Origin of the sequence: uncultured Methylophaga sp., from assembly GCF_947259025.1 — a bacterium.
GTDB lineage: Bacteria > Pseudomonadota > Gammaproteobacteria > Nitrosococcales > Methylophagaceae > Methylophaga.
This window is the reverse complement of record NZ_CAMYKO010000003.1, coordinates 1-57,671: the sequence shown is the minus strand read 5'-3', so window position 1 is coordinate 57,671 and position 57,671 is coordinate 1. Positions and strand designations below refer to the sequence as shown.

49 protein-coding genes and 1 pseudogene (1 of these 50 running past the window's edge) are annotated in these 57,671 nt (G+C 51.8%); 10 read left to right on the top strand and 40 right to left on the bottom strand.

Annotated elements, in window-relative coordinates; all coding sequences use genetic code 11:
• Window positions 1–71, bottom strand: the 5' end (the start) of a protein-coding gene (gene tgt / locus Q0X64_RS03100) for a tRNA guanosine(34) transglycosylase Tgt (RefSeq protein WP_297808941.1). Its footprint begins 1,036 nt before the window's first position; 71 of the gene's 1,107 nt are visible here — the first part of the coding sequence; it begins with the start codon at window positions 69–71; its stop codon lies beyond the left edge, outside the window.
• A 121-nt stretch (window positions 72–192) separates the two neighbouring features.
• Here tgt and pyrF point away from each other — a divergent pair, with 121 nt between their 5' ends.
• Window positions 193–882 carry an orotidine-5'-phosphate decarboxylase gene (pyrF, locus tag Q0X64_RS03095; protein ID WP_297808938.1) on the top strand — a complete coding sequence of 230 codons (690 nt, stop codon included), beginning with the start codon at window positions 193–195 and terminating at the stop codon, window positions 880–882.
• 66 nt (window positions 883–948) lie between these two features.
• On the opposite strand, the gene Q0X64_RS03090 is transcribed toward pyrF, so the two are convergent.
• The 7 genes from Q0X64_RS03090 to Q0X64_RS03060 form a co-directional block, all read right to left on the bottom strand.
• Complete coding sequence (locus Q0X64_RS03090) at window positions 949–1,509, bottom strand: ATP-dependent zinc protease (protein ID WP_297808935.1); 561 nt, start codon at window positions 1,507–1,509, stop codon at window positions 949–951.
• A 231-nt stretch (window positions 1,510–1,740) separates the two neighbouring features.
• Window positions 1,741–2,898: a methyl-accepting chemotaxis protein gene (locus Q0X64_RS03085; protein ID WP_297808932.1), complete on the bottom strand. Its 1,158-nt coding sequence runs from the start codon at window positions 2,896–2,898 to the stop codon at window positions 1,741–1,743.
• Between the two features lie 73 nt (window positions 2,899–2,971).
• Window positions 2,972–4,345, bottom strand: a complete 1,374-nt coding sequence (locus Q0X64_RS03080) for a flagellar hook-length control protein FliK (protein ID WP_297808930.1) — start codon at window positions 4,343–4,345, stop codon at window positions 2,972–2,974.
• Window positions 4,346–4,470: 125 nt separating this feature from the next.
• Window positions 4,471–5,556: a methyl-accepting chemotaxis protein gene (locus tag Q0X64_RS03075; RefSeq protein WP_297808927.1), complete on the bottom strand. Its 1,086-nt coding sequence runs from the start codon at window positions 5,554–5,556 to the stop codon at window positions 4,471–4,473.
• Complete coding sequence (locus Q0X64_RS03070) at window positions 5,549–6,328, bottom strand: ParA family protein (protein WP_297808925.1); 780 nt, start codon at window positions 6,326–6,328, stop codon at window positions 5,549–5,551. Before Q0X64_RS03070 ends, Q0X64_RS03075 begins: the two co-directional genes overlap by 8 nt.
• Window positions 6,328–6,834, bottom strand: coding sequence for a chemotaxis protein CheW (locus Q0X64_RS03065; RefSeq protein ID WP_297808924.1), 507 nt, complete (start codon window positions 6,832–6,834; stop codon window positions 6,328–6,330). The genes Q0X64_RS03070 and Q0X64_RS03065 overlap by 1 nt, the downstream gene beginning before the upstream one ends.
• Window positions 6,835–6,843: 9 nt before the next feature.
• Entirely contained in the window at window positions 6,844–7,710 is an 867-nt protein-coding gene (locus Q0X64_RS03060; protein ID WP_297808921.1) for a chemotaxis protein CheW, read from the bottom strand.
• Window positions 7,711–7,742: 32 nt separating this feature from the next.
• On the opposite strand from Q0X64_RS03060, the gene Q0X64_RS13325 reads away from it, so the two are divergent.
• Window positions 7,743–7,820 carry a hypothetical protein gene (locus tag Q0X64_RS13325; RefSeq protein WP_366517472.1) on the top strand — a complete coding sequence of 26 codons (78 nt, stop codon included), beginning with the start codon at window positions 7,743–7,745 and terminating at the stop codon, window positions 7,818–7,820.
• On the opposite strand, the pseudogene Q0X64_RS03055 reads toward Q0X64_RS13325, so the two are convergent.
• The 22 genes and pseudogenes from Q0X64_RS03055 to Q0X64_RS02950 form a co-directional block, all read right to left on the bottom strand.
• Window positions 7,785–8,033 (bottom strand): annotated as a pseudogene (locus tag Q0X64_RS03055) (STAS domain-containing protein); the annotation flags it as partial. The gene Q0X64_RS13325 and the pseudogene Q0X64_RS03055 overlap by 36 nt on opposite strands.
• A 177-nt stretch (window positions 8,034–8,210) precedes the next feature.
• Window positions 8,211–8,660, bottom strand: a complete 450-nt coding sequence (gene fliJ, locus Q0X64_RS03050; protein WP_297808915.1) for a flagellar export protein FliJ — start codon at window positions 8,658–8,660, stop codon at window positions 8,211–8,213.
• Window positions 8,661–8,684: 24 nt separating this feature from the next.
• Window positions 8,685–10,112 carry a flagellar protein export ATPase FliI gene (gene fliI / locus Q0X64_RS03045; protein WP_297808913.1) on the bottom strand — a complete coding sequence of 476 codons (1,428 nt, stop codon included), beginning with the start codon at window positions 10,110–10,112 and terminating at the stop codon, window positions 8,685–8,687.
• On the bottom strand, window positions 10,105–10,788 hold the full coding sequence (locus Q0X64_RS03040; RefSeq protein WP_297808911.1) for a flagellar assembly protein FliH: 684 nt from the start codon (window positions 10,786–10,788) through the stop codon (window positions 10,105–10,107). Before Q0X64_RS03040 ends, fliI begins: the two co-directional genes overlap by 8 nt.
• On the bottom strand, window positions 10,775–11,785 hold the full coding sequence (gene fliG, locus Q0X64_RS03035; protein ID WP_297808908.1) for a flagellar motor switch protein FliG: 1,011 nt from the start codon (window positions 11,783–11,785) through the stop codon (window positions 10,775–10,777). The genes Q0X64_RS03040 and fliG overlap by 14 nt, the downstream gene beginning before the upstream one ends.
• Window positions 11,785–13,473, bottom strand: coding sequence for a flagellar basal-body MS-ring/collar protein FliF (gene fliF, locus Q0X64_RS03030; RefSeq protein ID WP_297808905.1), 1,689 nt, complete (start codon window positions 13,471–13,473; stop codon window positions 11,785–11,787). Before fliF ends, fliG begins: the two co-directional genes overlap by 1 nt.
• Window positions 13,474–13,503: 30 nt before the next feature.
• A complete protein-coding gene (gene fliE / locus Q0X64_RS03025; RefSeq protein ID WP_297808903.1) occupies window positions 13,504–13,845 on the bottom strand; it encodes a flagellar hook-basal body complex protein FliE in 342 nt (113 codons plus the stop codon).
• A gap of 39 nt (window positions 13,846–13,884) precedes the next feature.
• Window positions 13,885–15,246, bottom strand: a complete 1,362-nt coding sequence (locus Q0X64_RS03020) for a sigma-54 dependent transcriptional regulator (protein ID WP_297808901.1) — start codon at window positions 15,244–15,246, stop codon at window positions 13,885–13,887.
• Complete coding sequence (locus Q0X64_RS03015) at window positions 15,243–16,424, bottom strand: ATP-binding protein (RefSeq protein WP_297808898.1); 1,182 nt, start codon at window positions 16,422–16,424, stop codon at window positions 15,243–15,245. Before Q0X64_RS03015 ends, Q0X64_RS03020 begins: the two co-directional genes overlap by 4 nt.
• 139 nt (window positions 16,425–16,563) lie before the next feature.
• A complete protein-coding gene (locus Q0X64_RS03010; RefSeq protein WP_297808896.1) occupies window positions 16,564–18,030 on the bottom strand; it encodes a sigma-54 dependent transcriptional regulator in 1,467 nt (488 codons plus the stop codon).
• Window positions 18,031–18,175: 145 nt separating this feature from the next.
• Window positions 18,176–18,484 carry a flagellar protein FliT gene (locus tag Q0X64_RS03005; RefSeq protein ID WP_297808894.1) on the bottom strand — a complete coding sequence of 103 codons (309 nt, stop codon included), beginning with the start codon at window positions 18,482–18,484 and terminating at the stop codon, window positions 18,176–18,178.
• Window positions 18,484–18,885: a flagellar export chaperone FliS gene (gene fliS, locus Q0X64_RS03000; RefSeq protein ID WP_297808891.1), complete on the bottom strand. Its 402-nt coding sequence runs from the start codon at window positions 18,883–18,885 to the stop codon at window positions 18,484–18,486. The genes Q0X64_RS03005 and fliS overlap by 1 nt, the downstream gene beginning before the upstream one ends.
• A gap of 15 nt (window positions 18,886–18,900) precedes the next feature.
• Window positions 18,901–20,271, bottom strand: coding sequence for a flagellar filament capping protein FliD (gene fliD / locus Q0X64_RS02995; protein ID WP_297808888.1), 1,371 nt, complete (start codon window positions 20,269–20,271; stop codon window positions 18,901–18,903).
• Between the two features lie 51 nt (window positions 20,272–20,322).
• A complete protein-coding gene (locus tag Q0X64_RS02990; protein ID WP_297808885.1) occupies window positions 20,323–20,721 on the bottom strand; it encodes a flagellar protein FlaG in 399 nt (132 codons plus the stop codon).
• Window positions 20,722–20,787: 66 nt separating this feature from the next.
• On the bottom strand, window positions 20,788–21,621 hold the full coding sequence (locus tag Q0X64_RS02985) for a flagellin (protein WP_297808883.1): 834 nt from the start codon (window positions 21,619–21,621) through the stop codon (window positions 20,788–20,790).
• Window positions 21,622–21,811: 190 nt separating this feature from the next.
• Window positions 21,812–22,648: a flagellin gene (locus Q0X64_RS02980; RefSeq protein ID WP_297808880.1), complete on the bottom strand. Its 837-nt coding sequence runs from the start codon at window positions 22,646–22,648 to the stop codon at window positions 21,812–21,814.
• Window positions 22,649–22,734: 86 nt separating this feature from the next.
• Window positions 22,735–27,432, bottom strand: coding sequence for a glycosyltransferase (locus tag Q0X64_RS02975; protein ID WP_297808877.1), 4,698 nt, complete (start codon window positions 27,430–27,432; stop codon window positions 22,735–22,737).
• A 147-nt stretch (window positions 27,433–27,579) separates the two neighbouring features.
• Complete coding sequence (flgL, locus tag Q0X64_RS02970) at window positions 27,580–28,485, bottom strand: flagellar hook-associated protein FlgL (RefSeq protein WP_297808874.1); 906 nt, start codon at window positions 28,483–28,485, stop codon at window positions 27,580–27,582.
• A 9-nt stretch (window positions 28,486–28,494) separates the two neighbouring features.
• The gene (gene flgK, locus Q0X64_RS02965; RefSeq protein ID WP_297808872.1) at window positions 28,495–29,892 is read right to left on the bottom strand and encodes a flagellar hook-associated protein FlgK; all 1,398 of its coding nucleotides are present in this window, start codon (window positions 29,890–29,892) and stop codon (window positions 28,495–28,497) included.
• Between the two features lie 30 nt (window positions 29,893–29,922).
• The gene (gene flgJ / locus Q0X64_RS02960; protein WP_297808870.1) at window positions 29,923–30,888 is read right to left on the bottom strand and encodes a flagellar assembly peptidoglycan hydrolase FlgJ; all 966 of its coding nucleotides are present in this window, start codon (window positions 30,886–30,888) and stop codon (window positions 29,923–29,925) included.
• A gap of 2 nt (window positions 30,889–30,890) precedes the next feature.
• Window positions 30,891–31,982, bottom strand: coding sequence for a flagellar basal body P-ring protein FlgI (locus tag Q0X64_RS02955; protein ID WP_297808867.1), 1,092 nt, complete (start codon window positions 31,980–31,982; stop codon window positions 30,891–30,893).
• Window positions 31,983–31,992: 10 nt separating this feature from the next.
• A complete protein-coding gene (locus tag Q0X64_RS02950; protein WP_297808864.1) occupies window positions 31,993–32,700 on the bottom strand; it encodes a flagellar basal body L-ring protein FlgH in 708 nt (235 codons plus the stop codon).
• A 165-nt stretch (window positions 32,701–32,865) separates the two neighbouring features.
• On the opposite strand from Q0X64_RS02950, the gene Q0X64_RS02945 reads away from it, so the two are divergent.
• Window positions 32,866–33,216: a DUF559 domain-containing protein gene (locus Q0X64_RS02945; protein WP_297808862.1), complete on the top strand. Its 351-nt coding sequence runs from the start codon at window positions 32,866–32,868 to the stop codon at window positions 33,214–33,216.
• Window positions 33,217–33,324: 108 nt separating this feature from the next.
• Here the strand turns inward: Q0X64_RS02945 and flgG are convergent, their stop codons facing one another.
• The 6 genes from flgG to flgB are packed head-to-tail and all read right to left on the bottom strand — an operon-like array spanning window position 33,325 to window position 37,821.
• On the bottom strand, window positions 33,325–34,110 hold the full coding sequence (flgG, locus tag Q0X64_RS02940; RefSeq protein ID WP_297808860.1) for a flagellar basal-body rod protein FlgG: 786 nt from the start codon (window positions 34,108–34,110) through the stop codon (window positions 33,325–33,327).
• Between the two features lie 42 nt (window positions 34,111–34,152).
• A complete protein-coding gene (gene flgF / locus Q0X64_RS02935; protein ID WP_297808858.1) occupies window positions 34,153–34,896 on the bottom strand; it encodes a flagellar basal-body rod protein FlgF in 744 nt (247 codons plus the stop codon).
• Window positions 34,897–34,949: 53 nt separating this feature from the next.
• Window positions 34,950–36,275: a flagellar hook protein FlgE gene (gene flgE / locus Q0X64_RS02930; protein WP_297808856.1), complete on the bottom strand. Its 1,326-nt coding sequence runs from the start codon at window positions 36,273–36,275 to the stop codon at window positions 34,950–34,952.
• A 12-nt stretch (window positions 36,276–36,287) separates the two neighbouring features.
• Window positions 36,288–36,971, bottom strand: coding sequence for a flagellar hook assembly protein FlgD (locus tag Q0X64_RS02925; RefSeq protein ID WP_297808853.1), 684 nt, complete (start codon window positions 36,969–36,971; stop codon window positions 36,288–36,290).
• A gap of 23 nt (window positions 36,972–36,994) precedes the next feature.
• On the bottom strand, window positions 36,995–37,408 hold the full coding sequence (flgC, locus tag Q0X64_RS02920) for a flagellar basal body rod protein FlgC (protein WP_297808851.1): 414 nt from the start codon (window positions 37,406–37,408) through the stop codon (window positions 36,995–36,997).
• Window positions 37,409–37,410: 2 nt separating this feature from the next.
• Complete coding sequence (gene flgB / locus Q0X64_RS02915) at window positions 37,411–37,821, bottom strand: flagellar basal body rod protein FlgB (protein WP_297808849.1); 411 nt, start codon at window positions 37,819–37,821, stop codon at window positions 37,411–37,413.
• A 288-nt stretch (window positions 37,822–38,109) separates the two neighbouring features.
• Here flgB and Q0X64_RS02910 point away from each other — a divergent pair, with 288 nt between their 5' ends.
• From Q0X64_RS02910 to Q0X64_RS02880, 7 genes are read left to right on the top strand one after another with little or no spacing between them, the layout of a single operon-like run.
• Window positions 38,110–38,649: a GspH/FimT family pseudopilin gene (locus Q0X64_RS02910; protein ID WP_297808983.1), complete on the top strand. Its 540-nt coding sequence runs from the start codon at window positions 38,110–38,112 to the stop codon at window positions 38,647–38,649.
• Complete coding sequence (gene pilV, locus Q0X64_RS02905) at window positions 38,643–39,116, top strand: type IV pilus modification protein PilV (protein WP_297808846.1); 474 nt, start codon at window positions 38,643–38,645, stop codon at window positions 39,114–39,116. Before Q0X64_RS02910 ends, pilV begins: the two co-directional genes overlap by 7 nt.
• Window positions 39,113–40,183: a PilW family protein gene (locus Q0X64_RS02900; RefSeq protein ID WP_297808844.1), complete on the top strand. Its 1,071-nt coding sequence runs from the start codon at window positions 39,113–39,115 to the stop codon at window positions 40,181–40,183. The genes pilV and Q0X64_RS02900 overlap by 4 nt, the downstream gene beginning before the upstream one ends.
• Window positions 40,180–40,719 (top strand): PilX N-terminal domain-containing pilus assembly protein, encoded by a 540-nt coding sequence (locus Q0X64_RS02895; RefSeq protein WP_297808841.1) that lies wholly within the window; start codon window positions 40,180–40,182, stop codon window positions 40,717–40,719. The genes Q0X64_RS02900 and Q0X64_RS02895 overlap by 4 nt, the downstream gene beginning before the upstream one ends.
• Window positions 40,720–40,721: 2 nt before the next feature.
• Window positions 40,722–44,270: a PilC/PilY family type IV pilus protein gene (locus tag Q0X64_RS02890; RefSeq protein ID WP_297808838.1), complete on the top strand. Its 3,549-nt coding sequence runs from the start codon at window positions 40,722–40,724 to the stop codon at window positions 44,268–44,270.
• A 13-nt stretch (window positions 44,271–44,283) separates the two neighbouring features.
• Window positions 44,284–44,580 (top strand): hypothetical protein, encoded by a 297-nt coding sequence (locus Q0X64_RS02885; protein WP_297808836.1) that lies wholly within the window; start codon window positions 44,284–44,286, stop codon window positions 44,578–44,580.
• Window positions 44,570–44,977 carry a type IV pilin protein gene (locus Q0X64_RS02880; protein ID WP_297808833.1) on the top strand — a complete coding sequence of 136 codons (408 nt, stop codon included), beginning with the start codon at window positions 44,570–44,572 and terminating at the stop codon, window positions 44,975–44,977. The genes Q0X64_RS02885 and Q0X64_RS02880 overlap by 11 nt, the downstream gene beginning before the upstream one ends.
• Window positions 44,978–45,118: 141 nt before the next feature.
• Here Q0X64_RS02880 and Q0X64_RS02875 read toward each other — a convergent pair whose 3' ends face one another.
• The 4 genes from Q0X64_RS02875 to Q0X64_RS02860 form a co-directional block, all read right to left on the bottom strand.
• On the bottom strand, window positions 45,119–52,921 hold the full coding sequence (locus tag Q0X64_RS02875) for a retention module-containing protein (protein ID WP_297808830.1): 7,803 nt from the start codon (window positions 52,919–52,921) through the stop codon (window positions 45,119–45,121).
• Window positions 52,922–53,050: 129 nt separating this feature from the next.
• Window positions 53,051–53,647 carry a hypothetical protein gene (locus Q0X64_RS02870; RefSeq protein ID WP_297808828.1) on the bottom strand — a complete coding sequence of 199 codons (597 nt, stop codon included), beginning with the start codon at window positions 53,645–53,647 and terminating at the stop codon, window positions 53,051–53,053.
• Between the two features lie 195 nt (window positions 53,648–53,842).
• Window positions 53,843–54,796, bottom strand: a complete 954-nt coding sequence (locus tag Q0X64_RS02865; protein ID WP_297808825.1) for a GlcNAc-transferase family protein — start codon at window positions 54,794–54,796, stop codon at window positions 53,843–53,845.
• Between the two features lie 120 nt (window positions 54,797–54,916).
• On the bottom strand, window positions 54,917–57,671 hold a 2,755-nt coding region (locus tag Q0X64_RS02860), incomplete at its 5' end, for an immunoglobulin-like domain-containing protein (RefSeq protein WP_297808822.1).

Genomic DNA, 57,671 nt, shown 5'->3' with positions numbered 1-57,671 from the left:
ACCGTGCCCCGTTCAAAGGTCAGTCGACCGCGCCGGGCGTGTCCATCCTGCTCAAAAAGCTCAAACTTCATCGATTGATTTCCGCAAAAAACGCCGCACAGGATACCATTTTCTGTTTATCGGCAGCGAAAACCACGCATTGATAACGACGTTACGCTAAGATCGTCGCCATTAACTTACACGGAGTCATGCATGAGCGATCCCAAGATCATTGTTGCCCTCGATTACCCGGATACGAATTCAGCGCTGGCCCTGGCCGATCAAATCGACCCTCAGCGTGCCCGGGTAAAGGTGGGCAAGGAATTATTCACCCGTTCCGGCCCCGATGTCGTGAGACAACTGGTCAATCGCGGCTTTGATGTCTTCCTGGATCTCAAATACCACGATATTCCGCATACCGTGGGCCGCGCCTGTGCTGCCGCAGCTGATCTGGGCGTGTGGATGCTCAATGTTCACACGCTGGGCGGCACAGCCATGATGCAGTCGGCAAGAGCAGCCGTCGGCAGAGATGCTGATTCACCGCTGCTGATCGGCGTCACTTTGCTGACCAGCATGGATCAAGCGACCTTCGAACAAATCGGCCTGACTGGCAAGATGAGCGATACCGTGCTCAGACTGGCAAACATGGCTAAACACAGTCAACTGGATGGGGTGGTCTGTTCCGCGCAGGAAGCCACCATGCTACGCGACGAGCTGGGCGCTGATTTTCAGTTGGTGACACCGGGTATCCGGCCCGCCGGCAGTGAGCGCGGCGATCAGCATCGCACCATGACACCGGCGCAAGCGCTGTCAGCAGGCAGCCATTACCTGGTTATCGGCCGCCCGATCAGTGCTGCCCCAGACCCGATGCAGGCATTGCAGGCAATTGAAAACAGTCTATGACTGAGCAGAGACAGAAACAAAAAAGGCCATCCTGATGATGGCCTTTTTTGTTAGAGCTGAGACAGGCTAATTAACCCCGATCCCCTCATCTTTTTCGGTTTCGTTATAACTAAGCACCCGGGCATCACCGCCGCATTCTGAGTTAATAAGGAAAGTTTGCGTGACATCAATGGGCCCCAGATGCTGAATCGTACGACGGCCCAACAACACCGGATAATTCATATTGCTGCGGTTGCGCAGGCTGAACTGCTCCTGGTAAACGGTATTGCCAATACAGACTTCCATCAATACCACGGCCCGCTGATCACGGCCTCCGGCACCACGCACACTGAACTCACGAAACAAGGGACGCTCAATTCGTTCTGTGACCCGCTGGCCCTGCTCATCATCACCCAGCTCAACAGTGAAACGCACCCAATCCTCATCATCACGCTGGAACAGTTCGATATCCTCTGCGTGCATCGATGAAGTCAGCGCACCGGAATCGAGTTTGGCCTTGGCCTCCACATCCCAGGGTTGAATCCTGATTTTTTCTACCCAGCCATAGGATTGCTGAGCCAGAGCGCCGGTGCTCAATCCTGTTAGCACGGCCACAATGCCAATTCTGCTAAGCAGTTTTCTAATCATCAAATCCTCTCTTTATCAGTTGCCTGGCAAAGTCAAAATTGAATGATCCGTCTTTTCAGTTGCTCAAACCGTACCCGGAAACCATTCCTCAAAGCAATCCCTGAGAGGGCTGATACAGCGCCGAGTTTCCGTTTATGGCTTTAATTTTAGCGCTATTGTGAACCAGTGGGAATTTTTAGCCACAAAAAAGCCCGCTGGAGCGGGCTTTAAATCGGTTCAGCTTGTTCTATATCAAACCTTGAATTTGCTTGAAGCTTCCTGCAGTTGAGAAGACAGGCTACTTAAAGTTTCCACCGCCACTGACGACTCACGGGCGCCTTCGGCAGTCGTTTCTGCTACCTGACTGATATTGACGATACCGCGGTTGATGTCTTCGGCTACTGAAGACTGTTCATTGGCCGCACTGGATATTTGCGCACTCATTTCGTCCATGGTGGAAATCATTGCTGTGATGGTGTCCAGCGCCGCACCGGCACTGGAGGCTTTTTCGACACTGTCACGAGCGCGCTCGCGGCTGTCATTCATCACCTTAACCGCAACCTGCGCACCTTGTTGCAGCCTTTCCACCATTTCTTCAATTTCATGAGTGGAGGACTGAGTGCGAGCGGCCAGCGTGCGCACTTCATCGGCTACCACAGCAAATCCGCGACCATGTTCGCCGGCACGGGCTGCCTCGATCGCGGCATTCAAGGCCAGCAGATTGGTCTGCTCGGTAATACCCCGGATGACATCAACAATGGCGCCGATATTGCCTATATCAGCTTCCAGACTGCTCAGCTGTTCAGCGGCTTTTTCGACTTCATTGGCCAGCGAGTCAATCGCTTCCATGGTCTCCATGACCACCTGTTTACCGGCTTTGGATTCACTGTCGGCATTCCGGGCAGCATCTGCAGCATTAGAAGCCGTACGCGCCACTTCCTGTACCGAGGCAGTCATTTCGTTCATTGCTGTCGCCACCTGAGTGGTTTCAGTCTGTTGTTTGAGTACGCCATCCACCGTTTCCTTGCTGATGGCTTCCATATTCTGGGTCGCGGTATTGAGCTGTGACACACCGCCAACCAGCGTGTGAACGAGATTGGCCACATTTTTACGGGCGCTGTTCAGCTCAAAAGCCATCCAGCTGAAGTCACTTTTTCCGGGAATAACGACCTTTTGGGTCAGGTCGCCTTTTTTGATGTTCTGGATAGCTTCCACCAGCGTGGTGGCACGCCTGTCACCAAAACGACCAATGTAGTGAGCCAAATACATCACGACGGCACTGCCTAACACCACATAAGTCAGCAAGGCATATAGCTGGGTGCTGCTATCAGCACCACTAATGAGCAAATACCAGACCATGATGGCCAGCCCCAACAGGGCGGCGATTCCGCCGCCCGCGATGATATACATTCTTTTTCTGAGCGAAAAATTCTCGAGTTTAAACACGCGTCTCTCCCAGCTATGCTGTTTTTATCATTCTGGCTCAGGCATACAAACTAAGCCCTTCGGACTCGCCCCCTGAGCTGACCGATTCCACGGTCTCATCATCTATATCGTCAGCGTGCCCCTGGGCTTGAGCAAAAAACTGGGATTCTCCGCTTTGTTCGGATTGTTCCTGCTGCTGTTCCTGCTCGCCAACCTGGGCATCGGTCAATTGCATGCCATTTTCAGCAAAACTCTCACGCAAACGCGGCAGAGCCTGCTCCAGCGCATCCCGCGTGGCCGACTGCTGAGCTAGGAAAGTTACACTGGCCTGATCATTTTGTACATGCAGTTTGACCTCCACCGGCCCCAAACGGGCAGGATTCATCCTTAATTCAGCCTCCTGAATGCCCTCTTTTGCCATCCAGGCAACGCGGCTGCTCATCACTTGTCCCCAGGCCGGATTTTGCATATTGGGCTGAACCGGCAAGCTCAAAGCTGACTGTGCGCTGGCGACGGCCTGACCACTCATCGGCTGGGCACTGGCTGTCAGGCCAGACAACGGGCTGGCACCATTTTGCGCATGAGCGCTGCTATCAAGGATTGGCATTGCAGCAGCCGGACGCAGCAAAATTTGCGGGGCTTTACCATCCTGTTGTTGAGATTGGGCAGCAATCAGGTTACGCAGGTTGGTGGAGATTTCCTCTTTACCCTGATGACGCTGCAAGGCATTGAGGATATCGGCGCGGATCTTGGGGCTGTCTGTCTGCTCTTTGGCCAACTGCTTTAATGTCGTCGCCAGATTGGGCACGGCCTTTTTATTTTCCTGGCCTTGTTGTGTCAGCGCCGCTTTTACTGTTTCTGCTTCAGCTTTCACACTAGCTTGCTGGCCGATGGTCTTGGCCGGATTTGAGACTTCAGCGGACGCATTGTTGTTAGTCAGGGCGGCTTGTTTGTCCGCCACCTTGTCAGCGGCGGTCGTAGTAGCCTGATTCACAATCTGCTTGCCAGGGTCGGTAGTCGTTTGTTGCTTGGCCGCTACTGTAGAAGGCGAAGTGACAATACTAGGCTCAGCGGTTTTTGACTCAGCCATTGCCTCCTTCTGCTTATCGCTTTGCTTACTGTCATCATGACTTTCTGTAGCCGGCGTCTGATCATCAGGCTGTTCTGATGCTTTTTTGTCGCCATCTGCAGAAGAGGATGATTGGGCTTTCTCAGTCGGCAAGTTTTTGCCGTCTGCGGCAACTTCTTTACCTGCCTCTGCCGTTTTGCTCTGGGTAGCCATGCCCTGGCTTTCGCCAGCCTCATCCTGGCGAACCTGCTTATTGAAGTGATCGGAAAAGCCCCCGCCCTCTGCTTTTTCATTGGCTGGTGCCGCTTTTCTGCTACTGACCGGACTGGCTGATTCGGTCTGAATAATCACGGATTGTGGCATAAGGCCTCCTGCTAAGGTCATGCTGACCGTTTATCGTCACAGGAGTGTTTGCAATCGCTATGCCATGACCGCTAAGCGCTATTTCAACTGTTGATAGGAGTACGCGGTTGATTTGATTATTCCGCTTACTCAGTCTTGTCGCTTCTGCCATTGTCCGCAGATGTTGCCGGCTGCAGGTTACTGGCGGCCATGATATCGGCAAAAATCTCGCCCATTTTTTTGCTGTCCTCAACAAGCGCTTTCAATGTAAGACTGGATTCATCGACCAGTACTGCGCTTTGTTTGAGCTTATCGCTATTACCGCTCACCAAAGTTTTGATCTCGCTGAGCGCACTGGCGCTTCGCTGTGTGAGCTTACGAAGCTCGGCGGCAAGCACGGCGATACTCCGGCCTTGCCCGCCCAAGCGCGCCGCTTCCACAATGGCATTCAACGCCAACAAATCGAGTCGGAAGGCGATTTCATCGACCTCTTCGCTAATCTCGGAGGCTTTGTGGTTAGAAGCCCTGATAGCTGATATTGCCTCAGCCGCATGGTGCAAGGTTGTGCCGCTTTTTTCTGCCTTATCAGTGGCATCAGCAGCAAGTTGATGAACCTGACTGGCATAGTCCTCGTGACGAACGTGATGGTTCAATTTTTCCAGCTTGATTGGCGGTATGGCCTTTTCGTCCGTTGAATCATAAGCAGCCAGCATGGTCTCAGCCACTGTTTGCAGGGTATGACGCCAGGCTGTCGCCACAGCCGGAGTCCACTGCTCTCCTCCATGCTGCTCCAGCACCACCAGCAGGCTACTGATAACTTTTTGGTAGTCCTCTGCAACCACACCGTAGTTCTGATGGCGCTGGCCCAGGCCTTTGAGATAGTCTTCCAATACCTCCGGCCTGCGCAGGTTATTGACTAACAATATCAGTGCTGCCAGTAGCTTCTTCTGCTGACCATCACTGGATATCCCTTCAAACAGGGGTTTAAGACTGGGGTGATGTTCAAACAGATGATGATAAAAGTCGCTGACAATCTGGTGACCCTTGTCAGCCAGCCCGGCAAAACTGTCTTCAACGATGGCGGTGTCGGATTGTGGTGATACTGATTGCTGTTCGGTCTCCGCCTGCTCAACTGCCGCCTGCCGCACAGACGGGGCCTGGCTGTCAGACACCTTATCCTCTGCCAGCCAGGCCAGCGGATCATCACCCATCGAATGCTTGTTTTCAGCCATCGGCTGTTCTCCCGCTCATCACATCCTGCGCCAGTCCTCGGTAATCTTCAGCCCCGGGGCTGTTAACACGATAGTCAAAAATGGTTTTACCGAAACTGGGGCATTCGGCCAAAGCCACATTCTCCCGAACCGGGGTGAAATAGACCCGCCCGGGAAAATACTTGAGAATCCGGTTACGAACCTCAGTGGTTAGCTTGCGTCGCATCTGCATACGGGTCGATACCAGCCACAAGCGGATGCGATGACCGGCCAGTTCTTCAGCGCGCTTCATCACTTGCATCATGCGCGACAAGCCCTGGAGGGACAGGTAATCACCCGACACCGGAATCATCAGCTCCGCCGCAGCAAACATCGCGTTGACGCCCAGCAAGCCTGATGACGGCGGACAGTCAATCAATACATAATCGTACTGCTGCAAAGACGATTGTTGCAGTGCTTCGCGTAAGCGGTGACCACGCTGAATACCGCCCTCACTGGTGTGCTCAAACTGATTCAGCTTGCTACCGGCGACAATCAAATCCAGCCCGTCACGTGCCTGCACGATAATTTCATCAAGCGCCAGGCCCTCGATCAACACCCGGTCCAGCCCCGGCAAATTGTTATCAAAGCCCAGACTGGTTGCCACCTGCCCCTGTGGATCCAGATCCATCAAAGCGACCTTGTTGCCAGCCCGCGACAAGGCATGTCCTAGGTTGACCGTGGTGGTGGTTTTTCCGACGCCGCCTTTCTGGTTCATGATGGCGATAATGCGAACCTTAGCCTGCGCCGCCATCAGCCAAGCCGCTCCGGGTGCAGTAGTTGATCAATATCCAATAGCATCAGCATATCGTCATTGATATGGCTAATGCCGCTGATAAATTCGGTACTGACTCTATCGCCAAAGTCCGGCACTGCGGAGAGCGCTGGCGGATCGATATAATGGGCGTTACAGGCCCCATCTATCGCAACCCCTACCGTCCGAGAAGTCTCCCCCTGTACCTGCAGGATCAACACCACCGTGGTTTTGCTGTAGGGCTGAAACGGCATCTCAAGCAACAAGCGCAAATCGACGACGGGCACGATCTCCCCCCCCCAGTTAAGCACGCCGCAGAGATGTTCGGGGGTGTTGGGGATGGGGGTAAAAGGCTCCCAGCCTATAATTTCTCTCACTCGCTGGATGTCGACGGCGTAAAACGCCTGGTTCAGTTCAAAGCCCAGGTAAGGCAGCAAGCCCGCCTCATCTTTATCGCTCAAATCGAAGAGCTCGAGGATTTCATCAGTGTGACTGAGATCATTCATAAATTAAGTCTAGGCCACCCGGCTCTCAGGGTTATCAGCGTTCAGGTCGGGATGTCGGTACATCGCTACCAGGCCGTCGATATCGAGGATCAAAGCCACTTTGCCATCATCCAGAACGGCAGCCCCCGCCACCCCTCTGACTTTGCGGTAATGGATTTCCAGTGACTTGCTCACAACGAGCTGCTGCCCCCGTAACTCGTCCACCAATAGACCGAATTTCTGCCCCTCAGACTCTACGATCAGCAGCTGGCCGTGAGGCTGGCCGTCACTGTACGCTGGCAGATTGAATAACTCATGCAAGCGGATCAGCGGCACATACTCATTAGGCAGGCAGTAGACCTCCGCCTTAGCCGTCACTTTTTTGATATTGCCTGGCTCGATATCAAAGGACTCAATCACCGAGATAGCGGGCAGAATATAAAGCTGATCGGCAAGCTGAATGATCTTGCCATCCATGCTTATCGGTTGCTCAGGTGATGGAGTAGTCGTTTCGGCTTGTGGCAGGATTTCACTGTCTGCTCCGGAATCAAACCCCGCCGCCGGTTGTTTAGCGCTTTTTTCAGCATCCGCGATATTGCTCTTTAGCGGCAGAATACTGAGCTCGCAGTCATCCTCCAGCCCTTTGAATATTTTATTGACTGCCTCCAGTGACACTTCCGACTCCAGTCGCATTTGCCAGCTCAGAAAACTGTCTTGCGGTGTCAGCTCAGTGAATGGCGGCAAGTCACTGGTATCCAGTTCGACCGTCAGCGCGCCCAACTCATTAAGCTCACCAATCAACAGCAGTGGATCATGGCCTGCCTGTAGCAGCGCCCGGTGTGGCTTGAAAAAAATCTGCCAGCCAGCGGCTGTTTCGGCTGCCAGAGTCTCTGCCATAACAAGCTTTCTCCTTTCCTTTACTGAGCCCGGTGTCACGCATCCTGCAGGTAGAATGCGTGCATGCCTATTGTATCGACTGCATCACAAAAAACCTTACTCGGTTTTGACCAGATTGTAACCAGCCCCTGCGCAACAGCATCACGCTGGAATCCGTAAAGTAGTTGCAAAGCGGCGGTATCCACCCGTTCCACCCGGCTGGCATTGAGACTGACAGCCCGGCCTTCAGCCATAGCATTCAGCAACTGTAGATATATCTCGGCGCAGTCGGCCAGGCTGAGTTGTTCAGCAAAATCGATTTCTTTGATGTGGTCGGGGGTCATTTGAGATTCCTTACCAGCAAATGCATAGCGATTGCTTGTTGGTTTTGCCAGGGGACGGCTCCTTTGCCGGTCACAGCGCAATAAATAGATGAGTGTCTTCATCTGTATCGGCTCAGGGGCAAAAAATTTTACTGGCTAACCACGGACTTCAGTCTGTTGTTGCTGGCTGCAAAGCTTTTATGATCGCCGCCGCTGTCTGAGCCAGCGGGCATTGGTGTGCTCATCGTTTTCCCGCTGTTCCTGCCGCAACTGGCGTTGCTGTTCATCAGCCCGGTAACGATCCATCAAAGCATCCAAAGCCTGCTCTTTGTTGCGGGCCTGCTGCCAGTTTTGCTGCTGCCTGCCCAGCAATTGCTGACTTTGATTGACCTGCAGTTGCTGGGCCTGAATCGCCTGATCCAGTTGGGCCAGAAACCCCCGTAATTCCAGGGCTTTTCTGGCTGACATCAGCATCGGATCATCTTCACGGAAGCGAGCCAGGTATTCATCACGGTATCGCAACAGATCATCAAGCTGGTTTTGCGCCTGCTGCAGCAGTGCATTGGTTTCCCCCAGCTTGCCCAATTCTGCTTCAGTGGCCCTGCGGGCCATATCAATCACCGGATCCAGTTTTCGACTGCGGCTCATCCTTTTGCTCCCTGAGGCCGGAGATTAGAAGCGGCTCTGACTGGCATCAGCCAAAGCCGGTGGCTGACTATGTTGCTGTTGCATCTGGTTCTGTAACTGTTGACGCATTTCGATCACCTGTTGCAGGCGCTGCGTACTTTGTTGCCAGTTTACCGCTTCATCCATACCTTGTGTTAATAACTGTTTCAGGGCCGGATAAATGGCTATGGCTTCATCAATCAAAGCATCGCTGCCGCGGCTATAGGCGCCGACGCTAATCAAGTCCTGGTTCTGACGATAAGTCGCATAAAGCTGTTTGAACTGCTGTGCCTGTTGTAGCTGCTGGCTGTCGACAATTTGCGGCATCACCCGACTGATGGAAGACTCAACATCCACCGCAGGATACTGCCCGGACTCGGCCAGTTGCCGCGACAGCACGATATGACCATCAAGAATGGCGCGAGCGGCATCAGCAACCGGATCCTGCTGATCATCGCCCTCAGTTAATACGGTGTAAATCGCGGTGATCGCACCGCCACCGGCAGGCCCGTTGCCGGCGCGTTCCACCAGTTGCGGCAGCAAAGAAAACACCGATGGCGGGTAGCCTTTGGTCGCCGGCGGTTCGCCGATAGCCAGGGCAATCTCACGCTGCGCTTGGGCAAAGCGCGTCAGGGAATCCATCAACAACAACACCTGTTTGCCCTGATCCCGGAAATACTCAGCAATCGACGTCGCCAGCATGGCGCCATGCAAACGCATCAGCGGCGAATGATCCGCGGGTGAGGCCACCACCACTGACCGCGCCAGACCGGTCTCGCCCAGAATATCTTCAATAAATTCTTTAACCTCACGGCCCCGTTCGCCGATCAGACCCACTACAATGACATCGGCCTCGGTAAAACGGGTCATCATGCCCAACAACACACTTTTACCCACGCCACTACCTGCAAACAGGCCCATGCGCTGACCACGGCCCACGCTGAGTAGGGCATTAATGCTTTTCACGCCAACATCGAGGTGCTCTCTGACCGGCGACCGGGCCAACGGGTTGACCGGCTCACCATGCAGCGGCACTTTATCTTTGACTTTAAGCGGGCCTTTACCATCGAGCGGCTTGCCCGCCCCATCGACCACACGGCCCAGCATGCTCTCGCCCACCGGCACCTGGGAGTCACTGCGAATCGGCCGCACCCGCGCGTGGGGCACCAGACCTCTAATATCACCGGTGGGCATCAGGTAAAGTGTTTCACCGGCAAAGCCCACCACTTCCGCTTCAATGGGTTTCTGACCACTGCCCAGCACTTCACAGCGACTGCCCACCGGCGCCTGAAAACCAATCGCTTCCAGTGTCAGCCCGACCATGCGGGTCAGCCGGCCCTCCACCAGCACATCTTCTGAGGTGTCATTATCCAGCCGTTGCTGGTATTCACTAAGTTTTTGCTGCCAGAGAGGCTGGCGGTTGGCTTCAGTCACTGCTGTCCCCCCGATCGTCGCCGAGCAGTTTGCTGATCACACTGTTGAGGCGCGCTTCAACTGAAGCATCTATCGTGGTATCGGCGGTTTCTAATCTTACGCCGCCACGGGTCAGTAAAGGGTCTTCAATCCACTGCCGCTGCTTGTCATCTTCATCCAAAGATAGGCCCTTCTGCACAATCGCCATATCTTCGGGGTGTACATAAATTTTAAGTTTTCGGTCGCTGACTGGCAGTGCCTGCAATGCAGAGCGCATGGCGCCGATCACATGCTCAGGTTCCTGTTTGAGTTCACGCCGCAGTAATTGCCGGGTCATGGTGATCGCCAGCTTAACCAGATCCTGTTCGATTTGCTGATCCAGTTCTTTAAGCGGTTCATCCAGAGATTGTACGATCTGCTGCAGATAGGCCAGTTGTTGTTGAATATCCTTACTGCCGGCATCCTGACCGGCTTGAAAACCGGCTTTGTGGCCTTCTTCAAAGCCCGCTTTATACCCTTCTTCCTGTGCTTGCTGCTGCAGCGCTTCAATGGCTTTGACATCAAGTATGCCTGCATCGCCTTCAACATCACTGGCAGAGGCCATGCGCGGCGCTTCCCAGCGCTCGAAGGCATCGGCTAGCTCTTCTGCCGACAGCACATCGGTCTGTTTGGTGACTAAATCATCAGACGAAGTCATCGCCGGCTCCACCGCCCAGCATGATGTCACCTTTTTCTGCCAGACTGCGCGCTGTAGCCAGGATCGTTTTCTGTGCCGCTTCTACATCGCTTAAACGCACGGGGCCCATCGCTTCCAGGTCATCACGCATCATTTCTGCAGCCCGTTGCGACATGTTGTTGAGGAATTTGTCTTTAAGGTTATCTTCAGCTCCTTTCAGCGCCAGTTGCAGTTGATCAGTCTGAATTTCACGCATCAGGGTTTGCATACTTCGGTCATCAATATCAATCAGGTTGTCGAAGACAAACATCAGATCTTCAATATTCTGGCCCAGATCCGGTTCGGACTCCTTGATTTTCTCCATGATGGACGCTTCCACCGTGGTATCGACAAAGTTAAGGATATCCGCTGCGGTTTTAAGGCCGCCAACCGTGGTGGTCTGGGCACCGGCATTACCGCTGAACTGTTTTTCCAGAATTTCGTTGAGTTCACTCAGGGCGGCCGGCTGAACGCCATCGAGCGTGGCAATACGCAACACGATATTGGATTGATCCCGATCCGGGAATAAAGATAAAACCTCAGCCGCCTGATCTGCATCCAGGAAGGAACAGACGATGGCAATGATCTGTGGATGTTCAAGGCGGATAACCTCGTAAATACCACGGGCATCCATCCACTTGAGCTGTTCCAGGCCATTGGTGTTGCTACCTGAGAGTATGCGGTCCAGCAGGCTGCCAGCCCGGTCCTCGCCGAGGGCGCCGACCAGCATATTACGCACATAATCATGCGAGCCAATACCCAGTCCGGTTTCCTGCTCCACCGTGCTGACAAAGCTGCCCAGCACCGTTTTAACTTCCTCCCGGGTCACATTCTGCAATGTGGCCATGGCCTGCCCCACTTTCTGAACTTCCTTGGGACTCATGTGTTTCAGGATCGCTGCGGCATCGGCCTCACCGATAGAGCGCAGGAACACGGCCGCTTTTTCAGTGCCGCTCAGTTTTCTGACTTCTTCTGCCATCAGGCATCACCCGCCGTCCAGTTCTTGACCACTTGTGCCACCAGCGCAGGGTCTTGTTGTACCAGGCTCCGGACGTTGGTCAGCTGTTCTTCCATTTGATCCGAGCCTTTTGTCAGTTTAGCAATCTCTTCACTGCTAACGCCACTATCATTGGACAGCGCCTGCTGCGGGGTCATGCCATCAGCGGCTGATTCATTGCGTGCCTCAGCCGGGACCTTACTCATATCTCGAAATGCCGGACGAATCACTCCGAAAATCAGGAACAAAACCACCAACGCACCAGCGACTTGCTTGGCTACAGTCCATACCCATGCCTGTTCCCAAATAGGTTTTTCCGGCAAGGGTTCCATCGCTTCCGGCGCCACGAATGGCGCGTTGACGATATTAAGACTATCACCCCGCGCCTGGCTGAAACCAATGGCATCACTGACCAGCGCATTGATGCGGGTCATTTCCGCTTCACTGAGCGGAGTAGACTCAGTGGCCCCATCAGCGCTAATGTTACGACGTTCATCCACCAGTACCGCCACGCTCAGTTTGCGGATCTGGCCTGGTGCGGCACGGGTATGGCTGATAGTGCGATCCAGTTCAAAATTGCGGGTCGAACTACTGGTCGATGATTCGGGCCGCGGCGCAGGGATCGGGTTACCGTCTTCATCGGTTGCCGTTTCTTCGGGCGCAACGCCACCACCCGGTGGTTGGTTACTCAGGGCACCCGGCACACCGATAGCACCGCTGCTACCCACCCGTGCTTCTTCACGGATTTGTTCACTGCGCAGGGCAGCCATATCCGGGTTGTAGCTCTCCATGGTTTGCTCGGTCATGGTGAAATCGACATCAGCCACTACCTGAGCGCGGACACCGTTTCTGCCGACAATCGGCGTCAGAATGTTTTCAATGCGGTCAATATAGATCTGTTCCAGCTTCTGGGTATATTCCAGCTGACTGTCGCTCATGGCGATGCCGGTTTCACGCTCGGGCTGAGTGAGCAAATTGCCTCGCTGATCGACGACCGTCACATCCGGGTTGGTCATATTGGGAACGCTGGAAGCCACCATATGAGTAATGGCGGCAACCTGCCCTTGCTCCAGACTGCGTCCGGCATAAAGGTTCACGACCACAGAAGCGGTGGGGTCTTTACGGTCGCGGACAAACACTGACTGCTTGGGAATGGCAAGATGCACACGGGCACTTTTGACGTTATTCAGTTCGGCAATAGAGCGCGACAGTTCCTGCTCCAGGGCTCTCTGGTAACGGGCTCTTTCGATAAACTGGCTGGTCCCGAAACCCTGATCATCATTCAGCATTTCCATGCCCTTTGAGGTACTGCGTGGTAATCCTTCGGCGGCAAGCCGGATGCGCAGGTTCTGCACTTCACCGGCTGGCACCATCAGCGCGCCACTGGCCGGATCCAACTCGTAGTCCACGTTCATCTGTTGCAGCACCTCGACCACTTCTGATGATTCCTGCGGGGCCATGCCCGAATACAGTACCTGGTAAGACGGTGTCTGCGACCACATCAACACCCAGCCGCCCAGCGCGATACTGGCGGCAATGGCCAATAAAAACAGCACCTGTTTAACCACCGGCTGACGGGTAACATTATTCTGCATCGCTGCCAATGGGGTGGTGGGACGTGCTGCTCGGTTATCAGCAAGACTGGCGGTGGTGGCCGGTGCGTTTTCCATAGTGGTTCTCTACGACAAGGACAATGGTGATTAAATCGACATGCGCATCACTTCCTGATACGCCTCTACCATTTTGTTTCTGACCTGAAGGGTGGACTCAAATGCCACGCTGGCTTTCTGCGATGCAATCATCACATCAACCAGGTTGACGTTGGGGTCACCCTGCTCGAATGCAGTTTTGAGATCACCGGAGCTTTGCTGCAGTTCGTTGACCTGGCCTACGGCATTTTGCATGACTTTGGAGAAATCGACCCGGTTCGATGGCTGGCCCTGATCATCCTGCATCGGTGCTGGCTTGACCGTGTCAGACGCCTGCGCCTGCATGGCCCGCATCTGGGTTAAAAGCTGGTTGGGGTCAATCGCGTTAATCATAGTTGTCTCCGTCAGATAGTGTCTGTGACTGGTATATATTTATGCAGACTTCTTGCCAAATTTTTCGGGGATTTCTACACCCTGCTCACGAAAACGGGCAATCTTGTAACGCAGGGTACGTTCGCTGATACCCAGTTCACGGGCACTGAGACGGCGGCTGCCATGGTTTTTTTCCAGTACGTCGAGAATATGACGCTGTTCCTGACTGCGCAGATCGGCGGAATCTGGCTGAGGCTCAATACTCTGGGCGACAGGCGCCGGATCAACATCACCTGACAAAGACTCAAATACAATGTCCTCTGCCAGCAGGGTTTCGCCGCCCTGTAGAATCAGCGCACGCTGCAGCACATTATCCAGTTCACGTACATTACCCGGCCAGTGATGCGTCAGCATCTTTTCTCGGGCAGCGTGATCCAGCAGCGGAGTGACGCGACCGCTTTGGCTGGCATGTTTGCCCAGCAATCGCTGTGACAAGGCGAGAATATCGTCCCGGCGCTCACGTAATGGCGCTATTGATAAGGGGAAGACATTGAGCCGGTAGAATAAATCTTCACGAAAACGGCCTGCCCTGACTTCATCGCGCAGGGTGCGGTTGGTAGTGGCCAGCACCCGCACATCCAGCGACAGCACTTTGCGTCCGCCGATACGTTCCACCTCTTTTTCCTGCAACACTCGCAATAGTTTGGCCTGCAGGGCCAGATCCATTTCCGAGATTTCATCGAGCAGAATGGTACCGTGATTCGCCTGTTCGAATTTACCGGCGTAGGCTTGGCTGGCACCGGTGAACGCACCTTTTTCATAGCCGAACAGGGTCGCTTCCAGCATGTTTTCCGGGATCGCCGCACAATTGATGGCAACAAACGGCTTGTCCGCCCGCTGCGAATGGGTGTGAAGATATCGCGCCAGGACTTCTTTACCGGTGCCGCTTTCGCCGTTAATCAACACCGTGGCTTCACTATCGGCCACCCGTTTGGCCATCGCCTGTAGTTCTCTGGAACTGCGTGATTCGGCGACCATGTCCTCTTCCTGCTGACCCAACTGGCTGAGGTAACGCTGAACACGCTGCAGTAATTCTTCTGCCTCAAACGGTTTGAGCAGATAATCCGACGCGCCCTGATGCATCGCTTCTACAGCACTTTGTACCGTCCCGTAAGCGGTCATCATCACCACCGGCAGATCCGGTATCAAAGCCTTGGCTTTTTTCAGCAGTGTGTGACCATCCATGGGCTGCATTTGTAGATCGCTGAGCAGCAGGCCGACCGGTTCACTGGCCATTTTATCCAGGGCAGACTGACCATGTTCCATACCGCTGACCCGGTAACCCGCCAATTCCAGCGTGTCGCACAGTGCTCCCCGCAGATTGGCATCATCCTCAACTACCAGAATTGTTGACTGATTCATAAAACACACTCCTGTTGTTGTGCTGACGCCGCCTCTGCCCGCGCTTGTGACTGGTACATCGGCAGGCGCAGGGCAAAAGTGCTGCCCTTGCCTGGTTCGCTGTCAATCCAGAGGTGGCCTTTGTGCGCTTTAACGATTGAATGCACCACTGCCAGCCCCAGCCCTGTGCCGCTTGAACGCGTGGTGTAAAAAGGCGTCAGAATTTTTTCCTGTTCTTCTGCTGTGATACCGGGGCCGTTATCGGTGACACTGATATCAATCCAGCTCAGTCTGTTGTCGTCCTCGACAAAATCCGCTGACAAGCGAACCTGACCTGCTTCACCACAAGCCTGGCGGGCATTGTTAAGCAGATTATTGATAGCACTCACCAGGGCGGCTTGACTGCCGTAGATATGTCCGTCATTGACGTTGTTGCTGATTCTCAGCGAACTCGACTCAGATAGCGGCTGGGCATGATATTGCTGCTGTAGTTCATCGAGTAGGTTGCTGATGGCCACGGGTGAGGTCGAAGCCATACTGCCACGGGAAAAGGCGAGCATGTCTTTTACCAGTTGTTCCATATGCGTCAGACTATGCTTGAGCCGACCGGCAAAACGCTGACGGATTTGAGCATCGCCCTCGTCTTTCAGCAAGGGTGCCAGGTAAAGCAAGGCAGAAGACAGCGGGGTGCGGATCTGATGCGCCAGTCTGGCGGCGACTTCGCCCATGGTGGAGAGACGCTGCAGATGCGAGACTTTATTCTGCAGGTCACGCGTTTCTGTCACGTTCTGCAGCAGGATAATCTGACCCGGTTCGTGCCCCAGAGGACTGGTGGAAATATGCACCAGACGACCGTCCTGAAGCGACACATCGTGGCCATCTCCGGGCTGTGGTGCAAAAGCCCTGGCGATGATGTCGACCCAGCGCTCACCGGAGAGTGGTTCGCCCAGCAATTCAATTGCAGCGGCATTGGCTTCCTGAACTATCCCCTCGCCGTTAATAACGACAACGCCGGCCGGCAACACTTCCAGCAAACGGCTGTGGCGATCAGCCAATCGCTCAGCATTTTGCTGTTGCTTGACATCGTGATGGCGGCTGTTACCGGCTGGCTGCCAGTGTGACTCGGCCTGTTTGAAAGCACTGACCCTTTTGCTGATAGCCTGTGCAGGGCCAGCGGCGCTGGATAGTTTCAGATTCATAATTAACTGCTCCCTCCGGCAAAATGCCGTGTAGCGGGATTTGCAATTACTATGCCCGAAAATTTTTTCTTTTATTTACAATGCGTTAGAGCTTTACCGTTGGTGTTTTGTCAAAAGCCCGACGGCTGACCGCCAATCTTCAGTCAGCTTCTCTCTGTATTCCGTATTTACGCATTTTTTCCACCAGCGTGGTGCGGCGCATTTTCAAGCGCTGGGCAGCATGAGCAACAACGCCTTCCGCTTCATCCAGCGCTTGTTTGATCAGCATATATTCAAGATTGGCCAGATGCTCTTTGAGATTAATCCCTTCTTCCGGCAGGTTTTCCGTATCAAGCTCAGACACCGCGACGCTGGGCTGCGTCGTTTGCGGCTCGGGCACTGTCCCGGGAAGGTTACGGTGGGTGTCAGGTGACGGACCGGCATTAATCACAGCGGTGACCTGTTCGGGTAAGGCCTCGCCTTCCAACTGATATTTGGCTGGCAGATCATCATAATCAACCCGGCCATAGGGAAAGAGAATCACCAGCCGCTCCACCACATTGGCCAGCTCACGAACGTTACCCGGCCAGCTATAACGACAGAGTGAGATCATGGCTGCCGTCGTCAGGTTGATAGTGCCGCGGTTTTCATGCTCAATCCGTTTAATCAGTTCATTGACCAGAAGCGGAATGTCTTCAGGACGTTCACGTAAAGCCGGCATTTCAATCGGAAAGACGTTCAGGCGATAAAACAAATCCTCACGGAAACGGCCTTCAGTAATATGTTCTTCCAGGTTGCGGTGAGTGGCGGCAATCACCCTGACATCCGCACTTTGCGTTTTATTGCTGCCGACACGTTCGAATGTGCGCTCCTGCAAAACACGTAATAACTTCACCTGCATCGGCAAGGGCATATCGCCGATTTCATCCAGAAACAAAGTGCCGCCCTCAGCCAGTTCAAAACGGCCTTTACGTGCGGTGATGGCGCCGGTGAACGCGCCTTTTTCATGGCCAAACAATTCGCTTTCCAGCAGTTCGCCGGGAATGGCGCCACAATTGACCGGTACAAAGGGTTTGTCGCGACGATTGGAGAAGTGATGCAGATTACGGGCCACGACTTCTTTACCGGTGCCGGATTCTCCCAAAATCAGCACATTGGCATCAGAGTCGGCAACCTGATCCACCATGCGCTGAACCATTTTGATGGAGCGGCTGTTACCGACCAGAGAACGAAACAGGCTATTGTCATCCTGATCGTTGTTGGACTGGCCACGGTAGATGGTCGCCTGCTGCAGCGCGTTACTCAGCTGGGGATATTTGATCGGGAAACGCAACGAGCCGATGGTACCGGGAAATTCCTGAGATTCAGCATCAGGCAGGTCGAGCGTAAATACCGGAACGCGGGACTCGTGATTAACCAGCTCACGCAGCAATTGACGGGTAATGTGGCGGTTACCACAGTCACCAATAATGGCCATGACGATATCACTGAGATTATCAACCTGGTCAAACCAGATTGTCGGGTCATCCACCACCACCGGGCGGCAATTTACAAATTCGATAAGGGTCGACAGCTTCTCGCGCCGGTCAGAGTTTTCTTCCACGACCAGCACATGATTTCCACTCATACTAACTCCAGCTTTATTCCATGTTAATCGACAGTATCGAAACAATTATTTTGCAATGGAGTTAAGCATTTTTAAATCGCCATTGTCAAAAAAATGACAGGCATGAAAATCAGTGGGGGCGGTCTATGCCGCGAGCTTGTTGGTGTTAACTGGACTGGTACGCCGCGACCGCTTTACGATTTTTATTGAGATCGCTTAACTCAAGTCGAAGTGTCTGCTGCGCATCTCGGCAGATTTGTTCAAGCTGTTGATTATCAGCAATCATTGATTCCAGCAAAGCTCTGGTATCAAGTGTCTGCTGCTCCTCACCGAGCGGAAAGATCTGTTCCAGTAGCGCCGCCCTTTTCTGCTGCATTTCCGGCAAGGCCGACCATTTACGATCCTGCGCCATTTGCAGCATGGCACGCGTCAGGTCAACGGCTTGGCGTAATTGCGTGACAGCATTGTCTGACATTATTGGTATTCTGCCGGTATCGCATCCCAACCAGCTTTAACTTCCTGCAACAGGGTAGTGACCTCATCCAGAATGGCCGTCTCATTGCTGACGTTGGCTTCCAGCAAGCGACGTCCCATGTATTCGTACAGCGAGTCCAGATTAGAGGCGATATCACCGCCTTTATCGGCGTCCAGACTGGTACGCAGGCCCTGAATAATGTTCATGGCCCAGGTGATTTGCTTGCTTTTTTCAGCAATATCACCGCGGGCAATGCAGCCCTTGGCAGTGGCTAACTTGGATAATGCCCCTTCCATCAGCATCTGAATGATTCGGTATGGTGAGGCGTAATTAACCTCTGACTCAACGGCATTGCGGCCATAACCTTCCAGAGCTTTTTTATTGATCATGGATTGCGTCATCAAAACGACTCCCTATTATCCGTTCTGTCGATTGGCGGCAGGCATGGTGGCCAGTTGTTGTAACAGGAAATTACCGGAGTTACTCAGTTCACTCACCAGGGTGTCCAGTGCAGTGTACTGGGCCCGGATCCGCTGTTCGACAATCTCCAGCCTCGCTTCCATCCGGAACTCATCATCTTCAAGACGATCCAACTGCGTATTCAGACCATCTTCACGCGCCTCAATCAGACCATCATTGGCCAGCCAGCTGTCAGCCAAGGAGGCTAGTCGGTTGGCATAACCTTCACCTTCAGCTGCAAATAAATTGACAAATGAATTGAAGTCCGAGTTCAGCGTATCACTGACCGTATCCGTATCCACTTCCATCACGCCTTCTTCGTTGACGGAAATACCGGCTTCGATCAGGTAACTGAACTCTGAACCGGTGATATCTGAACCAACGTTGAATGCGTTGAAGATTGACTGCTCGATACTCAGGAGAGTGCTGTCGGCCTCCAATTGTCCTTTGCGCTGATTGTCAATTTCGGTGCGAAGCGCATTGTAGGCATCTGCAAACTGGGTGACTGCCTCCAGAATAGCTTCGTCATCACGAGTCACATTGAGGCTGGCAGTGCCGATGCTCTCAGCAGTGAAGCTGATGCCATCAACGGCATCGGTAATGGTGTTGCTGCTACTGGTCACGGTAAAGCCGTCAATTTCCACAACAGCATCACTGGCGCTGGAAATTGAGGTGGCATAATTGGTACCGGATGGCACATAAGTCAGCGCCGACAGTCCGGCATTATCGCCATCATTGCCGTCACCATCACCAGTGACGGAAACCTGCAGTGCATTATCAGTACCGGTTTCATCCGACGACAAAACCAGCCGGGCCCCATCATCACTGTTAACAATAGTGGCGGTGACGCCGGTGTTATCAGCTGACTCATTGATGGCATTTCGAATATCCGCCAGTGAATCACCGGCACCGACCGCAATACTGAAACTGTCAGCGCCAACTGAGAGATTCAGTGTGCCGCTGCCCGGCGCAGTGCTGCTGTCAGCGAAAGGGCCAAAAGCAATCTTGTCACGTTCAGCCAGCGCCTGAACATCAACAGCATAGCTGCCCGCCAAGGCATTACTGTCTACGTTGGCGGTAAATATATCTTCATCACTGGACTGGCCCTGGAAAACCTGGAAGCTGGATGCGCTTCCCAGACCGGCCATAGCCGATTGAAATTCAGAGATTTTGCTTTTCAGATTGCCATAGGCGCTGATCTGGGCACTGACCTGAGATTGCTCACTTTGCAATCTCTGAATAGGCCGACGCTCCAGGGCCACCAGCTGGCTGATAATGCTTTCGACATCCAGTCCGGAACCGATGCCGGCTGACGTTATGCTAGCCATGTTAAATCTCCACAATAAACCGTTACATTTTTACTGCAAATCCCGGGCCAGTCAGACCGAGATTTCCAGTAAAATACCACGGTACTTTTCCGCTGCGTTACGGGCATCAAGCAAAGCCTCTGACGGGATCTGCCTGACGACTTCATCTGTTTCCGAGTCAATGACTTTCACGACACTGTCGCCGCTGTTTTCATCCACTGTGAATTGTAAACTGCGGTTGAAGTTCTGCATGTAGTCATTCAGTTCAGTGACTTTTTGCTGCAGGGCTTCAGCCCGCTGTTGCCGCTCTAACTCCTGCTGCTCCAAGCTTTCTGACGTGGCGGTAGCTGATTGTTGCTTCTCTGAGACGACAAAAGCAGGTTCCACCGCTTGGGTGACCTGCTGCTTCGAATCAGTTTGCTTTGGCAACGTCGGGAGGCTTGACTGCACTAATAAATCGTTATTAGCCATCTTACCTATTCCTTTTTAAATCTGGTGAACCCGGAGCCGAAGCTCCGGGATGCCAGTTCAGTTACCTTATCCCAGCAACTGCAGTGCTGCCTGAGGCAGTGTGTTAGCCTGCGCCAGGATACTGGTACCTGCCTGCTGCAGAATCTGTGCACGGGTCAGGTTAGCAGTTTCTGCCGCAAAGTCCGCATCTTCGATACGGCTACGGGCTGCAGTCAGGTTTTCTGCATAGTTCTGCAGGTTAGAGATAACGGCCTCGAAACGATTTTGAATCGCACCGAATGTGGCGCGGGCTTCGTTGACAGTATCAATGTCGCTACTCAGATCTGCCAGTGCAGCTGATGCAGCGGCGGTTGTACTAACATCGACAACGCCTGTTGCTGCCAGGCCGGCGCTGAACGCGTTGATGCCGGTTAACTCTGTCAAATCGATAGAAATCTGGTTATTAGCTGTACCAGAAGACCCAACCTGGAAGTTGACAGTGGCACCACCACTCAACAAGTCAGTACCGTTGAAGTTGGTTGTAGCAACGATTCGAGAAATTTCTTGAGTTAACTGGTTAACCTCTGCTTGCAGACCATCGGCATTACCGACTGTATCGTTGGAAGCCTGTACAGCCAGCTCACGAATACGTTGCAGGTTATTCGCAATTTCGCCCAGTGCACCTTCTGCTGTTTGCCCCAGTGAAATACCGTCACCTGCGTTACGAACTGCCTGGTTGATACCGCGAATATCACGGGTCAGCTGGCCGGCAACGAACAAACCGGCCGCATCATCTTTGGCACTGTTGATACGCAGACCAGATGACAAACGCTCCAAAGAAGTGTTCAGAGAGTTTTGTGATTCATTCAGGTTTCTCTGTGCGTTCAAAGAAGCAACGTTAGTGTTAATAATAAGAGCCATGATTATCTCCTGACCGTCAGTACGCTCTCATTTAGCGTACTGTTTGTTGACTATGGCAGATATACATTACTGATGTATTTACCGCCTCCGACAACTTTAACGGCAGGAGCAAAAGATACTTTAGTAAAAAATAAAGAAACCTTTCCTCACCATCACCTTATTGTCCTAACGCCTGTTTCTCTGAAGTTTTTTAGCCCTGCAATAAAGTCAGCGCATTCTGTGGCAGCGTGTTGGCCTGTGCCAGAATCGAGGTACCAGCCTGCTGCAGAATCTGTGCACGGGTTAATTTTGCCGTCTCGGCGGCAAAGTCGGCATCTTCTATCCGGCTACGGGCCGCAGTCAGATTTTCGACATAGTTCTGCAGGTTGGAGATGACTGCTTCAAAGCGGTTTTGCACAGCACCATAGGTGGCCCGGGCACCGTTCACATCATCAATATCGCCACTGAGGTCAGACAACGCAGCAGAGGCTGCGGCCGTGGTAGTCACATCAATAACACCGGTAGCATCCAGTGCCGCACTGAAAGCGTTGATGTTGGTGATGTCATCCAACGTCACTGAAATCTGGTTGTTGGTATCACCCGAAGCACCGACATGGAAATTAACAGTTTCACCACCACTGAGCAGGAACCGACCATTAAAGTTGGTGGTGGATACAATACGGGAGATTTCCTGAGTCAGCTGATCGACCTCCAACTGCAGACCAGCAGCATTACCCACTGTGTCATTGGATGCCTGCACGGCGATTTCTCGAATCCGCTGGAGGTTGTTGGCAATCTCGCCCAATGCACCCTCAGCTGTCTGGCCGAGAGAAATACCATCCGCAGCATTACGAATTGCCTGATTATTACCGCGTACATCGCGGGAAATCTGACCGGCAACAAACAGGCCTGCAGCATCATCTTTAGCGCTGTTGATACGCAGACCGGATGACAAACGCTGCAAAGATGTATTCAGGTCACTTTGGGACTCATTCAAATTGCGCTGCGCATTCAGAGACGCAATATTGGTGTTGATGATCAATGCCATGACTTTACCCTCTAAAATGGTTGTCTATGCTGTTAATTACCACGCCATTGCGTGGGCACAGACCAGGTAAAGCATGATATGTGCCATCAAGCTTTCATCGCTCTCCCCCCAGCCATTGTATTGCGCTGCTCGCTCGCCTGAAACTCAGCTGTGGCGAGGGATGAGAACCATTCACCCAAGTGATCTTCTAAGAAGTAATGTTGTTCTACCCAGGCTTTCAGGTTATCACCGGCTTTTTGCAACGCAGCCGGATCGGCAAGGATTTGCCGGATTGCCGCCAGCCATTCTGCCCTCTGGTTTGCAACCCGGATAACCGGCGCATTTTTTGTCTGGTAGGGGAAGATATCAGAGCAGATCACCGGCCAGCCCATGATGCCATATTCCAGCAGGCGCAAGTTACTCTTAGACCGGTTAAAGTCATTGTCTTCCAATGGCGCGATCGCCAAATCAAGATTCAGTGAAGCCAGTTTTTGCGGATATAACTCGATATCTACAAATTGATGTTCTTCTGTGATAAACGGCTTGATTTCTGCCGGACACATCCCGAAGAAAATCCAGTCAACCTCATTGGCTGTTTCTTTAACTACATCGATAATCAGTTCAAGGTCGCCCTGGTGCTGTTGTGCACCGGCCCAGCCAACCCGAGGCTTGCTCGATTGCTGCCGTAGACTCTTTAGTCCCTGCCACTTCTCTTTTTGTAACCGGTTGGGAATGATCTGGATGTCATCAATCATTTCTGCGCACATATCTGCCAGTGGTTGCGTCGATACAATCAGACGGTCACAGAAGCCCAGCACCCTTCTGAGTCTGGCTCGAGCATCTCGGTAAGCAGCCTTCATACGTCGATATTGCGAGCTCTTCTCTGGCAGGTCGTGCAGGAGATCATCCAACATGAAAATCACTTGGACTTCTGGCTTGAATTCGCGGTAAATCTGCAACAGCTCTATTTCTTTATCGCTGATCGCATTCTGCATCACGACGGTATCCGGACTCATTCTCTCCAGCTCAGTGATGCTGAGGTGGTGACTTCCGAATTCACAAAGTGCCAACCCTGACTTGGCCAGTGAGGAAAAAGGCTGTTTCATTCTGTAGTCACCCGAACCGCCTCTCACCGGTAGACCATAAACTCTAAGACGCAGATGGTGCTCAATATCCCAGTTCTGCAACGCCCCCACATCAATGTCAAACTCATGCTTACGCAATGACAGATTCTTGTTATAGGCGGGATCATTCGCCAGAAGTGGCAGCCACGTATTAAGCATGTAGCGTTGTTCTCTGCGTTTGTTCAAAGCTTTTTTTGCAATGCTTTCAACATCGGAGTAGAACCCGTTTTCTATCGACTTCAGGCTTACACTGCAGTGGTGAATGGCTATCGCAAATGGTGTCCAAATCACTCGATAACCTTGCTTACCGACACGAAGACAAAAGTCTACATCGTTATAGAGGACAGCCAGGTTCTCACTGTCCATCCCGCCCAGTTCCTCGTATATCTCACGCTTGACCAACATTACTGCTGCGGTAACAGCAGAGTAACTCTGGTCCAGGCGAGCCCGCTCCATGTGCGAGGTGCTGTTAATTGTCAGCAGTTCGTTGAATGGATGATCTGCGATTTCGCTGATTCCAAGCACGACACCAGCGTGCTGAATGCGGCCTGACTCCGGGTAAAGTAATCTTGCACCGACAACCCCCACATCCTCGCGCTGACCATGATTCATCATTCTATCAAGCCATTCAGGCTGAATAATTTCAGTATCGTTATTAAGCAATAGTAGGTATTCGCCTGTTGCCTGCTGCGCCGCCCAGTTATTCATTTCAGAGAAGTTGAAGGGCTTATCAAATGACAAGACACGCACTTTCTCGGGATAGGCTTTTGTCAGCTCCTGGTAATAGCTCAGAGTGTCGGGATCAGTACTCTGATTATCAACAACAAGCACTTCGTAGTCAGGGTAAGTCGTTTTATCCAGCAAGCTCTCCACACAAGGCTGCAGAAACTCGAGCTTGTCTTTTGTCGGAATGATGATGCTTACTTTAGGCTGACGCTGGTGCAGGTATGTAATGCGATAGCTGTTATCAACATAGCCGGCATTAATTTCCACCGGCAGCTTTTGTCTATCGAAATGCTGCTGTAAGGCAATTTCTCCGGCCTTGGAATCAAATGGCCTGTCGACTTCACCACTCTTGTGGGTCAATACATCAGCAACATGGGCAAATGCCGCATCACCGAAAGTATCAAACCAGCGCAACGCAAGGTCGTAGTTTTCAGCGCCGGGCAATGCCAGAATGCCACCCGCCTGAATTAGGTGTGCAACTGGCACCCAGCCATTACCGATGTATGGGGAAGAACGCAGCAAATCGAGATTAAAGTCCGGTTTAAAACGGGGAAAGCCTCGAATGCCCTTGTCATCAACCTGGTCATCATCTGTGTAAATAAAGCTGCAGCCAGGATTAAGGTTTATGGTGTCGGCAATTTTTGCCAGTGATTGCTGACTGTACTGCACACCGGGCTCTACAAAAGTTACCCAATGCCCAGGATATTTCGCTATCTCTTGATTGAGTGCATCGTAGGGATCCTCCTGATCTTCCAGGGTGCGCCAGTGCAGAAACTCGGTCTGCTCAAATATCACATCCGGAGCTGGCGCAAAGCCGACGACAGTCAGCTGCCAGCTTTTCAATAACTGGCCAGCCAAGGAGTCTATAGTGTCGGCGAGCAGATGCTCTTCGCCAGGCAGCACAAACATAAAAGTGTGCATGGTGGGTTGCTGGTGCCAATGCAATACCATCCGCTCGGCCAACACCTCGGCATCGACCTCTCTCAGCTCATGCCTGACTATCCATTGCTGGTAATTGTCGTGCTGAAGTGTCGATTTGAGGAGTTCCAGACATTGCTCCATGGCAGAGGACAAGCTTGATTCGCGTGACAGTAGTTTGATGTTATTTTTAATCTGTCTACGGGCAGAGGAGTCAATGAAGATTTGTTCACTGTAATTGGAGGAATTGATGGCACGGACAACCAAATCCTGCATTTCACCAATAAATTCCAAATCGCTCTGACTGAACAGATTTATGGGCTTGCCATCACCAGAGTTGAGTAACTGACCTTTCAGCTCAGTTATCGTGGCTTCTGCCTTTTCCAGCGATTGTTTCAGTTGAGTGGGCTGCATTCTGATAGCCAAGGCAACCGCCTTCAATCCATCAGAGCTGCCAACGCTGAGGCCAGACACCAAACTCTGAAACTCAATCTCCTTCTTGAGGTAATAATCAATATCCTGAGGATTATCCGTCAACTGACTGGTGACCAGCGCAGACAAGTCTGCAATGTTCAGGGATGTCCCCGGAGCGGGCTGCGCGACGGTTCCAACCCTGGCCAGAGAGTGAAAAAGGCCCCTGAATATCGCATGACTAAGGTCTATTTCAGTCCATGGACTCCATTCAAGATCAAAAAACTTCGATTTGCCTGTCTCATCAATAATCAGGTTAAAAGGTGTAGCATCGATATATTCACCCGGTAAAACATACCGTTCACCGGACAGCTGTGAATGCTCAAGCAGTGCCTGCATCAAAGGATGTGCCCATTCCAGAATTTGATTGGCATTCCATCCGGCTTTATTGACAATAGGGAGCAACGCATTGAAAAGCAGTTCGCCCGCAATCAATGGTTCAGAGTCAGGAAACTTCACCCAATCAGGCTTTTCTCCCCCTGCCAGAAGACGGCGATAAACACGTAACTCATTATCCTTGGCCAGGATACTCACTTCCTTGGCAAGCAGTTTCTGACGGCCCTGTGAATACTGGAAAGCCACACCATGCTTGTTGTTTTGCCAGTTTCCTTTGCCTTTTTTGGCAATAACCATGAATGAGTTTGCTAAGTCACCGACAAGCCGGTTTTCTATAAGGCCTCTGGTTGCCGCACCTTCTGAGAGTGTTTTTTGATAAGAGGCACTCTGGACAGGTGCAAAAGCGGTGGACAAAAGGTTATTCAAAACAAATTCGGGCTGATCCATAGCCAGATCAGTCAGCAATAAGTTGGGTAGCTTGTAGTCAGGGAACGGATAGTAAAATTCAACTTCAGAGAAGTTGGCTTGTTTGATGATTCTGGTCAAATCATGACGGCCAAAAGTGACAGCCTCACCCTCTCCGTACAGGCTCTCAATTCCGTAAAAGGGAACACCCTGATGATCCTCATATGCGCCGGCCCAATACTTCAAACCCAACTTGTTCTCAATAGCCACTATCAGAACGCCATCCGGTTTCAAAAATGAGCGAGCCAGACTCAATGCCTTACTCACAGGGTCTGCACCACCGATGAATTTTCTACTGTATTCCAGCACACCAATCATCGTGACAACATCGAATTGCTCTTCAGTTTCAAAGTCCTGAAAGTTGTCGTTGTAGACTTTCACATTATCCAGATCACGACACCTGGCTGCTGTTATGGTGGCTCTCCTGAAGCTGCCTTCTACACAAGTTAAGTCACACCCTACCTCTCCTAGAAAGCGGCTTATCGCACCACACCCAGAACCTAGTTCGAGAACTTTTTTTCCATGTAAATTTTGTTCTAAGGGCCGAAAAAGATTAGATCGCAAGGGTGAGAGGTGATACTTGGTTGGCCAGTCTGATATATGTTCTTGTAATTCTTCAGATCCTGTCGATAGATCATTGCACGACTGAATGGTGTCAAGAATAATCTCCTCAGTTCTATCACCATCGCTATAAGCAAATACAGCATTACGATCACGAGAATAAACGCGTGTTTCCTCATTGAAGGTGTATGTTTTGTTTTCCATAGTTATCTCTGCTGGTGAAGACTCAGGTTGATTGCTTTTATGCTAGAGGTATCTGGATGTGTGCTTCACAACCCAAAGTGAGCTCTACAGAGCTCATACAGACTCTGACCGGACCGACAACCGCACTCATTTGTAAATTTAGACGCTCTAGATAAAGTTAAATAAAGACAGCCCCTGCACTTTAACATAGGCCTGTTGTGCTGCCTGCAGCCCCACAGACTGCTGGTTCAGGCGGGTGATGGCTTCGGCGTAGTCCAAATCTTTGAGTTGAGAGCGGTTGCTTTCCAGGCTGGCAATGCTGGCCTCATTCACGGCTCGTTGCTGATCGACGGCATTCAGTCTTGTGCCTACTGCTGTTCTGGCACCGAGTACCTGGCCCAGAGAGGTGTCGATGTTAGACAGAAAGTCGCCATTGTTGGGGGCGGTGGAGACATCATTGTTATTCAGCGCGGTAGTGAATTCATCGATGGTCTGAAAAATTGCCTCAGTGCTGCCATCCAGATTATTGGTCACAAAAATCTGGTCGCCGGGCTCACTGACTTCGACCAGGTAGCCACCACCCACTCTCACATTTCGCTGGCCACTGTCTCCGTTGTAGGCATATGTACCCGGGTCAAAGGCCTGGGTGTTGGATTGGTAACCGGAAAACAGGTATTCACCATTGGCGTCGGTCGAGTTCGCGAGACTCAGCAGGCTCTGTTTAAGCTGATCCATTTCCTCGGCGATCGCAGCCCGGGCGTTAGCGTCATTACTATCGTTCAGCCCCTGAACGCCGAGCTCTCGAATCCGCTGCAGGATGTCTGCCGCACTGTCCAGCACACCATCAGTCACGCTGAGCTTGCTCTCGGCCACATCGGCGTTGCCCTGGTATTGTTCGGTCAAGTTCAGGTCACGCTCAATACCCAGAATTCTGACTGCAGCAACCGGGTCATCTGAGGGTGAAAGAATGCGTTCACCGGTGGAGACCTGCTGCTGTGTTTTGGCGAGCTCAGTCTGCTGACGCAGCATCGACTCGACACTTTGCTGCTGAATATAGTTAGTTGATATACGCATGCGGGACTCCTAAACGGCGTTAATCAGCGAATCAAAGATGGTATTGGAGACCACGATAATCTGTGATGCTGCCTGATAAGCCTGCTGATACTTGATCAGATTGGCGGCCTCTTCATCCAGGTTGACGCCGGACACGCTGTCAAAGCGCTGCTTGGTCTGTTGTAACAAGGCCTGCTGGGTTTCCTGGCTGACTTCTGCCTGCCGGGTTCGGGTGGCGACATCAGACACAATCACCCCATACTGATCAGCCAATGAGCGAGTCACTGGCGGCGGGCCGGCACTGACCTGTACCAGACTGTCATCAGTCTGTAAGTCAGCCAGGGCCAGGGCATTTTCATTATTACCGGTACCGATATTGGTGCCGGATGAAGCGGCAATGGCTCTTGGGTCGGTGATGACCATATTGATATCGGCGGCAGTCGTTGCCGACGGGTCGAACAGGTTGCCGCCTGCATTGCCATCCAGATCAAAGCCGTTACTGTGTGCGTTGTTAAACGCCGTGACGACTGACTCTGCTAACAGATCCAGTTCGCTCCGGGTGTTGTCGATAATATCACTACGAAATTGTAAAGCACCGCCGAGGCTGCCACCGGTGACCTGATTGGTAATATCAATCTGAGTAGGCCCAAAGCCGATGTTCAGGCGCGGTGGATTAAAGGAGCTGTCGCTGATAGTGGATAAATCCACCTGTGAAGCCCCTACTACCAGCCCCTGACCACTACCGACAAAGACATTGACGGTGCCATTACTCTGTTCGACCGTGGTGACAGAAACATATTCGGAAAGTTTGTTGATTAATTGATCACGCTTATCGAGCAGATCATTGGGGTTGGCACCACTGGCTGAGCCTTTGGCTTCCAGAATCGCCTGGTTGAGCTCAGCAATGCCCTGACTCAGATTATTGATGTCCTCCACCGCCACACTGATATCGTTATCAATATTACGTTCCAGTTGGCCCAATTGAGAGTCCAGCGTGTTGAAGCGGCTGGCAAGAAGTTCCCCCTGGGTCAGCATCACCTGCCGGGCAGAGATGGAGGTTGGATCGTTGGCAACTTCCTGGATGGAACCGAAAAAAGCATCAAAGCCATCGTTAATACCCAGCTCGGACGAACCCAGCAGATCATCAACCTGATTCGAATAGGACAGAAAGCTGCCCTGCTGTGCTTCCTGTGAGGTGTAACTTCTAACCTGACTGGCCAGAAAGTTATCGTAAATGCGTTCAACACCATTGACCGTCACCCCGGCGCCCAAATAAAAGTCACCCTGGTAACTGGACGGACGTGTCACCTGGTCTGCCCGCTGGCGGGTATAGCCTTCAGTGTTGATATTGCTGATATTGTTACTGGTGGTCGACAGTGCTGTCTGCGCTGCGGTCAACGCCGAAGTACCGATATTCAGAATGCTCATATTCTTGTCCTCATCTCATATCAGCCCCGGTCAGAACAGCTTCATGTCCAGCGAGACACGACTGAGCGTATCGCCATTCATAATGCGTTTAATCTTGTCGGCATACTGCGGGTCGGTGGCATAACCGGCTTGATGCAGATGCTCGATGAAAGCTTCAGCATTACCAACATGCTGCAGCGCTTGTTGGTAGCGTGGCTGTGTCTGGAGAAACTGCACATAATCGTCAAAGCTCTGCTGATAGGAGTCATAAGCGCGGAACTGTGATTGTTCCTGCAGGGCTTTTCCTCCGCGGAACTCCAGTGCCTGCTTGTTAATGGTGTCACCTTCCCAGCCATGGGCCTTGATATTGAACAGGTTGTGGCTGCTGCCCTGCTGATTGGACAGGACATATTGCCCCCAGCCAGTTTCCAGCGCAGCCTGAGAAAGGATCACTTCCGGTTCAACGCCCAGCTTGTTAGCAGCCTGTTCTGCATAGGGCCAGAGCGTCTCAACAAATTGTTGCGGCGAGGTAAACTGCTCAGGCAAAGTCTGAGTTGGCATTGCTTCAAGCGGCTTAGCTTGCTCGGGCTTGGCTTCACGGATCTGTTCAATGATTTCCTGGTTGACCCTGATGCCCAGCGCCGGTCTCACCGTTACGGTATCGATACTGAAGCTCTGACCGGGCAAGGCTGTCTGGCTGTTAGCGTAACGCTCACCACCGAGCTGACGCATGATCACATCCTGCAAACCCAGTCCGCCTCGTGAGGATAAATCTGAAGCCAGCTGCTGATCGGACATATCCCGATACATTTTGCTCTGCTCTGAGTCGAACAGGCCTTCTGCCAAACTCGCCTGTCGCATTGATTTCAGCATCATGGTGACAAACAGCGACTCAAACTGACCGGCAACCTGGCGCAAAGTCTGCTGATCACTGTCATCCTGAGCGGCTTTGCTCCGCAATTGATTGAGACCGTGAAAATCAATCGCCGACTGAGCAACTTTGGACTCAAGCGCCATGATCAGATCACCACCAGCTCAGCACGAAGCGCACCCGATTGTTTCAGCGCCTCAAGAATCGCCACCAGATCGCCCGGTGCCGCACCCACCTGATTGACAGCGCGGACAATCTCATCCAGCGATACGCCCGGATCAAACACAAACATGCGGCTGTCTTCTTCAGTGATTTCCACATCAAAATTGGGGGTGATCACAGTCTGTCCCTGCGATAGGGGATCAGGCTGGCTGACTTCGGCGTCGGCAGAAATAGTCACGGACAGATTGCCGTGGGTCACTGCCGCTGGACTGACACGGACATGCTGACCGATAACGACCGTGCCACTTCTGGAGTTGACTACGACTTTGGCCGGCGCCTCGCCCGGGTTCAACTCGAGGTTTTCAATCAGAGATAAAAACGGCACACGCTGACTGGGATCGCGCGGCGCGTTGACTTTAACCGAGGAGGCATCCATCGAACGCGCGGTGCCTTTGCCCAGTGTGTGGTTAATGGAATCAGTGAGTCGGCTGACGGTAGTAAAATCCGGGTTATGCAGATTCAGAATGATGTGGTCCCCGACATTAAAGGCATTTTTCACCGTACGCTCGACTGTTGCGCCGTTAGGTACACGGCCTGCACTGGGAATATTTACCGTGACCCGCGAACCATCAGCAGCATCGGCACCGAAACCACCGACAACCAGGTTGCCCTGCGCCATCGCATAAATATTACCGTCAGCGCCTTTCAAAGGTGTCATCAGCAGGCTGCCGCCACGCAGACTTTTGGCATCACCCAAAGATGACACGGTGACATCGATCTTCTGGCCGGGTTTCACAAAGGGCGGCAAGTCGGCATGAATCGACACGGCAGCCACATTCTTACTTTTCGGATCGGTGCCCGGCGGAATATTGATGCCCATTTCCACCAGCATGTTACGCAGGCTCTGACCGGTGAACTTGGTTTTATCACCAGTACCATCCAGGCCCACTACCAGGCCGTAACCGATCAACTGGTTGGAACGTACCCCGGCAATGGAGGCCAGGTCCTTGATGCGTTCTGCCTGAACCACACCGGTTACCAGCAGTAAAACAAAGGTCAAAAACAGTTTCATTTTCATCTTGCTACCCTCAGAACGGCATCAGCGCACTGGCAAAGAAACGGCTAAGCCACCCCATCACATTGGCATCATTGGTCGGGCCATCGCCGACATAGGCGATCTGGGCGTCGGCAATTCTTACCGACGAAACGGAATTATCTGCCTCTATGTCACGTGGGCTGACAATGCCCGACAGGCGGATATATTCATTGCCCTGATTGATGGTGATGACCTTTTCACCGCGGACAAACATATTGCCGTTTGCCAGCACTTCCACCACCGAGACACTGATATTGCCGCTGAGCAGGTTGTTTTGTTCGCTCTCCCCCTCGCCTTCGAAATCCGTTTCGGAACCGAAGTTAAAAGCCAGGTTATTGTTGCTGGTGTTATCCAGCGGCAAAGCGCCGGGCAGACTGAACTCCGGGCTGGCACCAAAAATTGTGGGGTTGGCAACGCTGCTGCTGTTGGTTTTATTGACCGTGGTTTCGGTCTCTTTCTCAGCATCGGTCTGCTCTTCCAGTCTCACCGTCAAAATATCGCCAACCCGGCGGGCACGGTAATCTTCGAACAGGGAAATGTTGTTGCGCGCGTCAAAAATAGCGCCATCGTGTTTTTCCTGTGGCTGAACCGGCACCGGTCTCACCGCCGCATAGGCCGGGTCACGTTTTACCGTATTACCACCACAGGCCGACAATAATGCCGCACTGAACAGGACGAGAAATGACAGCACTGATCTCATGATCACTCTCCGCAAAAAAGCTTTGTTCTAACTTCTTGCAGACTTTGTGCCAGTCTCCTGTTTTGTCGCTAATACGCCCCCAAACAGTGAAGTAACAGTTCCTTCCCCCTCTGATGGGGGAAGGTTAGGATGGGGGTGCTTATGCACATTACGGAATCAATGCTCATGGATGAAGTACTCAAAGAACGTGCCCGCCATTTACGGAAAAACATGACGGACGCTGAACAAAAGCTGTGGCAGAACGTCCGCCAGAGACAATTGAACGGCCTTAAATTCAGGCGTCAGGTGATAGTTGGTGAGTATATTGTCGACTTTGCCTGTTTTGAGGCAAAGCTCATCATAGAGCTAGATGATGGGCAGCATGCCGAAAATACACATTACGATGATAAACGAACACAATATCTGACACAGCAGGGTTTTCAGGTAGTTCGTTTCTGGAATCATGAAGTATTAAATCAACTCGATGCAGTGTTGGAGCGTGTTCTGAAGAAGCTATGTCGGGGAAAGCAGTTTTAATTTGACGCCCCCTCACCCTGCCCCTCTCCCGCCAGGGGAGAGGGGATCATCTTGCCGCAACCAAGTGATAACCGCTTTACGCTATTTATTCTGAAATAAAGTCAGCAATTATAGATTCTGACTGGCGTACTGCAGCATCTGATCGGAGGTGGAAATCGCTTTCGAATTCATCTCATAAGCCCGCTGGGTCTCGATCATATTAATCAGTTCGGTGACCACATTGACGTTGGAGGTTTCCAGTGCGCCACCGACCGTCGTGCCAAAACCATCCAGCCCTGGTGTGCCGATAATCGGTGCGCCGCTGGCTGCTGTTTCCTTGAACAGGTTTTCACCGACAGGCTGCAGACCGGTCGGGTTTACAAAGTCTGCCAAATCCAGGTTGCCGACAATCGTCGGATCGCTGTCACCAGCTGATAAAACACTGACTGTGCCGTCTGAGCCAATGGTAATGCTCTGGGCATCTTCAGGGATGGTAATGCCTGGTTCCAACTGGTAGCCATTGGACATCACCACCTGGCCGGTGGAATCAAGCTGGAAGGTGCCGTCACGGGTGTAGGATATGGTGCCGTCCGGCATCAAAACCTGGAAGAAGCCCCGGCCCTGAATGGCGATATCCAGCGCATTCTGTGTCTGCTGGATATTGCCCTGGGTATGGAGTTTTTCGGTGGCCACTGTACGCACACCAGTACCGACCATCAGACCAGAAGGTAACTGGGTGCTAGTGGATGACTGAGCACCAGGCTGACGCATGGTCTGGTACAGCAGGTCTTCAAATACCGCCCGGTCCTGTTTAAAGCCGGTGGTATTCACATTTGCCAGGTTATTAGAAATAACCGACATTCTGGTTTGCTGGGCATCCAGACCAGTTTTAGCAATCCACAAAGCCTGATTCATACTCTTAACTCCTCAATTAAAGCCGCTTTCGTTAAGCGCGACTTAGCCACCCATCTGCATTAAACGTGCCGATGCAGCACTGTTTTCCTGGGTGGTTTTCATCATCTTGACCTGCATTTCATATTGACGCTGCAGTTCGATCATCTTGACCAAAGCACCGACCGCGTTGACATTGCTGCTTTCCAAAGTGCCGGAAGAGACCTTTACAGTGGCATCCAGAGGTGCTTCACCGCCATCACGCATGCGCATCAGGCCATCGCTGTCTTTAAACACATTCTGCAGCTCCGGTTTGACCAGTTTGATGCGATCCAGCACTGCCAGAGCATTGGCAGCTTCACCAATCGGACGAATAGAGATAGTGCCATCACTGCCGATCTCGACTTCTTCCGCTGGCGGTATCGCAATCGGACCGCCTTCGCCCATCACGGCCAGACCGGTGCCGGTCACCAACTGGCCAGTCTCGGTAATGTGTAAATCACCGGCACGGGTGTAACCTTCGCGGCCGTCTTTACCCTGCACGGCAATAAAGCCCTCGCCCTGTACCGAGATATCCAGATCACGACCGGTCGACTGCACCGAACCCTGCTGATAATCAGTCGCAGGTCGTTCGGTCATGGAATAGACCCGGGTCGGCAAACCTTCGCCGAATACCGGCATACTGCGGAACTGCTCAAAGTCGGCGCGAAAACCGGTGGTGTTGATATTGGCAAGGTTATTGGCATTGGTCGCCTGCGCCTGCATGGTCTGCTGGGCGGCGTTCATGGCAATAAAAAGGCTGCGGTCCATAGATTTATCCTCCCAAAGCCCTGCTATCAGGCAGGGCCCGGAACAGAAGGTGACTAACGAAGGTTGATAATGGTCTGAGTGATCGCGTTATTGGTCTCGATCGCTTTGGAGTTGGCCTGGAAATTCCGTTGGGCGGTAATCAAACCCACCAGTTCCTTGGTCAAATCGACGTTTGAGGTTTCCAGTGCACCAGCCTGAACCTTGCCAAAACTACCGGTTGAAGCCTCACCAGCAATCACCGGACCGGAATCCGTGGTTTCTTTCCAGGCGGTGTTACCAATTTTATTCAACGCTTGTGGATTGGCAAAATCGCCCAGAGCCAATTTGCCGATAGGAACAGCCTGACCATTACTGTAGGTGGCGCGGATCAGGCCTTCTTCACTGAAGTCGACCCCGGTCAGACGACCAGTCGGGAAGCCATTCACCGTCAGTGCACCCACATTAAATGAGCCGGAGTTTTGAGTTGAACCGCCCAATGACAGGTTCACTGTCTGGGTATCAGCACCACTGGCCCATTCTGAGGCAGCGCCATCAGCAAAAGACAAGGTAATCGGATCAGGGTTTACCGTGTCCAGCGTACCATCAGCATTGAAACTCACTCTTGCACCGGTCTCCAGAGCAAACGGTGTGCCTGGTGTGCCCCCTTTCACCTCACCACCATCAACATAGGCAGCCATCTGCCACTGGTTATCTCCTGCAGCTGGTGTTCCGGCATTGGAGTCAATGTGTTGATAATAAGTTGTCACAATGTGCTCATTACCCAGTGAGTCATAAATGGTGGCAGAGGTCGAAAAGCTGTAACTGTCTGGGTCAGAAGGGTCAATGGCTAGAATGCCACCCGCACCGTCATCAATACCCGGAGAAGTAGAAGGCAGGTTAGTGGCAATATTCAAATCCGTCGTTGCTTCCGGCGCACCAAATGAAGGTGGCAGTTGCACAGGGCCGGTCGCATTCATACTTGTGGCTGAAATCTGGCCGCTACTATCAACGGGAAAAGCGCGCAGGTACCAGCCCTCATTCGAGACGATGTAGCCATCTTTGTTCACACCGAACTCGCCAGCTCGGCTGTAAATGACTTCGCCACTATCCAGTTCAGGCGCCATGGCGAAGAAGCCTTCACCACTAATCGCCAGATCCAAAGCGTTATCAGTAAACTCAAGATTACCCTGACTGAATTGCTGCGCCACATTCTGCAGCACCGCGCCATTGCCGATTGCAGTTTTACTGGTGGTGCCGAAAGCTGAAGTCGCAAAAACATCACCAAACTCAGCCCGTGACTCTTTAAAACCGGTGGTATTGACGTTGGCAATGTTATTGGATTTAACATTCAAGTCCGCTGTGGCTGCATTGAGACCGCTTAATGCTGTACTAAAAGACATGGCATGTCCTCCTTAGATGATTTCCTGTACTTCGCTGAACGGCACTGAGCCAATGCCCGCGAGGTTGACTGTTAAACCCTGGCTGCCGGAGCCCACCAGAACACTTGAAACTTTAGAAACTGTGGCAGTGGCAAAGGCGGTGTTTTCACCATCCACTGTGCCGGTCGCCTTAAACTGATAAATACCTTCAGGCATGGCATTACCGTTGTCATCAAAGCCATCCCAGGTGAAGTTGGTGTAGCCGGAAGCGGCACCCATTTCAATTGTTTTTACCGGCACACCGGCTTCGTTGTAGATTTGAACTTTCAGATCACTGACTGGCTCAGCAACATTGATCTGCCCGGTCATGCCACTGTCCGGTGACATCAGACCGATAGAAGACGGAACCAGTACCGAACGCCCCACCAGAGATGAGCCCTGCAACGCCTGATCAGACTGCATAGATTTGGCAAAACTGGAAAAAGAATCCTGCAAATCAGCAATACCGCTAACCGTGCCGAATGAAGCAATCTGGCCCAGAAAGTCACCGCTTTCCATCGGTTTCAGCGGGTCTTGGTTCTGAAGCTGGGTTGTCATCAGCGACATGAAGTCTTCCAACGCCAGTTGGCCGGTATCTTTTGTCTCGTTCTTTTTGTCCGCCGACTGTTGGCTGTTAAGGAAGCCATATGGGTTGTCACCTACACCGTTCACTGCCATGACTGTCTACTCCTGTGCTTAAATTACTGGCCCAGCTGCAGTGTTCGCAGCAGGAGCTGTTTGGATGTATTGGCGATTTCAACGTTGTTCTGATATGAGCGCGAGGCCGACATCATATTGGCCATTTCAGTAATCGGATCAACATTGGAGTGGAAGACATAACCGTCTTCATTGGCGGCCGGATGGCTCGGGTTGTATTCGGAGCGAACTGCAGCCTGACTCTCGGTGACACCATGAACCTGAACCGAGCCCTGTTTGTAGCCTTGTTGGGCATCATCCAAAACCGCGGAAAAGACCGGCTGACGGGCACGATAGACTTCATTAACGCTGCTGCTGACACTGTCGGCATTAGCCAGGTTACTGGCCGTCGTGTTGAGGCGCAGAGACTGAGCGCTCATGCCGGTGCCCGCTATATCAAAAATATTAAACATCGACATGCTTACTCTCCTTTCAAGGCCTTAGTGATGCCACTGAACTTGCCGCCCAGAAATTGCAGGCTGGCCTGATACTGCACCGCATTTTGCATAAATTGTGACTGCTCGATTTGTTCATCCACGGTGTTGCCATCCAGCGAGTCCTGCAGGGCGGTGCGATATTGCACCGGCGCTAATTGCCCACTGCTGCCAGCCCCACCGGTAAAAGGAATATGATTCTGATGCGTTGTCTTCATCTTTGATGGCGCACTGTCATCCATGGCATGATTCAGCGCCTGACGAAAATCAATGTCTTTCGCCTTAAAATTCGGCGTGTCGGCATTCGCCAGATTGGAAGCCAGCAGCTCTGCACGCTGGGAACGCACTCTCAGCGCATCAGCATGAATACCCAGAGCAGCATCAAAATTGAATGACATATCACACTCCACTAAAACATCTCTTGCTGTGGTTTTAGCAGTTTGCATGCCAACAAATTAAGCGGCTGTTTTTACTGGGATTTCACTGTCGGGCGGCAATTATTCAGGCGGCATAGCGGCAAGCATTGCCACCTGCAAAGTGCCGATTAAGTTCTGCCAGATTGTGTCGCTATATAAAGAATCAACTACGACGTGTGACGTAGTTCACAAAATATTTCTTCTAATTACTTGACTCAGAACGGTTTTGAACATAAAAATTAGGCTAAGGGAGGAGTGCAAGTGACAGGAATGACTCGCACCAAAGGGTTTACTTTAATCGAACTGATGATTACGTTGGCGGTAGCCGGCATTCTGGCGGCTATTGCTGCGCCCAGCTTTACCCAAATGCTGCGAGATCACAGAATCACGACCCGTGCCAATGATTTTCTGGGTGAACTTCAACTGGCCAGGAGCGAAGCTATTCGCCGTGGTGTGCAAATCACCATGCTCAGTGACAGTGGTACAGCCTCCGTCTGGGATGGTGGCTGGACTATTTTTACTGACTGGGACAGAGACGAAATACACGATAATGTGGCCAACGAAAATTGTGCAGCAGAAGATCTTGACTGCACAATCCGCACACAACCTGCTCTGAATAACAACATCACCATTACCAGTGGCGGCACTTTCGACAACTGGATTGCTTTCAGCCCCACTGGTGAAATACGTGGCTCTGGCGGGACAGGGGATACTTTCACTGTCTGCATACCCGGCGCAAACAACGGCAAAGATATCACGGTCAATATTTCTGGTAGCGCCAGAGTGACTGACGGAGGCGCTCCATGCTAAATAACGCTCTCCAAAACAGAGGCTTCACATTATTGGAAGTGATGATCGCCGTTTTTGTGCTCAGCATTGGTCTGCTGGGCCTGGCTCATCTTCAGGTCGTCACCCTGAAAACCACACAAAGCGCTGACCTTAAGTCGCAGGCCTCAATTCTTGCTGTGGATATGCTTAACCGCATGAAAGCCAATCAAAACGCTGCTTACGCGGGCAACTATGCGATAGACATCGACGATGACCCACCCGCTAATCAGGATACAACCGCCAATACCGACTTATTCCAGTGGCGCACCACTGTCAGCCAACAACTCCCGGCCGGAAACGGTAGCGTCGCCTGCCCCGCTTTCAATCCGCTTAATGAGTTTGTCTGCACCATCACCATCACCTGGACTGATATTCAGACTGGTACCGCCGCTGACACCGACTACAACGAGCGGGCCACCTCAACCATGACACTGGATGGTGCCGTATGAAGAAACAAACCGGTCTGTCTCTGGTTGAGTTAATGGTGGCCATGGTGCTTGGCTTGCTTGTCGTCGCAGCCGTGATTGAACTGTTTATCAGTTCAAGGCAACTTTACCGCACTCAGGACGTCAAGGCGCGTATGCAGGAGGATGGCCGCTACGCCATTTTCCACATTGGTGAGTTTCTGTCACGCGCAGGCTACCGGGGTTGTAACTCACTGAGTACCCAAAAAGCTGCCGATGACGATGATGCCACTTCGGGTGAAGCCCAGGGTGGACGGGTCATGGAAAACATGCTCACTACTGACACCAGTTATTTTTGGTCAATGGATGAGCCCGTGTCTGGTCATGAATCAGCAGGAAACAACTGGGCACCCGCTAAACCCGGAGATTTGACCGACGCTATACCAGGCAGTGATATTCTGACTATCCGCACCGTGGGCGCTGCCTACATCCCCATACTGAGTCAGCAAAGTGATCACTTTGATATCGGGGCAAATAATGGTCTGGATAATTGTGATCCAGGTTCAGAACCAACCTGTAGCAATATCGTGATGGTCAGTAACTGTGAATTCACGACGGTATTCCAGGTGTCCAATGACCCTTCCAGTGGTGACCTTTACTATGCTCCCAATGTCGGAACGCCGGGCAATAAAAACGAGCCGCTTGAGGGTATCTATGGACCGAACAGTTGGGTAAATACCATCGCATCTCACAGTTTTTACATTCGTAACAACGCTGATGGTATGCCTTCTCTGTACCAGAAGACTAACGACTCCCCCGTTCAGGCGCTGCTTGAAGGCGTAGAACAAATGCAGGTGAGTTATGGCGTTGACTCCAATGGCGACCTGTCTGTCGACAGCTATGAAAATGCAAACAACGTCGGTTTCTGGTCTGACGTTATCAGCGTCAGAATCAGTTTGGTGATGATCAATCTGGACGGGACCAGCACTGATACGAACCTGGCCCTAGGTGATGGCAGTTATTTTCTGGATGGTGTTGAAGTGACGCCTGATGATGGCAGGCTACGCCGCGTCTACACCCAAACTATCATGTTAAAGAATCGTAGCTCATGAGCAAGGTATATCATTCCAGACAACACGGTGCGGCATTGATTGTCGGCCTTATCATTTTGTTGCTGATGACCTTGATTGGTATTTTTGCCATGCGCGGCGGTGTCATGCAGGAAAAAATGGCAAATAACCTGCGAGATAGGGAACTGGCCCATCAGGCAGCCGAAGTGGCTTTGCGTGATGCTGAGCGCTTTGTTTCCTCACTTATCAATCGCCCAGATCCGACGGTGTCAGGCGCTAACAGTAATATTTATATACTTAATTCAACCGATCTCGATCCTGACCCCACCAATGCACAACCCTGGTGGCAGGAGCGCGATGCTACATGGTGGGCCAATAACGCCGTGGCTTCTGTTCTGCCCGGTAATGTGGCTGCTGCGCCCCGCTATATCATCGAAGAAATAGATGTGAAATCATTCGACGAAGTCGAGAGTAAACCCAAAGCCGGTATTTACTATTACCGGATCACAGCCAGAGGAACCGGTGGTTCAGCGGTCACTCGAGTTATGTTGCAATCCACCGTGGTCAAGGAGTACTGATAATGAAAAAGTTCTTATCTTCGACTGTTGCTATCTTTTTATTTGGGGTGCATCAGTTGGCTTCGGCCGCGACACTGGATATCAGCAATGTGCCGCTATACTTGGGTGGTGCTGTAGAGCCCAACATCATGTTTACGTTGGATGACTCTGGTTCAATGCAGTTTGAAATCATGCCTGATGAAATCAGAGGATTTGCCAGTTATCTATACCCCAGACAATCAAATCAATATGGTGCTGGGGTCTACGTAAACCAGATACCAAATTTTGATGACGACAATGTCCATAACTTTTTCCTCCGATCCTCAGCCAACAATTCCGTTTATTACAACCCAGACATCGAGTATGTCCCATGGAGCAACGCGGATGGCAGTAGCATGCCTGATGCCGATCCTAACGCAGCCTACTACAACCCTGCACTTCCATGGGTGGGAGATATAAACCTGGTTGCCCAACAATCACAATATGCGTGTTGGTATAGAAGCACTAACCTTGGCAGCGCTTTTGGGGATCCCTGTAATGGCAACCATTCATTCTGGCCCATCACCTACTACATTTATGACGGTGCTGGTGACAGAGAAGACAGGGGCAACTACACTCGAATTCGAATAACCAGCAGCACGCCTTCTGGAACAACCTATCCAAACAACTCCGGTGAACCTCCCAGAACCCGTGATGAAGAGATCCAGAACTTTGCCAACTGGTTTCAATACTATCGCTCGCGGGTGTTGATGGCCCGTGCCGGTGTTGGTCAGGCTTTTGCCAAACAGGGAACAAATCTGCGTGTTGGTTTTGCAGCCATCAACCAGGGTGGCAGAACGGTGGATGGCGTCTATAGTAGCCGCGCTGTGATTGATGGAGTTAGGAAGTTTTCCGGCACCTCCCGGTCGGGCTTTTTTGATCGTCTTTACGACCATACTATCGATGCTAACGGCACGCCACTCCGCACCGCGGCGAGAGAGGTAGGTGAATATTTTGAACGCAGTGATAACCGTGGGCCGTGGGGTAATACGCCCGGCACTAATGACAACAGCGATCATTTAGTTTGTCGTCAGAGTTACCACATCCTTACCACAGATGGGTACTGGAATGGCTCCAACCCTGGTGTAGGCAATAGTGATAACACCGCTGGGAATGTCATTACCGGTCCAAACGACGATGACTATCAATATACGCCGACGCCCCCCTACTCAGATAACCACAGCAATACACTCGCTGATGTTGCCATGGACTTCTGGAAACGCGATCTGCGGCCCAACCTCTCCAATGAAGTGACTAAGAACCAGCAGGATCCGGCTTTTTGGCAGCACCTGGTGACTTTCACCGTGGGCTTGGGCGTCACCGGCACGCTTGATCCAACCAGTGACTTGGATGATTTAACTGATGGCAGCATCGACTGGCCTCAGCCTGGCAGTGACAGGGAAGAAAATATTGACGATATGTGGCACGCCGCAGTGAATACCCGTGGACAGTTCTTCAGTGCCTCTGAACCTGAACAATTTTCAGATTCTCTATCTGCCATTCTAAACAACATTACATCCAGAACGTCTTCTGCCGCCTCGGTGGCACTTAACTCCGGCTCTGTTTCCAGTGATACCCGGATTTACCAGGCGCGCTTTAAAAGTGGTGACTGGAGTGGCCAATTGCTTGCTTATGAAATTGATACCGAAGCGCTGATCGCCGACCTGGATTGGGATGCCAGCACATTAATTCCTCGCCCGGGTCAGCGGATCATCATTACTTCTGACGGCTCAACGGGGCAACGCTTTCGCTGGAATCAGTTGAATGCCACTCAACAGGCACAACTGGGTGATACCTTTGTGCAGAGCTATATCCGTGGTAATGCCAGCAGAGAGATAAGAAACGGTGGTAGCTATCGAAACCGCAATACACCATTGGGCGATATTATCAACTCCACCCCAACCTACGTAGCCAAACCCAACGCCAGCTATCCTAATTACTGGGGCGCCAACCAGCCGGAAAATGCTGTGCCCTACTCCGCTTTTGTCACCGACAAAGCCAACCGTCAGCCCCTGATTTATGTTGGCGCGAATGATGGCATGATGCACGCTTTCAATGCCATGTCCGGTGAGGAAGAATTTGCCTATATTCCCAACATTATTTTCGACAAACTGGCGTCCCTGAGTTCTACCAACTACAACCATGAATACTTTGTAGATGGTAGCCCAACTATCTTTGATGCCTTTTTCAGCGATGATGAATGGCACACCGTTCTAGTCTCAGGACTGGGTGCAGGGGGTCAGGGCATATTTGCGCTGGATGTGACAGATCCCTCAACTTTTGACACCGAAGCTAATGCTGCCGCTAACGTGTTATGGGAATTCAGCGATGATGACGACCGCGATATGGGCCTGACTTTTGGGCAACCCAGTATTATCCGCATGAACAATGGTGAGTGGGCAGCCCTTTTCAGTGGCGGGTACAACAACAATGACGATAACAACCTGGATGGTAACAACGCGACTGACAGCATTACCGGCAATGGCGTGATGTATCTGGTTAACATCGAAACCGGTGCATTGATTAAGAAATTCGACACGCTCGTCGGCACTGCTGATGATCCAACTGGCAACAACCGTCCTAATGGTCTCTCCACTCCTACTGCTGTTGATACCAACAATGACCGTATTGTTGATTTAATCTATGCTGGAGACCTGTTTGGAAACGTATGGAGTGTTGATGTTTCCTCTAACGATGAAGCGAACTGGGATTTCACCTACAAAACAGGAGCCAACCCCCGTCCGCTTTATACTGCTTGTTTCGGAAACAGTTGCACTGGCTCGAACGTTCAACCTATCACCACCCAGGTTCAGGTGGTGAGTCATCCCAGTGAAAAGGGTTACCTGCTGTTGTTTGGCACAGGTAAGTACTTTGAAGTCGGTGATAACAGTGCGACAGGTCAGGTCACTCAGAGCTTTTACAGTATCTGGGACAAACGTCTGAACTCCCTGACTGCATTCAATCGCTCTAGTTTGTTACAGCAACAAATTGTGAAAGAAGTCAGTAGTGACAATGATGATTTCCGTATCAGCTCCAATTACGCCATTGACTGGTCCAGTAAAAATGGCTGGTATATCGACCTGGTGAATACACAGGGTGGTAACAGTAATAACTTCGGGGAACGACAGGTCAGTAACGCCATTATTCGTAATGGCAGAGTGATCTTCGTTACCTTGGTTCCCTCTGATGACCCCTGCGACGATGGCGGTACCGGCTGGCTGATGGAAGTCAATTATGCTTCGGGCTCGCGCTTATCCTACTCACCATTTGACTTGAATGGCGATCAAAGCTTTACGCCGGGTGATTTCCTCAATGTCGGCGACCTTGATGGTGATGGCGAAGATGACTTTGTACCCGTATCAGGTAAAAAATCCAAAGTAGGTATTATTGCTCGTCCAAGTATCGCCAGTGAAGCCGGCGGACAACGTGAGTTTAAATACACCAGTGGTGCTGACGGTAATATTGAAGTCACCGTGGAAAACCCGGGTCCTGGCTTTGTGGGTCGTCAGTCGTGGCGGCAGTTGGATTATTAGGCAGGAGCTAATAATGAAACGAATCTTATCAGTGTTTGGCTTGCTGCTTGCCTCGAGCTTGCACGCACAAGAGTCTTTGCCCTATGAGCACACCGGGGTGATTACCAGTGCTCCTGAGCAAAGTGGCACGATTGTCATCTCAAACCAGACCTATGATGTTGACCTGAATACCCAAATTCACGGCCTCATGCCTGGAGGAGAACTTGGGCCTACCCCCGTCATCGGCAGTGAGATTGGCTTCAATATGCAATTACGTGATGATACACATTACATTACCGAAATCTGGCCTCTGGATAACAATGATGATTAATAATCGACCCAGCAAAAACCGCGGTTTCAACCTGATCGAATTGATGATCGTGGTGGTCATTATTGGCATTATTGCGGCCATTGCCTATCCGTCCTACCTGGAACAGGTCAGAGAGACACGCCGCGCCAATGCCCAGGCAGATATGCTGGAACTGGCCAGTTACCTTGAGCGATTTTACGGTGAAAACTTCACTTATCAGGGAGCCGGGGGTGGCAATCAACCATTCGGGCAGTCACCCAAGACCGGACAAGCCTATTACAATTTGAATCTCAACAACCTCACTGATACTGGGTTTAATGTTCAGGCTGTGCCTCAGGGTTCACAGGCTGCTGATAATTGCGGCACCATGGTGTTGGATGAAACCAGTGCCGGTACCCCCGCTGGTTGCTGGAATTAATGAGTCCCAGTTGCTAAACCTCAACAGAAAACAACCCGTGCTCAAGCATTGATATGGCTTCAATAAGCCATAATGACTCAGGTACATAAAAGAAAGGCCGGCTAAAAAGCCGGCCTCAATGTTTAACAATCCCGCTAGTTATCAGCTTTCATCTGTCTGAATGGAGCCACTTGCCAACAGTTGGCCGATGATCTCGGGCTGCGTTGTCCCGGTGACACCCAAATCAGTGAAGCTGGTATTTTGAAGTGTAATGGTCTGATTCACATCACCACTGCCATCAGTACTGACACTGATCACTACATCATCCCCCACTTCCTGAACGTTCAGGTAATCAAGGATATTGCCGCCGTTGACTTCATTGGCACCGGATAGCTGGTAACTCTCACCATCCAGTATATCCCTGAGGTCTATGGCATCAGACTCACCGCTGGCATTAAAGTCGGTAATGATGTCCATCGCTGGTTGTGCGGTTGTTCCCTCATCACCGGCTCTCCAGAGGAAAATATCATCCCCTTCACCGCCGGTCAGGAGGTCATTCCCGCCGCCACCTTGCAGGATGTCATTACCATCGCCACCATCCAGAATGTCATCAACAGCAGGCTCTGCCACCGGCGAGCCAACAGCAGTGGCATCACTCGTATCACTGTTACCACCTCCTGGTCCATCAGTGTAGTTGCCATTGATCGTCTCACCATCACTGAAGCTGATGCTGTAGGGGATAGATTCATCGCCAAACTCCCCGCCCTCATCAATATCATCACCATCGGTATCGACTCCGAAGCGTAGGGTTTCTCCTGCAACAAAGCTACCGGGAGCGAAATTAATGACCAATTCTGTCGTATCACCCGCTGTCACGGTATTGATGTCAGCCATCAACACCGTGGACTCATTGCCGATGGTAAAGGGATAACTACTGCCACCCGATTGGTCAAAGAAACCCTCACTGGAGATATCAATTCTGATTTCAGTGATATACAGGCCTGCCCCTGAGGCAAAGGCGAAACCAAACTGGTTACTGTTGCCAAATGTTGAGCCGGATCGCACATCAAGATTGACTTGGCGGGCAACGGGGTTAGTACCCGTCGTGCCATCGCCACCAATCAGGATATCGTCCCCGGCTCCGCCATTCAGTGTTTCAGCATCATCGCCACCAATCAGGATTTCATCCAGATAATCGCCCTGGATGGTATCACCGGACTGCCGTTCGACTGAGACATTCGCGTCATCTGATCGACTGCCCGCGGTATTGGTGTAATCAAAGCTGCCGCCGTCGTTATCATTGTCATCAAATGCAACAGAGTCAGGGTTATCAGATACGCTGCCGTCATTGGCATTGGACACTGCCGAAATGACCTGGCTGTCACTATCCGGACCTGTGTCATTGGCCAGCAATGCCCAGTCGGGAATATCAACCGGATCCTGGTTGGTCAGCACAAAGTCATCGCGAACCACCATCGGTCCATCAGCCGGGTCTATTGTCACGGTCAGTGTATTAGCGGCCATATCGCCGTCATTATCGACGATGGTATAGCCAAACACCTCTGTCACCGCCATATCCGGACCGAGATACTCATAATCACCGTCATCCATATCGACAGTTAAAGTCCCGCCGGCAGCTGTGGTGATCGTCCATTTATTGTCAGCCGCATCAAAGACACCGTTGGATGCCCCGCCAGTAACAGACGCTGTATCAGAGTCCAGATCATATTGATAGCTGACGCCGTTTACTGTCACGGCGAAGACCCAACCGCCGTCTGCCCCAGCAGTTGGCGGTGTGCCGTCATTGAGTAAATCTCCACTCAGTGGCGGTACTTCTACCGTACCAATCAAGGTTTGCTCCAGGTCGGCAAAGTCGGTCACCACGATAGCCGATTGTTCACTGGCACTGGCGCCATCGTAGGCAATCGGTTCAAGCTGTGCCTGGACGCTGCCTGTTCCCATACCGAGCGCATAAGACTTGATATCGTTGTCTTCGAGGAAGGTTTTCCATTCGGCTTCTTCTTCGGCCTGAATACCATTATCAGGACTAGAATTCACATCATTACCATTGCCCTGGAGATCGCCATCAAATTGATCCCATGGTGGTCCACCATTGCTTTCAGCCCCATAGGTTGGCTGTCCATCGGTCATGAAGTAAGACACTGATTGGGCATCGGTTGTGAGCGGCGCAACACCGTAAGCATCTATGGCTTCACCCAAGGCACGGTCGTAGTTAGTGCCACCACCGGCATCCAATCCAAGCAGGATCGCTTTTGCATCGGCGATGGATACCCAACCAGAATTTGAAGCATCCTGACTGAAAGTGACGATATTAACCATCACATCACCCAGGGCTTCATACTGTTCAATCAGTTTCAGGCTGGATTTAATCATCACTTCCAGTCGACTCATGCCCTGGAAGTTGGCCGAATCATCCATACTGCCTGACACGTCCAATATCAGCATCAGGTTGGTATTGACCACCAGGGTCGCATCACCACTGTTTTCTTCTGGTGTGGCAACCGGCACATCATCATCAATATTGATGTTAAAGCTGGTTGTTCCCTCACTACCATCATTATCCAAAACGCTGACGTTGACGCTGAAGTCGACATTATTTTCATTATCGGCATCCGCATGCGCGACCGGCTGCAATAATGTCACATCATAGTCTGCGCCACTGGCAGTGATATTGGTCAGCGAAACAGTAAACACATGGTTCGCGGCATCACTGCTGTCAGTACCAGAAACATAGCCAATCAATGTGTTACTGCCGCTGTCCCAGGTGGTATCAACGGCATCGCCGTCATGTGTCACCAGACCCGTTGTATCACCGGTTGTGGACAAGTTGACACTGTCGAAACCATCAGCACCAACGGTGTAGCTGATACTGCCAGTACTCACAGGGTTGTCATCACCGGTGGCACTGTCATTATTGCCGAGCGGCAGATCATCTTCATCGACCAGCGCATTGCTCGCGCTGAGTTCGGTTACACCGGTATCGGTAATACTGACAGTAACCTGTCTGGTGACACTGTCATTATCATTGTCAGTCACCGTGTAGCTGAAGACATCATCGACAGGATTGCCATTGGTATTCGCCACATTGGCAGGCGGAGTGTAAACCAACTGACCACTGCCATTAATGAACAGCGTGCCCTGGCCACCAGTGAAGCTGATTGCCTGCAGGCTGCTGTTCAGGCCGTCTGCGCCACCTGCAATGCCCAGTGCTGCGGCAGCATCGGCGGCAACCACATTATTACTACTGCCTTCGGTATAGCTGCCACCGATATAGTCCTGCGCGGATGGCAAATCATCCGATACCTGCACATTCACAGTACCGGTTGCAGTATCACCATCAATATCAGTGGCGATGACGCCCACACTGCCCAGTGCCTGTAAGTCATCCGCGGTAAAGGTGGGGTGACTGTCGTAGTTGTCATTGAGCGTGGCTTTAACAGTCGCAGTGGTACCAACAACGTTGAGGTCGAGGGTAACAATATCCACCCCGCCATCGCGGCCCACAATCTGGTTATCATTCTCCCGCGTCCAGTCGAGGCTGCTGTCCAGACCGCTCAGATCGGTGGCAAACACAATGCTGGCAATGGCATCACTGCCGGCGGTGAAGACAATATCGTCTGAGTCTTCCACCGGTACGGCCGGGCTGGAGCCATCAGCCAGGTTTTCATCATCAACGGTGAGAGTGATGGGGTCTCCAGCCATCGGGCCTTCGCCATCGGTAATGGTGATGGTGTGATCGTCACTGGCCACATCGTTATCCGCATCGGTCACTTCCACGCTGAAGGTGAGGCTTTGCGGATCGTCCTGATCCAGACTGTTTGGATCAAAAGTCCAGCTGCCGTCGGCATTGACCCGCAGCGTACCCTGGGCCAGGTTGATATCTGTGTCCAGCGCGTACTCATCGCTGCCCACTTTGACCACGGTACTGGCTGCGCCATCAGCACCGGCACTGGCATTATCCCAGGTGCCGTTAATCGGGCTGGCGGCGTCTTCAGCGACGGTGTCGGTGCCACTGACGGTCATATCCGGCACGTCATCCGAGACTTGCACATTCACAGTACCGGTCGCGGTATCACCATCAATATCAGTGGCAATCACGCCCACACTGCCTAGTGCCTGTAAGTCATCCGCGGTAAAGGTCGGATGGCTGTCGTAGTTTTCATTGAGCGTGACTTTAACAGTCGCAGTGGTACCGACAACGTTCAGGTCGAGGGTCACGATATCCACCCCGTTATCACGGCCCACAATCTGGTTATCACCCACCCATGTCCAGTCGAGACTGCTGTCCAGACCGCTCAGATCGGTGGCAAACACAATGCTGGCAATGGCATCACTGCCGGCGGTGAAGACGATATCGTCACTATCTTCGACCGGCAAGGCCGGGTTAGAGCCATCGGCCAGGTTTTCATCATCAACGGTGAGGGTAATCGGATCACCAGCCATCGGGCCTTCACCATCGGTAATGGTAATGGTGTGATCGTCACTGGCCACATCGTTATCCGCATCGGTGACTTCCACGCTGAAGGTGAGGCTTTGTGGATCGTCCTGATCCAGACTGTTCGGATCGAAAGTCCAGCTGCCGTCTGCATTGACCCGCAGCGTGCCTTCAGTCAATACAATATCTGTATCGAGTGCATACTCATCACTGCCCACTTTGACCACGGTACTGGCCGCACCATCAGCGCCGGCACTGGCATTATCCCAGGTGCCGTTAATCGGGCTGGCAGCATCTTCGGCCACGGTGTCGGTGCCAGAAACGGTCATATCCGGCACGTCATCAGACACTTCAACATTTACCATACCGGTCGCGGTATCACCATCAATATCAGTGGCAATCACGCCCACACTGCCCAGTGCTTGTAAGTCATCCGCGGTAAAGGTGGGATGACTGTCGTAGTTGTCGTTAAGCGTCGCTTTAACAGTCGCAGTGGTACCGACAACGTTCAGGTCGAGGGTCACGATATCCACCCCGTTATCACGGCCCACAATCTGGTTGTCATTCACCCGCGTCCAGTCAAGACTGCTGTCCAGACCGCTCAGATCGGTGGCAAATACAATGCTGGCAATGGCATCACTGCCGGCGGTGAAGACGATATCGTCACTATCTTCGACCGGTAATGCCGGGTTGGAGCCATCAGCCAGGTTTTCATCATCCACGGTGAGGGTGATGGGGTCTCCGGCCATGGGACCTGCACCATCAGTAATGGTGATGGTGTGATCGTCACTGGCCACATCATTATCCGCATCGGTCACTTCCACGCTGAAGGTGAGGCTTTGTGGATCGTCCTGATCCAGACTGTTTGGATCGAAAGTCCAGCTGCCGTCGGCATTGACCCGCAGCGTACCCTGGGCCAGGTTGATATCGCTGTCCAGTGCATACTCATCGCTGCCGACTTTGACCACGGTACTGGCCGCGCCATCAGCACCGGCACTGGCATTATCCCAGGTGCCGTTAATCGGGCTGCCAGCGTCTTCAGCCACGGTACCAGTACCACTGACGGTCATATCCGGCACGTCGTCAGACACTTCAACATTGACCGTTCCGGTCGCGGTATCACCATCAATATCAGTAGCGATGACGCCCACACTGCCCAGTGATTGCAGGTCATCCGCGGTAAAGGTGGGATGGCTGTCGTAGTTATCATTGAGCGTCGCTTTAACAGTAGCGGTTGTACCGACAACGTTGAGGTCTAGGGTAACAATATCCACCCCGCCATCACGGCCCACAATCTGGTTGTCACTCACCCGCGTCCAGTCGAGGCTGCTGTCCAGACCAGTCAGATCAGTGGCAAACACAATGCTGGCAATGGCGTCACTGCCGGCGGTGAAGACGATATCGTCTGAGTCTTCCACCGGTAAGGACGGGTTGGAGCCGTCAGCCAGGTTTTCATCATCCACAGTAAGGGTGATGGGGTCTCCGGCCATCGGACCTGCACCATCAGTAATTGTGATAGGCTGATTCGCTTCTGCAGGATCTCCATCGGCATCCTTGATGCGATAGTCAAAACCGGCATCTACATCACCTTCGGTGTTATCAACACTGTCAGCCGGGGTAAAAGTCCAGCTTCCGTCTGCATTAAAACTATAGCTACCGACACCAGCCACATTAAAGCCATAGTTGCCATCGCCGAGGTCAGTACCACTGCTGATGGCAACAAAACCACTGCCAAGATTCACGTGGGTCAGGGTTATGGCTTCGTCAGCGCCTGGAGAATCGTTGCCCAGCACGTTGCCATCAATGGCCAGATCGGCTTCAGTCAGGTTGTGCGGTGTTTCATCATTAGCTACGGGCACATCATTCTGAACACTGATAGTGAATGCACCAGCGGATAAACCGTCCAGCGTGGCTGTGTCACCATCGGCATCTTCCACCGTGGCCGTCACGACCGATGAGAAATCAATAGCTGCAACCGGATCACCGTCAGTGACCAGCATGGTGCCCGTATCACCGTCAGCATCAACGTGATCCAACTGATCATCCAGATCAAAAGCCCAACTGCCGTCGGCATTGACGGTCAGGGTAAAGACGACTGTATCGCCTGCCATGGCAGTCAGCACATTGCCGCTGACAGAATAAGTGACGGTAACGTCGTTGGAATAAAGTGTTGGCAGATCACTGGTATCAGAGAGCAAACCAAAGCTCAGAGAGGTCGGCTCATCAGCACCCCCAGTGACATTCACCAGGCTGGTCAGCGAACCGGCAGTGCCACTGGCGCTATCATCATCAGTGGTTTGCCCCGCATCCAGAATACCTTCTGAGCTATCGCTGGGTTCTACAGTGGTAGATAAGGCATCTTCCACAACCATAGCGGTAACAGGATTAAAGTCGCCCTCAACAGCAACAATGCTGGGCACATCATCATCGACATTGATGCTTAATACGCCACTTGCGCTGTCACCATCACTGTCAGTGACGGTATAACCCAGTTCGATGAGCAGATTATTTTCTGCGTCACCGGCGGGGTGATCCAGCGGGCCATGCAATGTGAAAGCATAATCCAGGGCGCCGCTGTCAGGAATTTCTGCAGTGAAAATGATCTCGGCCAATTCACCATAAGCCGAATCAATAAACTGAGCCCGGGCATCGCCATAATCGCCGTAGTCATCAGACTTCAGAATATAGCCAACCAGCATGGCACCATCATCAGACACCCAGATTTGCACCGGATAACCTTCAGAAGTCAGATCCGAAGGCTGAGATGATGCGGCATTAAAGCCAGCGTTTCCCGGACCGTCAGGGCCAAAGCTGGCATTCAGGTTGCCGGTCTGAGTGGTGGATGAATCAGGCGGCAGATCATCGCCGGGTTCTTCATCATTGTTACCTGATTTATTTGGGAAACTGACAGAATATGAGGTGTCTAGCTGAAATGCAGCGATGATAGCTGAAAAGCTGTCGTCGTCATGTAAATCATCCTCATCGATAAACACCTCAGTGCCACCGGCGCTTGGAGCCCCATCTTCTTCATCCAGAATGATGAGGTCCTCTTCCGGCAGGTCGTATTCGTTAGTCACACCAATGGTGTCGAAACCGGCGGTCGGGGTGACCTCAGGATTGAGGTAATCCACAAAAACGGCTTCATGACCTTCATTACCGCCTTCTACCCCAGCACCCGCTGCGGTAGCTTCACCGGCTTCGGTTGGGTCCTCGCCTTCCAGCAGGGCCTGTTGAATAGCAGCGATGTCGTCATCTACCGGTTCATCTGATTCGGCAACCGCAGTCTGTGGATCATAGAGCTCACTGTCCAACGTGGCCTGGGAGTTTCGTCCCAGATCCATGACGCTGCCATCTTCAAACTCGATTTCGATGGCACCGTTGGGACCTGTTGAGATTAATTCATCGGCATAAACCTGGTCGCCGGCTTGTAATGTTCTGATTGAACCGTCAGCCGCCGTTGCTGTGACCTGACCCACTAATGATTTAACAATTCCAATTTGTACCGCCATGGCTATCGCCTCCCGTAGGAACACCATCCATGGTTAAATTAATTGTCAGCTTTTAATCAGTCGGCACCCTTCCAGGATGCGTGAGTGTGAAACATTGCGTTGATAAAAGCCCGCCTTGCTAAACAAACCTTAATAACTGTCTTCAGCCGACCCCGGATTGAGTAAAATATCCAGGGCGTTCTGTGCAGCCGCATCATTCACCGCTGCCACCGAGGTTAAGTTGATACATTCAATAACACCGTGTTGGTTGCTGACCTGAACCTGCAGATAGCCTTCGTGTTCAACACCCGCAATATGGTTATTGCCCTGACTCAATACATCAGTCAGGCTGAGTTCACCCGCGTCATCAGGAAAGCTAAAAACGGGAGGTTGAGAGTCAGCAAAATGGGTATCACTTGTTTGTTGATGACCAGAGAGAATGTCATCCCCCTCAGCATCAATCAGGAAATTGGCGTTTGCCACAGCCACCCATAAATCATCAGTGGCCTCGACATTCGTCGCTTTGGGATAGAAGAATTCACTGCTGAGCATGACCTGGGAGTCACGGCCCAAATCCATCAGGCTGCCATCAGCAAAACTGATTTCGATGGCTGCGTGCGAACCTGTGGAGATGCAGTCCTGAAAATAGACACTGTCGCCGACCTGCAGCGCGTGGCTTGTGCCGTCAGCCCTGATGGCCGAGACCTCACCATGAATAATATTGACTACACCGACTTGTAACGCCATGTTGAATCCCTCCGTAAGAGAAACAATTTAGAACATGACTGTGGCTTACCAGTTTGGATTTATTATTGCGCCGGGATTTTATAGCGATCTATTGTACCTTGGTACAATGTAATAAAAGCGTTACAAAAACTGTAAACCTTTGTTTACAATAAAGTTAAATTATGGCTGTCACTTTTGGTTCAACGCCAGAAAATGTCAGGCTTTGAAAAGACGAACAGGTCTGCCAGCTTTCACATAGTGCGTTTCCAGGATTTTCTGTTGCTGAAAATCAACCTTGGTCATTGCTTCATAATCGGATAACGCACGCTGTTCCCCCAAACTATAATGCTCGATATCTTCCAGGGATTCGTCATTGAGCGGCTCACGGCCAGTCAACAAGTATTGAATACGATCAACACTGCGAGCTTCCAACTGCTCCACTGTTGCATGGTCATCCCAGTGACGGGGGCGTGCAGTTTGTTTGCCGTAATTGTGGTATGCCAATACATCGTTGGGTGCATAGAAGTCCCAGCCATGGGTCCACAAACGCACTGACATGGTAATTTCTTCACCAAAGAAATAAAGCTTCGGATCATACGGCACCTCTTTCAGTGCTGAGGCCGGTGTATACAAAAAATTACCTGAGAAAAAAGCGGAGGGAATGGGGCTTTCAGGTCTGTCATTGTAGGGATAAGTATCGGACTGATACACCAGCGTCCCACCTAGATTAAACTTACCCGGCTTTAACACCGTGATCTCTTTGTTCGGTAAGTGATTTGGTGGCTTATAACCCAAGGGATAGTGACTGATTATCGCTTTGGGGTTCTGGCATTGCTCCCACATGGCAAATAACCGCTTATCCCAACCGGGTTCAAAACGCATATGACTGTCAATTTGCAGTATGAATGCCTCATCACCCAACATCTCCTGATACAAACGACTCCTCGCCCAGCAGACACCCTGGCTGGTCGCAGCATCTATCACTATTTCTTCCACTTGCGGATGAGCCGGCGCACAGCAGTCATCATCAGCCATCACCTGAGACAATACGCCTATCCGGATAAGATCCGGCCTGGTCGCTTGCCGCAACAGGTCATTGATTGTCGACGTCACCTCCTTGTCACGGTAATTGGCAATGGCAACAAAAACAGTAGGTTGATTCTGGCTCATGGTCTCTCAATCAATGATGCTGACTCAGCATACAAAAAGGCCCGCGGTATGACTACCGCGGGCCTTTTGTTTTAACGATGCTGACCGGTCACGATGCGCTGTTACCGGCCACCAGAGTGACTAGCTCTGGTCAACATCAAGGTTGTTGTTGTTCAGCAGATTAGTCAGATCCTGCTGAGTAAACTCACCATTCAACACGATGTTCTGTGTTGACTGGCCACCGGAGTTGGCATCGCCATTGGTGTAGACCTCAACGGTAGTGGTATTTTCAACACTATCGAAGTTCGCCTTGAGGTAATCATCAAGGTTAGTTGCATTAATGTTGTTACTACCGTCTGAATCCAACAGGTCAGCAAGGTCAAGCACATCACCCTCACTGGCATCAAAGTCAACAACATAATCCACAGCCGGAGAGCCCGTTGTGCCGTCATCGCCTTCGTTCCACTGGAAGATATCAGCACCCTCACCGCCAATCAGGATGTCGTTGCCGCCACCGCCAATGAGCGTGTCATCACCAGCAGCATCAATCTCAGCCTGAGTTGGGTTCGGGTTAATCAGATCTTCGTAGTTATCACGGATGTACTGCATGATTTGTGCATCATCCGGCGCTGTACCACCATTCACTGACCAGGTCAGATATTCCACCAGACCTTCATAGCCCAGGCCATGTCCGGCACTGAATGTTTCACCAGTATCCGTATTGGTCCAGGTCAGGTCATCAGTGAACAAGGTATCGCCGAAGATAACATCATCACCTTCACCGCCCTGCAGCACGTCATCACCCAGGTCGGCAGGGCCTTCCGTGGTGTTACCGGTTTGCAGTTGAGCAGTCAGTTCATCGGCGTCGTTGATGACTTGAGGTTCACCGACGGGACCGGTGACCTGCTGTGGTACTTGAAGCTCGATATCATCTAAATATAGTTCTTCAGTTGACCCAACCCCATCAGCATCAACGGTGTATACAAGGCGGTAACTTCCTGAATCTAGTGGCGACGATTGTATTGTATCCCGTGAAGTCTCCTCAGGCAGTACACCGCCTTCACCACTGACATCAACCCAAGCTCCTCCATCAAGCTTCTGCAAAGACCATGTGATCTCATCATTACCAAGATTAGAGGTCTGATAATCAAATTGGAGGATAGAACCATCTACAGCTACACCAAACATTGTACTGGTAAGAGTTGTTTGCCCATCATTACGACGATCTTGAATGGTCATGTAACCATTATCTATTTCGAAGTCACCCTGAGGATCACCTGATATTGTCCAATCGCTTTCTGTATCGAGGTCATCGTTCGACCCCGAGAAATTAGCCAGAACAGTGGTCGTTGTACCAAAGGTTTCAGTACCAGTGCCAGTGTTATTGGTGTTATCAAAGAACCGCAGATAGTCGGTGTTCACACCACTACCAATACCGATGGCATTGACTTCACTGATGGCACTCAGCGCCTGGAAGGCCTGTACAGCATCATAGAGGTCCTCGTAGTTGGTTGTACTACCACCACCATTGCTACCACTGTTGCTGTAGGTCGGATCACCATCAGTCATAAAGTAACTGATGAACTCATGGCCTGAGGGCTGCGTACCAAACCAATCGACAGCATCTTCAAATGCCGCCTCGTAATTAGTACCACCATCTGCCTCCAGCTGACTGATCTCGGCGAGCAGGTCATTCAACGCATTAGAGTCATTGGCAATATCACTGACCGAGATTTCCAGTGATGAGTTATTGGAAAAACCAATCAGCCCGATGTTGATCACACCATCATGATCAGCCAAGTCATTCACAAACGATTCGAGCGCATCTTTCAGCAGTTGTGCACGGCCGTCATCATCCATACTGCCTGACTCATCTGCAATCAGCGCAATACTGTAGTTCTTGCCAGGATTGAACTGCTGATCTTTACCGCCCAAATCACCAATCAGGACATCATTACCACCACTGGTTTCGTGCGTATTGGGCTCATTCGTACCGACATACAGCTCATCAGGAATCGGCGCGTAGTAGACATCCACACTGGTTTCACCAGCAGTCTGCAGATCTTCATACTCACTACCGCCTGACTGAATGCTTTGAATACTATTGGTGATAGACACCTGGTTAGTAATCTCAGCATCAGTGTAGGTGCGGGTGAACGAACCTGAGGTATCGCCGGCAGAGATAGTCACCTGCTCACCATTAGCCAGGTTGAAGACCAGATCGGCATCCGGGTCGATATCGCCAGGGCCACCAGTCAATGTGATGGTGTAGGTGATATCGCCACCATCTTCATCAACCTCAGTGGTTGAGGTTGTGAGCGTGGCGGTAACCGGATCACTATCATCAGTGATTGTGGTGCTGACAGTACTATCGTCATAACCCAGGTTCTCGAACGCACCATCAGTACCGGCATTGTCTTCGCTGACGCCGGTGATGTTGTTATCGATACTGTCGGTTTCCACGTACACATCGTCAAGGTTGACTGCAACTGGCGCTGAATCACCGCTGCTATCACCCGCAGCGATGGTAATTGATTCACCATTCGCCAACGTCACGGTAATGGCGTTGTTAGTGGTAACCGGATTGTTATCACCATCAACCAGGCTGGCAGTGTAGGTAATGCTACCGCCATCTTCGCTTGTGGAACTAGTTGCGCTCAGAACGACATTTACGCCATCACTGTCATCAGTGATTGTGGTGCTGACAGTGCTGCTGTCATAACCCAGGTTCTCGAACGCACCATCAGTACCGGCATTATCTTCGCTGATGCCGGTGATGTTGTTATCGATACTATCGGTTTCAAGCACCAGATCGTCTTGATTAACAGCAACCGGCGCTGAATCACCACTGCTATCACCAGCATCAATGGTTATTGATTCACCGTTCGCCAGCGTC

Coding starts and splice junctions, on each gene's coding strand:
- pyrF (WP_297808938.1), top strand. CDS start 193: ATGAGCGATCCCAAGATCATTGTTGCCCTCGATTACCCGGATACGAAT.
- Q0X64_RS03090 (WP_297808935.1), bottom strand. CDS start 1,509: ATGATTAGAAAACTGCTTAGCAGAATTGGCATTGTGGCCGTGCTAACA.
- Q0X64_RS03085 (WP_297808932.1), bottom strand. CDS start 2,898: ATGTATATCATCGCGGGCGGCGGAATCGCCGCCCTGTTGGGGCTGGCC.
- Q0X64_RS03080 (WP_297808930.1), bottom strand. CDS start 4,345: ATGCCACAATCCGTGATTATTCAGACCGAATCAGCCAGTCCGGTCAGT.
- Q0X64_RS03075 (WP_297808927.1), bottom strand. CDS start 5,556: ATGGCTGAAAACAAGCATTCGATGGGTGATGATCCGCTGGCCTGGCTG.
- Q0X64_RS03070 (WP_297808925.1), bottom strand. CDS start 6,328: ATGGCGGCGCAGGCTAAGGTTCGCATTATCGCCATCATGAACCAGAAA.
- Q0X64_RS03065 (WP_297808924.1), bottom strand. CDS start 6,834: ATGAATGATCTCAGTCACACTGATGAAATCCTCGAGCTCTTCGATTTG.
- Q0X64_RS03060 (WP_297808921.1), bottom strand. CDS start 7,710: ATGGCAGAGACTCTGGCAGCCGAAACAGCCGCTGGCTGGCAGATTTTT.
- fliJ (WP_297808915.1), bottom strand. CDS start 8,660: ATGAGCCGCAGTCGAAAACTGGATCCGGTGATTGATATGGCCCGCAGG.
- Q0X64_RS03040 (WP_297808911.1), bottom strand. CDS start 10,788: ATGACTTCGTCTGATGATTTAGTCACCAAACAGACCGATGTGCTGTCG.
- fliG (WP_297808908.1), bottom strand. CDS start 11,785: ATGGCAGAAGAAGTCAGAAAACTGAGCGGCACTGAAAAAGCGGCCGTG.
- fliF (WP_297808905.1), bottom strand. CDS start 13,473: ATGGAAAACGCACCGGCCACCACCGCCAGTCTTGCTGATAACCGAGCA.
- fliE (WP_297808903.1), bottom strand. CDS start 13,845: ATGATTAACGCGATTGACCCCAACCAGCTTTTAACCCAGATGCGGGCC.
- Q0X64_RS03020 (WP_297808901.1), bottom strand. CDS start 15,246: ATGAATCAGTCAACAATTCTGGTAGTTGAGGATGATGCCAATCTGCGG.
- Q0X64_RS03015 (WP_297808898.1), bottom strand. CDS start 16,424: ATGAATCTGAAACTATCCAGCGCCGCTGGCCCTGCACAGGCTATCAGC.
- Q0X64_RS03010 (WP_297808896.1), bottom strand. CDS start 18,030: ATGAGTGGAAATCATGTGCTGGTCGTGGAAGAAAACTCTGACCGGCGC.
- Q0X64_RS03005 (WP_297808894.1), bottom strand. CDS start 18,484: ATGTCAGACAATGCTGTCACGCAATTACGCCAAGCCGTTGACCTGACG.
- fliS (WP_297808891.1), bottom strand. CDS start 18,885: ATGACGCAATCCATGATCAATAAAAAAGCTCTGGAAGGTTATGGCCGC.
- fliD (WP_297808888.1), bottom strand. CDS start 20,271: ATGGCTAGCATAACGTCAGCCGGCATCGGTTCCGGACTGGATGTCGAA.
- Q0X64_RS02990 (WP_297808885.1), bottom strand. CDS start 20,721: ATGGCTAATAACGATTTATTAGTGCAGTCAAGCCTCCCGACGTTGCCA.
- Q0X64_RS02985 (WP_297808883.1), bottom strand. CDS start 21,621: ATGGCTCTTATTATTAACACTAACGTTGCTTCTTTGAACGCACAGAGA.
- Q0X64_RS02980 (WP_297808880.1), bottom strand. CDS start 22,648: ATGGCATTGATCATCAACACCAATATTGCGTCTCTGAATGCGCAGCGC.
- Q0X64_RS02975 (WP_297808877.1), bottom strand. CDS start 27,432: ATGGAAAACAAAACATACACCTTCAATGAGGAAACACGCGTTTATTCT.
- flgL (WP_297808874.1), bottom strand. CDS start 28,485: ATGCGTATATCAACTAACTATATTCAGCAGCAAAGTGTCGAGTCGATG.
- flgK (WP_297808872.1), bottom strand. CDS start 29,892: ATGAGCATTCTGAATATCGGTACTTCGGCGTTGACCGCAGCGCAGACA.
- flgJ (WP_297808870.1), bottom strand. CDS start 30,888: ATGGCGCTTGAGTCCAAAGTTGCTCAGTCGGCGATTGATTTTCACGGT.
- Q0X64_RS02955 (WP_297808867.1), bottom strand. CDS start 31,982: ATGAAAATGAAACTGTTTTTGACCTTTGTTTTACTGCTGGTAACCGGT.
- Q0X64_RS02950 (WP_297808864.1), bottom strand. CDS start 32,700: ATGAGATCAGTGCTGTCATTTCTCGTCCTGTTCAGTGCGGCATTATTG.
- Q0X64_RS02945 (WP_297808862.1), top strand. CDS start 32,866: ATGGATGAAGTACTCAAAGAACGTGCCCGCCATTTACGGAAAAACATG.
- flgG (WP_297808860.1), bottom strand. CDS start 34,110: ATGAATCAGGCTTTGTGGATTGCTAAAACTGGTCTGGATGCCCAGCAA.
- flgF (WP_297808858.1), bottom strand. CDS start 34,896: ATGGACCGCAGCCTTTTTATTGCCATGAACGCCGCCCAGCAGACCATG.
- flgE (WP_297808856.1), bottom strand. CDS start 36,275: ATGTCTTTTAGTACAGCATTAAGCGGTCTCAATGCAGCCACAGCGGAC.
- Q0X64_RS02925 (WP_297808853.1), bottom strand. CDS start 36,971: ATGGCAGTGAACGGTGTAGGTGACAACCCATATGGCTTCCTTAACAGC.
- flgC (WP_297808851.1), bottom strand. CDS start 37,408: ATGTCGATGTTTAATATTTTTGATATAGCGGGCACCGGCATGAGCGCT.
- flgB (WP_297808849.1), bottom strand. CDS start 37,821: ATGTCATTCAATTTTGATGCTGCTCTGGGTATTCATGCTGATGCGCTG.
- Q0X64_RS02910 (WP_297808983.1), top strand. CDS start 38,110: ATGACTCGCACCAAAGGGTTTACTTTAATCGAACTGATGATTACGTTG.
- pilV (WP_297808846.1), top strand. CDS start 38,643: ATGCTAAATAACGCTCTCCAAAACAGAGGCTTCACATTATTGGAAGTG.
- Q0X64_RS02900 (WP_297808844.1), top strand. CDS start 39,113: ATGAAGAAACAAACCGGTCTGTCTCTGGTTGAGTTAATGGTGGCCATG.
- Q0X64_RS02895 (WP_297808841.1), top strand. CDS start 40,180: ATGAGCAAGGTATATCATTCCAGACAACACGGTGCGGCATTGATTGTC.
- Q0X64_RS02890 (WP_297808838.1), top strand. CDS start 40,722: ATGAAAAAGTTCTTATCTTCGACTGTTGCTATCTTTTTATTTGGGGTG.
- Q0X64_RS02885 (WP_297808836.1), top strand. CDS start 44,284: ATGAAACGAATCTTATCAGTGTTTGGCTTGCTGCTTGCCTCGAGCTTG.
- Q0X64_RS02880 (WP_297808833.1), top strand. CDS start 44,570: ATGATGATTAATAATCGACCCAGCAAAAACCGCGGTTTCAACCTGATC.
- Q0X64_RS02875 (WP_297808830.1), bottom strand. CDS start 52,921: ATGGCGGTACAAATTGGAATTGTTAAATCATTAGTGGGTCAGGTCACA.
- Q0X64_RS02870 (WP_297808828.1), bottom strand. CDS start 53,647: ATGGCGTTACAAGTCGGTGTAGTCAATATTATTCATGGTGAGGTCTCG.
- Q0X64_RS02865 (WP_297808825.1), bottom strand. CDS start 54,796: ATGAGCCAGAATCAACCTACTGTTTTTGTTGCCATTGCCAATTACCGT.